Genomic DNA, 57,671 nt, shown 5'->3' on the forward strand with positions numbered 1-57,671 from the left:
TGCGCTGCCGGCCGGACTGCAACAGGCGGACAGAAAAATTAATCGCCTTATATTTTCCGTCCATGCCCAATCTGTATTGCCACGGCGTGATGGCCGGCTGTTCTACGTCATTTGCGGAGGACGCAAGTTTTGACTCCATCCCTTCCAGGTAACTTAACGACGAATAGGCCATCAGCTTGGTTTGGCCGATGGTAAAGGTAGCGTTGACCCGCAGGTTGCCACCATAATTATGTTGTGAGCTTTTGTTAACCGGAACTTCAATGTAGTCGACATCCCAGCCTAAAAATTTGTTACCGTATAAATTGGTATTTCCCTCATCGGCTACAATTTGAATGATGTTATTGATCTTCGTATTGTATGCAGTAAGCGTAATACTTACATCTTTTCCGATCTTTTGATTTACGCTTACTTCCACGGTTTGCGAAGTGATTGGCTTTAGATTTGGGTTGGGCAGATGCCAGAGCCTGGAGCGATATGTGGCTCCCGAATCGGTAGAATAAAACGAACCAAAGGATTCATATGTGACCATGGGCGATGGAGCCAAATAAGCCGTGCCGTAGAGCACCTTGATCGTCGTTTTTTGAAACGGTTGAAAAACCGATCCAATGCGTGGGTTAACGGTTGCGCCGAATCTTGAATTGTAATCATACCGGCCGCCAAGGGTAAAGGAGATTTTCTTTACCGGATTATACTGGAGCTGGACATACGACCCAACATTGGTGTACACGAGTGGGAAGAATTTGGCCTCAATTCCAGGATTACCGTCATAAACCGAATTAAGCAGGACACCGCTTCTTGCCTCGCTTCGGCTTACCGGATACTGCAACTCCGGTGTCTTCGGAAGAGACTGAAAAATTTCATACGTCGCACCCCCCGTAAGACCGATTTTTTCAGAAAAGGTATAAATAAGCTGCTGCTCAATCTTTTGCATGGAGCCGGTGCTGTACTTATAGCCATGCTCCATCCCTCCATAAAGATTACGAAAGTTCGATTTTGGGTTCACTTCATAAAAGCTGGCGGTGAGTGTGCTGACAGACTTTACGTTGCCGGTTTCTGTCGTATAGTTAGCGCTTGCCGTGGTCACACCATGGCCGTAAAAAACGTTACGGTTAAACACGGCGTCGTCCGGGCTGAGCGTCGTTGACGTCGGCACCGCTACATAGTGATGCAGGAGCATCATGGAAAAACCACCTTTTTCTATTGATGAATACACGTTGTAGGCCTTCACAGGCGCCGCAAACTCAGGATCCACCGTACCAGCACGGGGAGTCATTGGGCCCAAGGCGGTGTTGAATACGCCCGTCTCGTGTGAGCTCATGCGAAAATGATCCGGATAGCTTTTCGAAAAGTCGGGCTGGGCATCATAGGAATACAGTCCTGCTATACAAAACTTAAGACCGTTCTTCAGATTTCTGTTAAGAACCAAAGAAGTGTTGCTATAGCCTTGTGTTCCGCCGATAGCCGTTGCCGTAAGCTCGTTTTCTTTACCGGCCTTCCGTGTAATGATGTTGATAACACCCCCCATAGCATCCGCTCCATAAAGGGCCGAACCTGGTCCGTACACTACTTCGATTTGCTTCGCCAGGTAGATAGGATAGTTTTCCAGAATCGGCAGCGGCTCGTTTGTAGGGGACGAAATTCTTACCCCGTCTATCAGAATTGTAAAATAGTCCTGCCTGGAAATGCCCCGCACGCCCACGGGGTTATAAAACTGCGGGTCGGATTTATCTTTTACCAAAAAGTCGGGCAGATCGTTGAGTACCTCTGCGAGGTTCCGGTACCCTCTCAGCTCGATGAGATCTTTTGTGATCACTAACACGGTAGCCGGCGCCTGCTCTTGTTTCTGACTATTACGGGTGGGCGTGACGACGGTCACATTCATGAGGTCTTCGAAAGATAAATTCAGCAGCTTATCAAGCTTCAGCGTATCCGATGGCCGGGGCTCCTGGGCAATAGCTGAAGCGAGGCAGAAGATGCAACCTGTGGCCGTGAGAAGTTTCCGGATCATTATTGTCGTTTGGGGTTTATTTTAAAATGAAGCGGTTTTCTTCCGTGACGATAGGCATGTAAAATACCTTTTGAGCGGTAGCGTTTTATCAGGGAATTGCTGATTTATAAAAATCAGGATGCCGCCTGCAGTTGTCCCGTATTCTTAAGAATGAAACTAAAATCCCGGCATTCCGTACAATGCTTATAATTTCATTCTAATAAAGCCCATCATGGCAGTCGCAAAACGAACTGTCGTGATGGGCTTTTTTTTGTTTACCAAAAAAAAGTAGTCAAAAACAAACCCTCTAAATTTTATGAAGTACATCATTAAAGGACACCTTTGTGGTCATTTGTGTGACGATTGTTCGGAATCGTTAGCCGGCGTGGAAGTATTGCTTTATCTGCCCTGGCAAAAAGAAAGGATAGTAGAAACCACCGTTGCCGACACGAAAGAAACATTTCACCTGGTAGAAAAGGAAGAAAAAGCGGCCAGAAAAAGTTTGCTGATTGCTACCACGAAGACCGATGAAAAGGGAGATTATCAATTTACCCTGGACGAAAAATATGGTAACACCACATCCTTTGATATTGATTTTGTATGTGGACAGGTACCCGGCAACAAGAAATCCATAAAAGATCCGCTGCAGTTTCATCTCACCACGATCTTTGCGCAATGGCGGCTCGAAAGAGAAACGGATAATTACTATTTCCAGTGGAGGTATTGTATCGCGGCAAAATGGTGGTGTCATATTCGCGGCCGCTATTTTGATGCGTGGGTAATTTGCGGTCACCTATATGTATGTGGCACAAAGACGCCTATACCCGGCGTTAAAGTAACTGCCTGGGACGCGGACTTCTTAACGGATGACAATCTGGGCAGCGCTGTCACAGACGTTCATGGGCACTTCCGAATTGATTACACATCGCGTGATTTCAAACAAACGTTCTTGTCACCCTGGGTAAATGTGGAAACGGACAAGGGCAATCCATTCACTTTCCAAAGCGGCCCCGATGTGTATTTCAAGTACGAATACAATAGCACGGAAATACAGGGCGAGACTTCTGCTAACCGCCGAAAAAACGTCGGTTATTGTCTCTGTGTAGAGCTTTGCCTGAAAGAATTAATTGTTCCGCCCACCGGTATTCCTGCTTCCTTTACTAAGATCGGCAACAATGGAAATCACTTCATCAACGAGCTCGTAGCCAGCGGAAACCCGAACGTGATTGCACTGGCGACGGGAAAAACTCCGGCCGGTCAGGCCTTTTTCAGCTGTATCAAATTGCGCGGTAGCCTCACTCAAAAATTAAATGGCGCTGCTATGGAATATAGCTTCGATACCATCGAGACAAACGGTCCCGGTGGACCGGAGATCGGTGTATGGAAAAAAGTAACGGCGTCTCAAATGTGTGAAGCCGAGATCGGTACATTCTTTACGTTCACCGGCGACCCTATGAATCCCATCAGTATTACGCCCTACAAAGTGGGTAATGTGAGCGGAGGTGTGGATGGTAGTGGTTGGATCGCGGTACCCCAGGCTTCCAATTTTGCGCCCAACGTCAATGGCGAATTGCTGAGCCTGAATACCGATACGCTGAATGGCGGCACGGTAAACATGGCCGGGCTTGTTCAGGGTCAGTCTACCACCACCGTTGCTGCTCTTCAGCAAAACCGTTTCTTTAAAATACGCATGAGAAAACGGGCGGTAGGCAATGCGGCGTCTGAAGTACCCGCGGGGGTTTCCAACCCGGTAGCGATGTTCAATACTATTTATAAAAGCGTTCCACAGTTTGGTTCATGGATGCCGCAAACCTCGGATGAGCGAGGTGTCGCCTGTATCGATATTCAGGAAATGATCGGTGGTGGCGGAGGTACCGGATGTACACCGATCACGGATGCGCTTCACGTGAATTATACGGCTGCCAATCCCAACATGGGAGGAGTCAGTCTTACGCTCTATGGACCCGGGGGGCCTTACTCGATTCAAAATGTTTCACCTGTGGGCTCAGTAGCCGAAACCTTTGGAACGGCTACTGAATTACATAACCCTGCCCTGGTACCGGTTAGCACGTTAGATAAATGTGCTTACACGGTCATCTTTTCAGTTGAACTGAAACTTACCAATGGCGAGAGCCAGCATGGTAATATTGAAGATTGGCTATCCTTCTGTAAGAATTAGGTTTCATTGAGAGCAAGTGTACGAGCGAGTGCGGGCGCTGGTGAGCGCTCACACTCGCTCTGTTTTTGTAATCAGGTCGCATCACTCCCGATATATTTATTTACGGTTTCAAACAAGTGCAGTTCCGTATAGGGTTTTGTGATATGATAGTTCATTCCCGAAGCCATACTTTGCCGTATGTCATCTTCATAGCCGTTGGCCGACAGGGCGAGTATGGGCATCTTGAAATTCAGTCTACGCATTTCTGCTGCTGTTTCATACCCGGTGATTCCAGGCATTTGGATATCCATGAGTACCAGATTGAATTGCGTTCTTTTAACCAAATCGATTGCGTCGAAGCCGCTCTGGGTGATCGTAACCTCGGCACCGAATTTTCTGAGCATCTTCTTTGCGACTAATAAATTCATCGGGTTATCGTCTACTACCAGGATCGTGACCGGGTTTTTAAAGGCTAATTTCTTTTGTGTATTTGTCGTTTGTGTTTCACTTGGCACTCTACCGGGCACATTCAAGGTCAATGAAAAACGAAATATTGAACCTGTATTGCGCACCGGGTCTGCCGGACTCTCCACGGAAACACTTCCCTTCATCTGCGCCAGCAGGTTTTTCACGATACTTAGTCCAAGCCCGGTGCCGCCATACTTCCGCGTGAAGCTATCATCTGCCTGGGTGAAGCTCTGGAAGATCAAGTCCAATTTTTCCTTCGGTATGCCAAGGCCGGTGTCAATAACAGCGCCATGAACGACTAATTCTGTCGATTTGCGGGCTTGAAGCGATAAGCGGATTTCTATACTACCTTCTTCCGTAAACTTGATGGCATTGCTAATCAGGTTTGTCAATACCTGTGATACGCGTGTAGGGTCTCCGATTACTTCCGCTGGAATTAACGGATCGATGTGACAGGATAGCGTAAGTCCCTTTTGATCGGCCAGAAATTTATACGAATTAACCGTGGCGGAAATTGTTTTATGGAAATCAAACGTGATGCTTTCTAACTGAAGTTTCTTGTTTTCAATCTTGCTCAGATCAAGAATGTCGTTCACTAAGCGCGCCAGGTTCTTGCCGGATTCGTGAATGACATTCAGGTAGCCGCGATGCTCAGCCGAAACTTGCTCTCCCAGCATAATTTCTGTGAGTCCCAGTATACCATTCAGCGGCGTGCGTATTTCGTGACTCATGTTTGCCAGAAACTTACTTTTGGCGTTGTTTGCTTCCTCGGCAAACTCCTTCGCTTCCTTCAGGGATTGCTCGATCTGCTTACGTTCTGATATGTCCTGAATTGTTCCTTTCAAATTCACGACGGAGTTAGTTTCGTCTGCGAGCGCTTCGCCAATACAAAGTACATCTTTTACGCTTTGGTCGTCCAGAATGACCTTCATCTCTAATATAAAATCTTCCTTTTTCTCAATCGCGGACCTGATCAGGTGGTTCAGCTTCGGCAGGTAATCTTTATGCACTTTCCGTCTGAATGCGTCAAACAGGTTAGGGGTTTCATTTCGGGTTAAACCCAAAATCCGGTACGTCTCATGAGACGCTTTTAAAGTCAATGAAGAACCATCCAGCTCCCAGCTGCCCACCTTGGCCATGGATTGTGCCTCGTTAAGCTTGTTCCGCTCAGTTTCCAGCTCCAGTTTAGAGGCGGTAGTTTGTTGTAATTCTTCGCCGAGGATATTTATACCGGTTGCAATGGCATCCATGACGGTACCATTTTCTGATATCGAAAGTTTTTGTGTGAAGTCGTGGTTGGCAAACGAGCTGATCACTTCGATGAAACTATTGACGGTCTGCTCGTGCGTCTTTTGTACACTGTTCAACTGCACCTGGTCCGCCCATTGATTGAGGTGGGCCGCAATTTTCGCCAGCGGGCTATCGTCAAAATCAATAACAATGCGTTTTGAAAAGTCCCCGTTTGCTATCGCCTCACTTAATTCCAATACTTTCAGCAGCAACTGGATATCAACAGCTGTGGTTCCAGTCTGAGTATCATCCTTCATCTTTGCCATTTACCGTAGCATTAAAAAGTGTTCGCTTTTGATCCTTTATTCCACCCAGCGATTCCTGTACACCGACAACACCTGTTCGAAAGTCCTTGCGCATTTCAGTAGCGGCTATTTAAGCACAGAATTTTCCAGTTTTATTTTTAACAACCAGTTCAAAGCTTCCTGCCGGTTCGTAAAGAACCGGGCAGGAATGGCAGGTGTGCTCACTCTCAGATAAAGGTTTACCAAAAGTGTTGCCACTACGTTATTGGATAGGAACGCGCCTCCTAAAAGCCCCTTCAGACCGCCATCCCTGCTATTCATAAAATCGCGCGCTTCTTTCGTAGTCGTCTTTAAATTGGTAACGTCTATCAGGGCATATACGGATCTCCCGTGGGTATACGCCAGGCGATGCCGAACTAACTCCCGGGCGATGGTAATATCCATCTCCAGCGCCGGTGCATAGTTCCAAAAGATGATCTCCTCATCTACCCCATTCATCCAAAAAGACGTCGTTTTATACTCTTTGAGGTTATGCCGTTCCATACCTTATTTTTTAGAATACACGGTTGCTAATAATTCCAGGTTAAAATTATCGTCAGCCTGAATGTAAACACTTTTAGAAACAACATCCACACCAAAACGTTGTTTCTCTATGGCGGCATCCATGCCCATGTAGTGACGGTTGCACGTCAACGCATTTGCCCGCAAAATGGACTGGTATAACGTCTGCCGGTAGCTACCGTGGCTAACAACATATTCATAGTTTAATCCTACCAAAACAATGGCATAGTTATTCTGTGCCGACCGATAACAGAATCCCAATGCAACGACCGGCTCGTGCCCGGCATATTCGGGCTTTAATTTCAACTGGATAACTTCCCACGACGGATGACGGGCGATATTCTCAAAATACCTACGGGGTAATCCGTATGTATTAATCGCCAGGCTTTTACCTTTTACGTTTGAATACAAGCCGTACCATTCGTCGATCCGGCCTTCCCGTTGTTTCTGCTCGTCTGCCAACACGGTGACATTAAAAAAATGCTTGTTATCCAGAATTTTTCTTCTGAAGTGCCAGCGATTCGGGCCCGACAGGCGTTTCATGAATTCATCTTCCGTATGCCACGTCGTCAGATCAGGGACACTATGTGTTTCCGGCATTTCCACTTTAATAAAACCTTCCTGAATTAAAAAGTCTGCCATTTCATTGTCACTGCTATGTAGGTCCCGCAATTGAAGCATGCTGGCACCCGATCTCTGTTTCACCTCATTCATGATGCGAAGCATTTCCAGTACCGCCGTCTTCCACAGGGGATGACTACGATCCAGAAACAAATGATTTCCTTCGGTGATCAGGGATCCCATCATAATTACCTTTGACGTGAGGTAATATTTGTCCTTTTTTCGTACCTCTTCGACCTGCTCCGACACCGACGACGGGGCGATCATATCATCTTTGCAGATTAATTCGGTAAAGAACGTGGCCAACACTACTTTGTCAGACAAGTCTTTGATGATGAGGTAGTGCAGCCGCCAGTTATTTTCGGTCTCTTCGTTGTTACAGAATGTTTCTTCCATAAAGCGGCAACCTTCCCAATCATAATTACTTTCCCCCAACAGTTTGTTCCATACTTCCGGGTCCACCTTTTTGATCGTTGTTTCATGCTGAACATGAAATGCGTCTTGTTTATTGAACAATGTCGCCCCGGCGAAATGTTTCTTAGTTTGTGTGAACGGCGCTTTGAAGCTGGCACTTAGTTTATCTACTGTAATGCCTTCTTCTTCCAGCACCTTCGGAAAATGGTAGTGAAATATTTCCAATAAGTTTTTAATATCCTGATCCGTATGCCCGTTGGTAATCGGCAACCGCAGGCCGGTACAATTCACGGGCACGCCGGGAAAAATACCAATGTTGGTGAAGAAGCCTTCTTTCAGCAACCGTTTTACCATGTTATACCCGGTGCGGGGAAGACCGAGGGCAAGATAAAAAATTGGTGAATCGGAAGGGTATACCAACGGAAGATCATATTGATCGATAATAGCTTTGGTTAGGTCGATTTTATGCTTCAACCTGTTTTGCAGCGTGTAGATTTCTTCGGTTAAATGAATTTTAGCACTTGCCACAGAAGCGCCCAGCATGGGAGGCTGTACCGGACCGGAGAAGGTGTACGAGCTTCCACACGTCAGGATCTTGCGCATCATTTCTTTGTCTGACATGACGGTAACACCGCCCCCGGTTCCAAATCCTTTGGCCAGCGACGTCGTTAGCACCATTTTTGGATGCAAGGGAATTTGGCTCAGCACATAGCCGTTGCCGTTGTTTCCTTTCCAGCTCATGCCGTGTGCGTCGTCGATGTATAAATGGAAATTGTGATACTTTTCCAATAGGTACACAATGTCCTTCATGGGTGCAAAATCTCCGTACATGGAATACAGCCCATCGGCCATGTACCAGATGCGGTTGTATTTATTGGGGTTTTCTGCGATAAGCGTCTCCAGCATATCCATACGGTTGTGCTTGATCATCTCTACGCGGGTTCCCTGGGCTTTGGCAAGCTGCGCGGCGAGTTGAACACTACCATGTACCTGGTGATCCAGAATAACGAGGTCGTCATTTTGCACAAGAATAGGAATTGCCGCCACGTGAGCAAGTGTTGTTGTCGCCGCCAGTACAGCGGGGTTATTATCAAAGATTTTATAGAACAGCGACTCCAGTTCCTCGTACAGGTGACACGACGAGTAAGCACGCGAAGAAGAATATTGTGTACCATAACGAAGAGTGGCATCAATAGCGCCTTGCTTCAGCCTGTCATCCATTTCCAGCCCCAGGTAGCTGCACGATCCGAAGTTGACGACCTGCCTTCCGGCAATCGTCACCTGCCTTCCGTTCAAGCTTCCATCTTCCGTGGCCACCTGGAAGATCCCGCTCCTGACGCCGTTGGTTAAACACTCGTCAATAGTATTGATAAACTTATTTGTGCTCCGCGGCATATACGACCCGTTTAAAATGATTGTGCTATTTAAGTGTTTATCTTACAGGATACCTGGGGGCTTTCTCTCGCAAAACAACACTTCTGATCCTCTTCGATTACGTTATGGAATAACGGAAAAGTACTGCTGCTTTGCTACTTTTATTTGCAGGAAAGAAGTGTATTCTATTCTCCCGGCTGCCACGTGTCGGTGCTGAAATAACTGTTCGCATTACACAACCGATTTATCCATTATGGGTGGCCATTGGCTCACTCGTATTGGTGATCATATTGTGGAGCTATTCCGGGATGGTTGACCCGGCAGAAGTAATGAAATCAGAATAACCAACGATCGAGTAGTTTCTTCGATCCATCGGTCGATAATCACTAAGAACAACCAAAACAAATGAAAGGAAATAGTTTGTGACAACGCTGTGGTTACTTCTATCGGAAAAGTCGAATGAACGGTCGTTTCCGCTTCGGTGACCTTGTGTCCTTGCCCACGAAGCATATGCGCAACTGCACTTCGCAGTACCCATGCGCGCAATCCTACTCTTTTTTTAATAATGGCGCTGTCGCAGGCGGCTTCAAGCAAACGTATTTCCGCAGATGACAAGTCCCAAAATATCTACTTAGACACTTTAACCTAAAAGATTATAAACAATTCTACTTTATGAAAAAAACCAGACTACTGTTTTTTGCAGCCCTTGCCACCGCGGCATTTCATTTTTCTTCCTGCAGCGATGACGACAAGCCCACCTTTAACATTCCGACGACAGACATCGATGGCGACGCGTACACCATGGGCGGCGATTTGCGTCTGCTGTACTCTATAGACGATGGAGCAAATTACAGCACTACCGTGCCTACCAACATCGGAAAAGACGTCCACGTGCTCGTGAAACTTAACAACGGCACGACGGATTTGACGACAGATGATTTTGACATTGATTGGACAGGATCTTCTCCAGCCCCCACGGTCGCTGAAAGCGGCGTAGCCGAGTTTGTTGCCAGTGCGAACATCGCAGTGCAGGTAACCGTAACAGACAAGATGACGCTAGTCACCAGCCATCGCGCGAATGGCAAATTTTTCGCTGTAAATACAACCACCGGTGCATTGACTGAGGCGTTTACGCCGATGTACGCCGACGAGGCCCTGACCAGTGTCAGAGGATTTGTTTACCATTATAAAAAAGGCCTGTATTATGCCAGCCTCAACACCGATAAGGGTGGATACCTGTACACGATCAACCCGTCGACGAAAGTCGCTACGCGAATCAATGAGAACGATGGCGCGAACGGCGCAGAGGTTTGGGACGCCGTCGTAAACTGGGCCGTTGCCGCAGACGATAGCCTGATTGCCATTGGTGATTTCAATGGAGACGGAAATGGCGTAGTGAAATTTGGCACCGACGGCGGCCGCTCTACAAAAACGGCGAAAGCCGACATTTGCTGCGCCCTGGGCATGCTCTACGATGTCGCTGCCGGTGAATTCCAGATTGCCAACGGCGAGAATGCTAACGAAGGTGAAGTGATCATTGATCGGGTAACAAACGCAGGTGTGTTTGTGGGCGAATCGGTGACAATGGACCTGACAGGTTTTTCCGACGATTTTTCCACGGACTACATTTATTTGAGAACAATGGCGAAAAGCCCCACGGGCGAGGTGTATGGCACATTGTATAGCCCGGAGTTCAGGAAGACCTACTTCGTGAAGATCAATATTGCTTCCGCTACTGTTACCTACGTGGCTACATTAGGCGAAAACAATGAAAACCAATATAACTCCCTCGCGTTTATTCCGAAGTACACGTTATAAATCACGCTATAACCGTAAAAGAAAAGAGGAAGCTCAATCGGGCTTCCTCTTTTTCTTTTTTAAGGGGCTCGTCGCCGCGAATGCTTTTACTGGCCACATTTAGTTTTGGTCCATAACCATGACCTTACCTTGCATTATCCGATTTTTGTTGGTGTCGAAAACGCAACAGTAGTAAAGTCCTGTATTCAGATGTTTTCCGGAGGCGTCGATGACTTGCCAGCGGATCGTCTTTGTCCCTGCCACCAGGGTACAGCGGGCAGCCTCTTGCCCACTGGCTGTATAGATCACCAACATGCCTGGCGTTTTCAGCGGTTTAGCCAGTTCAATCTGAATTAAATCACTGGTAGGGTTTGGATATATATAGCCCGCTTGCGCAAGCTCGCCTTCCGTACCGGTAACTACGGCGGATGTATAATTCTGTTCTGGCTGGTTCTCCCACACATCGGAATATGTTTTGTTCGCCGGATTGAAGGTGTATTTATCTGAAACGGGCATTACCGTGCCACTCCAGCCAGGAGAAATGTGAAAGGCATAGTTTCCGGCTATATCGGTTTGCGTTTCGTCTTGTTCGGTTTTAAGCACAATACCAGACAGGGGTTGACCTATTTCATTTTTAACCGTACCGGAAATTGTGTAACTGCCAGTATAGACCGCTTGATAATCTTCCAGCAAAAAATTCTCTCCCACGCCAGCATATGCACGCTGCGATGGGGCAAACGTATAGTCCGCTAAAACGGGCGATACGGTACCTGACCAACCTTGTGGTACAGCAGCCGTATATTGACCGGCACCGTTCGTGCTTACGGCACCCGGGAAACCCAAAAGCGCTACATTTGCCACGGGTCGGTTACGCGTATCGGTTACTGTTCCGGCAACACTGTAAAGAGGTTCTTCCGATGCTATAAAGTTCTGATCGGTCAGATCCATTTGCACGGCAGCAACATGAATGCCGGCAGGACTAAATTGATACGGCGATAATACCGGTGTTATAGTCCCCTCCCAGCCTGCGGGTACTTGCCCGGCATAAACTCCGGTGGCATCGGTATACACTGCTGTCGGAAAACCTTGTAGCAACGCGCCTTGCAAAGCATTCCCCTGAATGTGCCGCACCTTTCCGGACACCGTGTAGTAACGCCCCCCTGGCGTTGTAAATGTCCAGACCATACTACTTCTGTTGCCCGTGTTATCCTTTGCCACTACCCGCCAGGAAAAGGTCTTACCAAATTCCAGGTTGTAGAGCGAATAGTGTGTATACGGCCAATTCGTAGCGAGTTGTGTTTCCGTACCCAATGGTCCTGACAGATATATGTCGTACAAAACGTCATCGCCTTCGGGATCGGTGCTGTTTTGCCATCGAAGCGTAACGTCACGGCCAGACAGCGTGCTTTGATGCTGCGGATACGTTAGTACGGGCGATACCGGAGGTTGATTGGTACTTCCGGGTTGATACGTGATTCGCCACGTCTCGCTTTCGGCAGCACCCCCATACTTATCAATGGCCACTACTTTCCAATAGTAGGGTGTGTTTAGCGCCAGCGGGGTTGTCAGAATTGTCGTTCCGCTGTAGACCGTACCGATCTTCTTCTGCGGTGCAGCATTGTTATCCAGGTACACGTCGTAGGCAACAACCCCTCCCTCGGGATCTGCACTGGACGACCAGCTTAAGTTTACCGATTGAACGCCAATCGCACCATCACGCACAGGACTGAGCAATACCGGGATAGTAGGATCTTCATTCGCGCTGTAGAATCGATGAACCACGCTCGAAGTCGCTCCACCAAAAACATCTTTTGTTACAACTTTCCAATAATACGTTTTATTATTAGAAAGCGTTGGTGTCGGGTACGACGGCGTAGTGAGCGATTCAGCGATGCGCGTAGAAGGGTTAATACTTTCATCCAGGTACACATCGTATGTCACCACATCATTATCAGGATCCAATGCGGTATTCCACGCTAGTACAGTAGAGGAAACCGTAAGCTCTTCTTCATCCGACGGCGCAATCAATGTCACCACGTTAGGCGCACGGTTCGGTGTTTTAAAACTCCATACTGCGCTTGCGGCTTCACCGCCATGTCCATCACGGGCAACAACTTTCCAATAGTAGGTAGTGTGCGGCAGAAGGTTAATGGCATTATACGTCAATACATTCAATCCGGTGGCTACAGGAGATTTCAGGTCAGACGATATGTCTAAATACACATCGTACAATAATGGGTCATTATTCAGGTCTTTGCCTGCCTCCCACGATAACACAGGGTGAGTGTCACCGTGCTGTGCATAATTTGCGGGCAACTGTAAACCGGGCGCTGACGGAGCCTCATTCTGGGGGGCATTTTGTACGGTAAATGACCATACATCAGACGACGTTGCGCCGGAGTACTGATCTTTCGCAACGACCTTCCAATAATACTGCGTTCCCGGAAGCACACTATACAGCGGGGTACTAAATTGCGTTTGCATCAGGTTCTCAGCGATCTTCTGTGTAGGGTTCGCACCCGTACCAAGATAAAAATCGTATACCAGCTTATCGCCGTCCGGATCCGATGTAGATTGCCATGCGAAGGTTAACGTATACGGCTGTTGCGTTGCCTGGTTGGTCGGCGCGGTTAGCACAGGTTTTACAGGCAAAAGATTTCGGGTAGTAAATGTGCGAAGTGGCGAAGCAAATATTTTACCCGATCCATCTTTATAAACAATTTGCCAATTATAAGATGTATGCGGCAACAGACCACTTTCCCCTAGAAAATTACTTACCGTAAAGGAGGTTGCTGTAACGTCGCTGGCAGTCAACACCCACGTAGAAGTCCCCTGTTGCAGGTATACATCATATTTGGCATTCTGCACAAACGCGTTCCAGGAGAGCGTTGGATACAACTCTACGTTCGTTGCCCGGTCGGTCGGGCTCACCAGGGTAATTCCCGTGTTTATCCCTCCATCGACAGCATAGGTGCGAAAACGCCAGGTATCACTGGAGGTCTGTAATCCCTTTGCATCCGAGGCGACCACCTTCCAGTAAAAGTCAGTACCAACCGGCGTATCCGCAAAACCGAAACTATAATAGTTCTCACGGATCGCAACCGCCTGTGCACTCAGTGCGTCGGCCGAAAGGCCAGTATAAACAGTATACGTAACGTTGTCACCATCGGGATCAACAGCGGGCTTCCAGGTCAGCATATGATTACGCAACGTTCCGTTGGTGTTATTGGCCGGTGTTAACAATTCCGGCTTCGGCGGTGCAGCGTTTCCAGTGATAAATTTATAAACGGCGCTTGGCGTAACACCGCCCTTATTGTCGTAGGCAACTATTTGCCAATAATATTCGGTACTTGAAATCAATTTCGTCGTTACCGTATACTGGTTACTCGTAATATCTTCAGCAACGATCGTAAGATCACTCGCCGACGTTCCGATATACACACGGGCAAACACGGGATCTCCGTTGCTATCGGATAAGGCATTCCAACGCAGCACCGGCAAACGGGATACTGCCGTGGCGTTGTTAGCAGGCTGCGTCAGTGTAGGCACCCTGGGAGAAGCGTTTGCCGCATTGGGTAGTGTTGTAAAACGCCACACGTCGCTTTCCGATACTGTGCCATGCGTATCGCTGGCCACTACTTTCCAATAGTACGTTGTATTCTGCTTCAGCGCCTTCACCTGAAAAAATGTGCCCGTAATACCCGTAGCAACCTTCTGTACCGGTGTAGTGCTCGTATCGACATATAACGTGTAAGTCACCGCTTCACCATCGGAATCGGTAACCGCCTGCCACTCCAGGCGCGTCGTAAATGGCTGGTCCACGCTTCGATCAAGCGGACTTTGCAGAAGAGGTTTCACCGGCGCACGGTTATTGTCTTTTACACATCGAACAGAAACAGCACCCTGGAGAATAGGATCGCTACCGATCGTAATAATGGTCTTAGCGGGCGTGTAACTATACCGGATATAGGAGCCCTTACCGGCTTCCATATTGGCTAACCAAAAGGCAGCGTTCGTATCCTCAAAGATAGATCCTCCAATCTTCATACCCGACGGAAGAATGCTAAGTCCACTCACGTTCAGCCACGACGATTCCTTACCGCTGGCGGCACTCCACGTATCATAAAAAATTGTACTGGCTACCACGGCGTCACTTCCGGACGCACCGCCTAACAAAGGATTGATGTCAGCCCATTGCTCCGACGTTGGTATCGCCCATCCCGCCGGACATACCCCCTGTTTCGGTACCGTTATAACGGGATTATCGACAGCATTCAATGCTCCGCTCCAGTTATACAAATACCCGTATTTTCTAAGATTTTCCGGATCATGGCCAAGCACAAAATACTCCTTGCCACCGGTAGATTCATCAAATACGTAGCTATAGCCCGAATAGCCATCGCCGGGATCAGGCTGATATGCCAGGTTATGGATCATCCATTTACGGTCTCCCAGCAGCACCCATTGATAGGTCTGCCCATCGCGCGTATCCACAAAAGACCCTGTTGGATTACCCTGGCGAGGTTTCGTGCGGAAGTTCTGAACCGTACTTTCAGCTGTCGTACCGTCGGCGTTATGCGCTACTATTTTCCAATAATAGGTTGTGCTATAGGGAAGATTATGCACGGCATATTTCATGTCGGTAATGTGCTCCGCCACCCTTACCGGTGGGCTCTGAGTATCGAGGTAGACATCGAACGACGCATTTTTTGATGGGTCATATCGCCACAGCATATCGAAATCAATATCCATGTACGTAGAAACCGTTCGTGGATAAGTCAGCACGGGCACGGTGCCTGTTATATCTTTCTCCGTCACAAAGGAATAAATATCACTTTCCGTGGATTCACTGGTAACATCCTGCGCCACGACTTTCCAATAATATTTGGTATTGCTCAACAAAGATTGCCCGTACGTAAAAGTGCTCGTATTGACGGCTGTGCCCCCGAGGAGCATATTCGTCGCCGACGTACCCACATAAACACGGTATAGTGTTCGGGTGCCGTCGGGATCTTCACCGCCCTGCCAGCCAAAGGTGGGCTGTAACCCAACATTATCTGAAAGATTCGCGGGACTTAGGAGTATGGGCTTATCCGGAAGCTGATTAATCTGCAAATCGATTGAATAAGACCTTGTTACTGAGCCAGAAGTTACCCGCACGGTAACCTGGTTATGGGCGGAAAAATTGCCGCTGACGAAATAAATTGTCGACGCGTTGGTCGGCAATCCAAATATATAGGGCGAGCTGGTTGACAGCGTCAGATACGATGGAAGCTCAACATCAACGTCAACGGAACCTGTGTGGTTTAAAACGAGGGCTACAAACCCGGTCATCGTAGTTTTGCCTTTCACTTCATACGTTTCAATGCTCTTGTTGAAAGCGGGAGAAAGGTTCGTCGCAGCATACTCATATAACTGCTGCAAATGAGAGTAACGATAATATACAGAAAGGCCGGTGATGTTCACATCTGCCGAAGTCGTCGTAAATGCCGACACACTACTTTGTGACGTCCCGCCTTTTCGATCCGTTGCAGTGATCTTCCAATAATATTTTATAGCGGGACTTGTGCCTGTGGGAACAAATTCCGGCGTGCTTAAGCCTGACCCAACGCGCTGCAGCGTTGTCGCAGATGTACCAAAATAAACATCATAAAATACCGGATCGTTATCAGGATCAACCGACGGCGCCCACACCAACGTGGGCGGCAGGCCTACACCACCGGCGTTATTCAAGGGGGCTGTTATCAGCGGTATAGCAGGAGCCTCGTTACCTTCCGCGGCCTTCGTGGTAAAAGTCCACGTATCGCTTTCTGTCCGACCACCTTGTTTGTCTACTACCGCAACTTTCCAATAGTACTTTGTACCTGCGTTAAGATATAAAAAACTATTACTCAATGTTGTAACGTGCATCTGGGTTACCTGAGAAGAGGTTCCATACCAGAGCTCATAATGGTCAACATCATTATCCGCGTCGAATGACCGGGTCCATAACAGCTCTACGTTAGGTTCTATTCCTGTACTGTTATTGGCAGGAAAAAGTGCAACGGGTGGTAGGGGTAAATTATTTGCGGTTTTAAAACTCCAGATGCTACTCTGGCTTTCTTTTCCCCGACCATCGCCGGAAACTACTTTCCAATAGTATGTTTTATTCCCCTTCAAAGGGGTATTTATTTTAAAGTTGGTTCCCGACAGGTTGCCGGCGAGTAATTTTGATGGGTTGGTGAGCGAATCCAGGTATAGACTATACGAAACAGCGTCACCATCCAGGTCTGTACTCTCGTCCCAGCCAAGCAACGGCGTCCACGGCGCGTTAGCGGCTCCCGCCGTCGGCGTGGGGTTGGTGGGATTCGTTGGGGCATTTAAATTCGTGTCCGGCGTTGCGAAACTCCATGCTGCACTCTCCGATCGGCCCTGGTCATCACGCGCAACAACTTTCCAGTAAAATGTTGTACCGCCCGGCAGCGGATTCAGCAGAATAACGGAAATATCAACACCATCGGAGAATACAATAACCTTGTTGTTTTCAAAACCGTCGTAAATGCCGTCCTGAAATAAGTTGATACTCGCCGGATTGCTGCCAACGTATAGATCGTACAGTATTGCTGTACCGTTGCTGCTGGAAGAAAAAGTCCACGAAAATAATCCGTCGGTATAATCCTGTTGCTGATTGGCCGGCAGCTTAAGTTCCGGCCTGGAAGGAATCGTGTTTGAAAAACCGGAAATAATGCCTGATACCATCAGGATAAGCAATACAACTATGTGTCTCATAACTAGCGAAATACCGTGCTATTACCTTGCAAATACAAATAACTTCTAATCCTGAAACGCCATCTTTCCGATGGATCGTTCAAGTGTTATTAATACGACTTACCCATGTTTGGTAAGCGCTATATACAAAAAGCGCAGCAACATTTCGTTGCTGCGCTCAATAAAAACATGCTACCGCGAGGGCCTATTTGACAACTATACGTTTTGTCTCAAAAGTGCTGCCGGTAATAAATTTGACGAAATATATGCCTGGGTTCAGGGCTTGCTTATTAAACGTCACCTCATGCTTACCCTTCGCATAACGCTGCTGTACCAATGCACGTTTAAACGTACCACCCTGTAAATCGTATAATTCGACCGTAACGTCTTCTTCTTGCGGCAACGTAAATCGAACGGCGCCTTCGGCTATCATAGGGTTCGGGAATACCGTCAATGCGCCATTAAGCCCTACGGCATCTTCCGATAGGAACTTGCCGACAATGGTAGCCGACAGATTTTCATATTTATTTACGCCAGATTTCCATTCTGCGACATACAGAGGCTTTTCAGTAAGCTCAGCCTGGTTCCAGAAACGCAGGTAAAAATTTTCATTGCCTTTTATCTTCGCTCCGTCGAGTGTAACGACCGTACCGTGTTCTTTTACAGCGGCTTTTGCCAAAAGCTTACCATCTCTGTTGTAGATTCTCACCTCGTCGGAAGACGACGGTTGATCCGCCCACGCGCCGGCTGGAATTAATACGTGCATGTATTTATCAACAGTCGTGATGACCTGCTGGCTACGTGTATTCGCGGCTGTTTTTCCGGCGGTCCGTGCCGCAACGAATGGACCCAAAGGAGCGGGGAATGTAAAGGTCATGTCCGCAAAGCTCCAGGCTTTGTAAGACTTGCCCGGCTCGAGGTTTTTGTTCGTCCATCCGTTATCGCCCCAGGCAGGAAGGTAGCTTTCAATGATAAAGCTGTTATCGCTATTCACGATATAGCGGTCCAGGATAAAGATGTCCGGCCCAAACGGCGGGAACACCGCCTCAACGCTCTCCGGCGCCTGATAGGGAGATCCAATAAGCGTTCCTTCATCGGCAATATTTACGGAAAAATTAGAAGGCGCTAACTTTAACCGTGCACCCTTAACTTTAAGCGTCTGGGCACTCTTCATAAAAACACTATATCCGTAAGCGGGTACGTAGTTGGTAATAGCGCTTGGTCCGGCAGGTTTCCATTCCCGGCCCTCCGAATCCATTACATAATCAACCTCGCTGAGTATAGGCGCGAACAAGTCCGCAAATGAATTACTCTTCGGGAACATATAGGTAGACCAATAATTTGTACCCTGTTGCAAGGTAATAAACTGTTCAGCCCATCCGTATATGCTCTTTATAAACGTCTGCTTGTTTGATCCCCAAACACTAACAGAAGGCGTTTGCGTGTAGAGCTCCAGGTCGGTATTAAAGACGTCGCCGGTTGCTTTTTTATAAATCTTGAAGGTGAAGCCCTGCCCCGTTGTAAACCCATCGAGTAGCGGAGTATTTGTATTGTCGCCGTATGCCACCAATGATTGAGATGGCCACGTTACACTACCGGCAGGTTTTAGCTCCCCGGCGGGATTAGTGAAGAACACACCAATGATATCCCCAGGGGCCAGCACTTCATTTTCATTTCTAACGGTAGACGCATACAGGCCGGATGTAAACAAACGAATGGTGTGAAAGGGCGCTCCCACAGGTGGTATAGACCAGGGTATGCCTACTGCCACGGAGTGTGGCCCATGCGTCGTCGAGATCCGGAAGTTATCCTCTGCTACAATAGAGTAATACAACATCGTATTCTCGTTCACGGCTGGTATGGTGAAGGTATACTGATCGGGGCTTCCTGCTACAGGCACCAGGCTTGCTTCATGCTCCGTAATTTCGAGGTCTTTTCTCCACCGGATTTTCAGACTAGCCGGATTCAACTGGGTCGTATTATCCGTAATGGTAGCAGTAATGACCAGCGGCTGTTTGGGATCAATGGTTTCCGTAGGCGTATGTACAATTAACGGTGCAATATTCGGGAGTATTGCAAACGAATAGGGATACCCCACGCGGTCTATAAATTCCGGCGTGATGGTGGTCGCTTGCCCGTCTGTTGCACGTATATAGTACTGTATGCCTGGCTCCTGTGCGTCCACTGCCGGAATAGTTGCTTCCCAGACAGATTTGGTAGGTGTGCCGGGGGCGTTGCTGGTACGCGTCATGTTCAGTATTTTATAGGCGGCGTTTGATCCCGCCAGCCTGTAATACAATGTACACGCGTTGGTAACGATATTATCCCAGTCCGTAGCCTCAACTTCTATCTTTTTAGGCTGATTGTTTAACTGGGGTGTAGTATGCAATGCCATCGTGGCGTTTGTACGCAGAATAGCAGGTGCCGCACCGGGTGTATAATTCCCAAAAAGGGTAAGGGTAGACCCGCCATAATTGACCTTCACCTCTACAGTTCTCCGTAGCCCGTCAAATAGCGGAGATGTTGGCGTATAACGAATGGCGTAGCTTCCGGAAATCTCCACACCGATGTCCCGGAGAATGTCATTAAACGGATTCGTAATCAGGTAAGATCGACCGCCGGTTGCGGTAGCAATCGTTCCATAGTCTTGCTCAAATATCGGACCAGCGCTTACGACTGTATACGTCTTTACACCAGAGTTCACCAACTGATTAATAATCACCTGACGATCTTTGATAATCTGAGCGTTCATGTTCGATCCTTGTATCGTCTCGTCCGTAATCAATATAAAGATACGTTGCGCGCCGGGCCGGAAAGAATACTGTGCCGCAGACTGGTAAAGAGCGTCCCACGCGGGTTCAGTACCGCCATCGATGGTGTTTACAGCATTCCAAACAGTAATGTACTCCTGAGCACTTGTATAAAATCTGGCGTTGTCATGAAATAACGGTATCCCGTTACCGGTACTTTGACCAAAACGACATAACCCCAACCGGAAATCATACGAGGAATCCTGTAGCTGCTGTACAAAGGCGGCTACGTTTGCTGCTACTCCCGCCCGTTCCTCCGTCATACTGCCGCTATTATCCATTAGAAAAACAATATCGACGGGCTTCTTGATCGTATCAACCAGGGGCGTATAGACGAAAAATGTTTCATCACGTGCTGTTGTCAACGTATCGACACCGCCGACACCATTGGGGATATACTCACGCACAAAGAAATTATCCTTTGTGAGTGTCAGCAGCGGCACGCCACCGTCTTCCACGCTCAGGTGGCTCATAATATAGCGAGGGAACCATTGCGCGTCAACACCCGTCATTCTTCCGGACATAGCTGCCAGAACGCCGACTGAACCTCCGGCTCTTGCCGCTTTCGATGCCGGCGTGCCGACAGAAAGCTCAGAACGCCTCCCGGCATCAGGCAATACTTCTTTCTTTAGGGTTAGCCCGCCGATTGTCCAGCCACGATATTGATTGGCCCGATCAGCCACCAGGCGAAACGCTAACGTAATCTCTTTGCCGGCATACTCCGTAACATTAACAACCGACGTGTGCCAGTCGCTCTTCCCATCAACAACCGACAACGTCTTCCAGGTAGCACCTTTGTCAGCCGAAATCTGAACAAGGCCCTTATCATGGAAGCTTTCAATTTCAAACCATTCTTTAATGTAAACGTTTAATCGTTCACTGCTGCCTGACAAAGACGGCAGCACGATCGATGGAGATTCCACCGAGCTTACACTACCCTTGGCGTACAGGCCGGTACTAAGCCCTTCCGGCGTAACTTTCCAATGCTGCGTATTCCATGTTGCCAAGGTGGCAGCATCAACATCGAGCAAAACAAGGCCATCCGTATAGACGTCCGGCGTTGTACTGATCGGCCGATCATACAGCAGCCCCTTGGGCTGCAACTTTTCGTCTTCCTGTGCATGCGCACTGGAAATAACGAAGAGCAGACTCATAAAGAATAATAGAATTCTCTTCATACAAATAATAATTTATGGTTAAAAAAGTGTTTATAACATGCTCTCTATTGACCTGCCAGCGTATACACCTGTTGCGTAGTATAAACGCCGGACGCTTTCTCTAATCCGATCCATTGTCCCTCTATATCGTGATTCACAAAAGACAACGTATCGTTTACAAGTAAAACATATAACTTCTGCCTGTACACAGCCTCGTTGGAGGATACAACCCTTATCTTCACTGGTTTCAATTTACCCTGATAAGACAACCGTACGCCAATCGAATCATTCCCGGTAGCCTCCCGGCATTTACACTCGAAGACCAAACTATCACCACGATTCAAATCCCGGCTTTCGAATGAATGAATATTTCTTGTCGCAACGTTTATTTCCTTGATTTCCCCGGCCGACAAATTCTTCACCACGATCTCTAAATCATTCGACTTGGATTCGAAATAGAAATACAAGACTACCGTAAACAACATCAAGAATGCCCACGAAGAAATGTAAAACCAATCAAGTCTGGATTTTGATTTTACGAAAACAGAATAAACGGCCAACAGGCCGGTAATCACGGCAACAGGTATAACAACATAACCGATATATGTCCCATACGAAAAAACTGTTTTTATCCGCGACAACGACATGTACGCATACACATAACGCACATTGCCATAGGCCAAGAAAGCCAATAGTACTATCCCGACATAGTGATACATATAATTACGCTTCATCACCGATCCTTTCTAAAGTGTACATAGTTTTTAGGGTCTGTAGCAGCCTTACCACCATTGCTATTCACATAGTTTGTAACATTGTTCATTACGTTACTCCACAATTCATGCGCACCGGCAAAAATATCTTTGCTGCTCCAGTTATCAATCACACCATACGGCGTGTCTATACCCCGCGTAAAGAATGTATATGAACCATCGCCATTGTCAGTTATTCCGAACTGCCGATGCCCTGCCAGCGGATGGCCGAAATCACCATTCTGATCGCTGTAAACCGGAGTAAAGACCCACGACATCGAATTCCCCTTAATGGTATAATTCGTAGCCATAACCGCCATGCCTTCCCGTACCATGTCAAAATCGGGCAGATCAGGATTCACCACAAATCTCATGATACTGGTCAATGGATTATCAGAAGCCCACAACTCTGCTTCAGATCTTTTACTCGGGCCGAATTTTTCGGTTGCCGAAGCTCCCTTTTTAAAATCTGCAAAATTTGCTCGTATATGTTCAAAGACATCACCCATGCTCATATTCGTTGGCATTTGACTTATCGTTACTGAATAATAATCGTAGCTCATTTCGTCGCCCGAAGCACGCGACATAGGCTGAGGCGTAACGGAATTTCCCCTAAAATTAGCTTGTACATACTGCGATGTAGGCGCTGTAAAACCAGCCATATCCTTCCAGGGAGCAGCGTCCTTTTTGGATTGAACAGTCTGCAGATTTTGTCCCGACAATGTCTTGTCTACTTCTCCGGTATTTAAGTCGACAGACTCCAGGCCTTCCAATTCGATCGCGCTGATGACCTTATTCTCACTAAATGCATACGGAGAATTCCAGGGATATTCGGGACTTAGCGGATCTAAGGAAAGAAATCTACCGATACGCGGATCGTGAATTCTATATTCGAAAGCATAATTTCCGTTGAACTCATTATCTTGTTCCTGCCCCTGAAAACCATAGTTATATTTCTCTCGCTCATAACTTCTTCCCTCCATAGTAAGTCCGAAAGGGTAATAATCTCGCTGCCGCACCACATCGGATAAGGTACTGTCGGCTGACACCCGGATGGCATCCGACAGTACGGCGAGAACATTACCTAATTGATTGGCTAACTCATAACTCCGTTCCCCCAACGATAATGTACCACTCCGAATGCCGCCCTTATACACGCCAACCCGAGCCTGTGCATAAATAAATTGCTCACGAATGTTGCCATTCCGGTAAATCGCCATAACATTTCCACTACCATCCGAAACATAATTTATAACGTAAGCGGTATCTGGGGTGATCACTCTTTTCTCTATTCTGTTGCCTCGTGGATTATATCTGAAGCTCACTATGACACTATCGATATTGGACCTGATTTCCCTAATCTTACCATGTGGCGTCCAACTAATCCGTAGTCCCTTGTTCTGGTCAGCGACCAAATTGCCCCTGGCATCGTACATAAACGTACCTTCATCCTCACCCAATACGTGAGCATAAAAATCGGTAGCTTCATGCGCACGAAAATCGGATTCAATGAAAATATTCTCAGACGCATTAACCTGCGCCGTACTTCCAGCGGCTGCATAAGCCGATCCCTTTATATATACATTGCGATAAAGTTTATAGTTGCTTATTATTTGTCCTGATTGGTACACGGTATCGCGGACTATCGGATTCACTTCTCCTAATTTGTTATTGCCTTTGTAGTACCGATACTGAAAGTCATCCATCGTCGCACCGGCGTCATCTTTTCTATTCAGGGTAAGCAAATTGCCGTTGGCGTCGTAACTGTAATCCTCGTCGTATGCGGAAGCCCCTGTACCACGCGCAGCAAAGCCGGATGACGCGTTGTAATTCACCAAACTACGGCTATGCACCAAACGATGAAGCTGGTCGTAGCCATAGATCATGGCCTGCATACCTTTCGCCTTACTATGATGAATCTCACCAATTTTCGTTAACTCAGTATTCATCCATGCGATGTTACCGTTATATAACCCGGTGTACCCCATCGTTTCCTGAAGACGCTGCCATAGCTTATCCCGGCCGTCGGCTTGTATAACCGATGCATTGATCGGCGTGTAATCACCCGGGTAGTAGCCCAACGCATAAGCAAAAGCATCTTTACCCGCCGTGGAACCTGGAACGCCATCCCGGCCCGGATCCCCCGAAAAAGGCATGTTTACGCCTTTACCCCACCCTTGCAACGTGTAATAATAATCCTGACCCTGAATACGATACTCGCCGAACTCAGTTCTGGCCAACGCGCCATGCTGATAATAGAGATACGCCGCATCTTTGTTCCAGATAAAACGATCAGTCGAGGTATATACATTCGTTAACCGACTATCGGCATCATATTCATAACGGTGTGTAAATGCATCACTTTCTCCGTATTGATAGAAAATATAATTTACCTTACCGCTGATCAAATCGTACGCGTAATCGATTCGTTTGTCCGACAAACCGGGAATAGACTGCAGCATTGCCTTTACGCTGCCATGAATATCATAGGTATAATACGTTCTGACCGTATCTTGCCTACCCTTTTCGATCATTTCAACATACGATACCCGTGTGCGCAAATTCTCCTGTAAAAAGGTGGCCTGTATTTTGTCCAGCTTAAAATCATAATGTGTGCGGATAATATCCGTTAGCGTATACAACGACTGCGCCGGAAAATCCGGTGATTCCAGCGCTGTCAATAGCGTACTCAATCCCGCTGTCGTCTCTACCTCACCTACTTCTGTCGTACGCCCTTGCTCGTCGTATTTGATATACGAATATTTATTCTCCTTCTGCTGCTGCGCATTCCTCGACAATCTTATTTGACCCTTCGCATCAAACCAGAATCGAGACTCTTTTGAGTCCGGCGAAAACTGCCAGATCACTTTATTTAGAGAACTGAATTGATACTTCATCGCCAGCGTATGCGCCGGTTCCGTACGATTACCCGCCAGGAACGCATCTACCTGCTGCGGCGTGAGCGGATGAACACCCTCCGGGGGCACCGTCTGAACAACATTACCCGCCTGATCGTAATAATACAATGTGTAATGGTACTCCTTCGAACGATAGCTGTACGTAAACTTCTCACTCGCCGACGCCAAACAACGGCTATAATAATTGTTCATGAAACGTGTAATCTCAGCATCATACAACTGCTGAATCGCTAACTCGATCAATATCGCATTCTCCGCAGCCGCGTTCTCCAGGCACTTCGTAACCTCTTTATTCCAATCGACCGTATACTTAAACTTAACCGCCGTTGCGTTCGTCGTGTCGTAGTTTATACATACCGATTCACCTTCAAAGTCTATGACGTTGTCGCGCGGCGAGATCTTCCGCAAAACCATATCCCGGATGTTAATACCCTGATAGGTATTTGCCGTACACGACATCACCGACAAGTAGAAATACGTACTGGCTTCCGTCGGAACAAAAACAATACAGGTATCCCGGTAAACACCCGTATTGGTTAAATTACTCCCATGCCACACCTTATCCACCGAGACACTCTGACCGTCCACCAAAACACCATCCGGAAACTTCGCCCGGGGTAGGATACAATCCGCCGCTACTGCCGCGGCCGACATCCGACTGACGCTCCCCGTACTATCTTGCACGGCCGCCATGCGCGATGCCGTAACGTCTGAACCCGACGCATTGATAAACGACTTGCTCCGAGACAACTGAACATAAAAATTATCCACACGACCCGACGTATACGTCGTACCGTCCTGCTCCACTTTATACTTAAAGCACAACGCATACTTCGTCCCAACCTCCAGCGGCGTAGCGAAGCTACCACGCGCAGCCTCCGACGTTACGTTGCCAGGATAGGCCCAGATAAACATTCTCCCGGTATTGCCACCAACATCGGTGTTGGGTGTACCCGTCGCTACACCCCAGCCATTGTAACAGCCCGCGCTGATATCTGCAACACAGTTCGCCGAGCTGGCCGCCAACTGAGGGTTCACGATCTGGTTGTTACCCGAATCATCACCGGCACATTGGATCGGATCTTCCTGCGCCACGCTGCCAAGGGAACAACTGTAACGGCTCAATATGCCCTGGATCGCGATCAAATCAGCATGCACCCCGACGTCCGCTATCAATATTAGCCGGAACATGTTACGCGGTGTCGTATTAAAGTACGATTCCAGGTGCTGTGCCAATGACGTACTGTCTGCTGCACTAAATTTAACATTACAATTAAACGACAGGTTGCTCAACACCATCTCAACCTCGGCCTGACTGACAGGCCCGGTAGCACCATTATCGTCACCCCACTGGGCTATATCCTCCGGTGTCTGCGGCAGATCGTCATTCATTTTCAGCGCCTCCCGTGCGGCAGCACAGTTCTGGTACGCGCCGATCTCCAGCTTCGTCTTCCGTTTCGACTCCAGGTAAAAACTCTTATAAAGCGTCCAACGTTGCGCGCTCAACTCCTTTTGATACGCCTCGGCCGACATCCGGCTACGACGATCCATCAGATCCAGGTACAAGATGTGACGCCCGCTTGTACTCGCATTACCTCGGGAATCTATATAGTACGCCGTATTGTTCGGATCGGTAACTTGCGCGATCGTGCCCCGATAGACACGTGTGCCGTCCTGAACCCCATCGCCGTTAGCATCATACGCGATTGTTCCGACATAAATATCATTCAGCTTATTTTGCATGGACCCCTTAAATCCGGAGCCACTCAGCGCGCTGTTGTTAAAAAAGGGATCCAGATTAATAACATTCTGATACCCCTTCCCGACCGCGGCATCCCAGGTCGTAACACGGGCCAGCTGCTTCTCAAATACATCGCTCTCTTTATTCTTTACACACAATTCATACTGGCAGTACAACGCGTGCTTGGTAATGCTATCCTGCGGTACTTCGTACGGTTCTTCACTCAAGTCAGCGTAGCGATCGCGATAATGCTGGATGATCTGCTGGTAAATATTCTCACAGTCCATCGCCGTCACCTCTTCGATCGCCTCGTTCACCGCGCTGTCACCCGCTGGGCAGCTTGTACAAATAGCACAAGACGCCGAATCGATCTTGTAGCTGTCGTGAATAAGCTGCATCTTATCAAACAACGCCGCGTCCTGCGACACGATATTGATCATCTCATCATAGCTCAATTCCCGGGGAATGAGCTTCTTAATAACCGTATAATCACCGATATCGCCCAGGCCCAGCGTAAACGAAATCGGCACGGCCAACGGATTGGCACAATCGGCAGCTGAAAGGTTGTGTCGTTCATAGCTAAGTCCCGTGGCAGAAGCATTGCCTGCCACAGACGCCAGGTTTACCAGCGCCCCCTCCGGATCAGTAAGGGTAAACACAAAATCAAAGGTGCAGGTCTGACACCCCAAAGGCCCCATATCGGTACCCAGGGCCGATAGATCATACCGGAACGTGTAGTTTGTATTGGGAACAGCATTTAAGATCTTATGGCTGGTATAGCTAATGCCGTCAACGCGACGGTTCTTGCTGCTGATATCCACCGTAATGGGATCTGTACCCAGGGCCTTGTAACTGGCCAGGCTCTCCACGTTCGAAGGACTATCGCCGGCCAAGGCCGAGGCAACTACATGATCCTCCTGATCCAGATAGGAAACACTTACCTGACCGTTTGGATCCACGGCAAGTGTCTTGTTATAATGGCCGGCCACGCCCGCATTGCTGCCAAACAAACGTATCAATTCCGAGGGCGCAGCCTCTCCATAATTAAACCGCGTGGCGTGGTTCCCATCAATACGGAATGCTTCCCCAACGCGGGATTGCCGGCTAACCTGGTTGATACCGTCCCGGGTATATTCTTTCTGTGTGTACACATAACCATGGCCGTCAGCTATGTAATCCCGATGTATACCACCCAGATCATTAGAAGAAGAATAATACTTTCCCGCACCGGCCTGATTGGACAACGTGCTGTTCGTTGTCCTGTAATTGTCGTAATGAAATTTTTCTCGGATACCGGAAGTATTCGATGAAACGGTGGGATCAATAGGTTGAAATATATGAAATCCAGACTTATACTGCAGTGATGTCGTAGAAGAAGGGACAATCATGGTCTCCACAGACTTCCTTCCCTCGAAGTCGTAGAGAAACTCGCCTACTAACGTAACCTGGGCTGTACTCAGACTGGTTTGAATTTGACGGCTTCGTGACGTACCATCCAGATAATTCATAATCTTCTTATATCTCCCTCCTTCTGCAAAAACGGTTTGACTAAACCAATTTTTCTGAAGCTGATGATTCAAGACCACAGCCGCCGAACCGCTGCCATAAAACCAATGACCCGGTATACGATGATCCGGAAACTGCGGATTGTACCCTACCGCACGTACCCGATACCACACGCGCCCTTTCGGATAATATGTCTGATGTGTATAGTACTGACCCGCCGTTGTAATGCGAACCGACCGTTTAAAGGCAAAAGCCTGCGCGGCCGAGTCTGTAAAATTATCGTGATCATCGATAAACACCCACTCGACATCGTACGCCATGGCGCCCGCCCCGGCATACGTCCAGCTTACTGTGGTGTTACCGCTTGCGTAAGCATAATTCAACGCCAGCGATGCGGTAGGATTAAAAACGTCTTCCAGTTGCTTGTACAACAGCACCTTCAGATAAATATTATCCTGCGGCACTGCCCCCTGTAACGTTTTACGTTTAACAAGGAAACGATAGTCCTCATCACACGAGATCAACGCATCATAAAAATGTGTCGCGATAAATGTCTGCGTAGGCATATCCACCTGAAGTGTTATCTTACGCAACGTATCTTCATCATGGAGTAAAACGACCTCCACTGCGGAAGTCCAAAGTTCAGCCGTATTCCGATCGCCCAGATCATAATACAATTGAAAGCCGGCATAATATTGGCCGGTCAGGCAGGGCGGCGCATTAAATATCTCCTCCGTCGCACCTTGCGCCAGACCGCTCAGCACGAACTGACGTTCTGTTAACGGAAGCGGAACATTACCTGTACGTTTTATTTTAACCGCTTCAGGGATGGTATCGCGTAGAACACCCGCAACAGCATAAACATCATGCTGTAGCCAAAGCATGGCAAACAGCACACCAGTCGTGACAATCCAACCGAATGATATATTTTTCATAACGTTTCAATACCCGGCAATTGGCTTTACATTCCCGCAACAATTCAATTTCTTTACAAGAAATATTTCCTGTTATTCCTGCCACCCATTCCTACATCCTGCGCAGACTTTATAATACCCATGCGCTTCAGTAAAAAGCTCCAGGGAGTAACCGCTACGACAAAAAGAACAAAAAATCCTATCGCTATCCTGGAAGACTTTCTAATCTCCCATTTAGAAAAAACAGCCCCCGATTTGGAAAGGTATAGGTCAGGGTATTGCTGTTTTGAAATTAAATCGTACTCTTTCCTGGAAATGCTTATCGTTTGCTCCTGATTGTTATAACTAAAAGTCATTTCATAATAATTGCTTCTGCCTCCCTTAATTTTTCTATCAACATATACATACGAAATAGGTTTATTACCGTCAATCGAACCGCTGAAATCTAAATACTGAATGAAATAAGTACCCACAAAACCAAGGTATAAGACACCCAACACCAGCTTAGCAATACTACTTTTGCTCATCCGTCTGTTTTTTATCTGCCGGCTCTTTTTTCGTCGCTTTCTCCGCATTATTGGCAAGAGTCTTTGCCTGAGTTTCATTGGCTATCTTTCCTGCATTATTCAATTTCTTCAGCGCTTTGGAAGTTTTCAATTGAGCTGCCGCTTCCTTTTCGGCCTTTTGGACCAGCCTTTTGATTGGCCTTCTACGCGCGGCCAGGTCCTCAGCCCTTCGGGTAGCAGCGCTTGCATTTCTGCCTGCTTGCTCAGATGCCTCGTTAAACACTTTTGTTTTTATCAAACTTCCCATTCCAACTTCTGTTAAGGCCCCAGCCAGTAGACTTGTTAAATCAAATTCTTCATCCTTGAAATATACCTTCAGAGAACTTTCAAGGGCGGCTATGCCTACCTCCAATAGCTTGGCTACAATCTTTTGATTAATCGGCTTCCGTATCCATGATACAAATTTCGTAATCCCTCCGTCAATTGCGCCGGAAGCTGCCCCGAAACCAGCCGCAACACCTATATCAATAGCGTCACCCCATCCCAGATCACGATTGGCATCCACAAAAGACATACCATCAAACATCATTTTAGAACCAATGATACCCGCATACTCGGTAAATGCGGCTAAAATGGCACCCATAATAGGATTGTCTCCCTTCGGGTCGCTGATAAAAATCGGACTATTCCGGTTTACCGCATAACCACTTTCCCATTCAACAGGCTTCGGATCCAAATTCCATCGCCGTCCTATCCTGCTGTCATACTCCCAAAACTCTGCGGTATAATGCCCACTCCCAAACTCCTCCACCTTCTCCTGGCTGTTAAAGCCATACAGATATCCCTCGGATGTACGGTATGTCCTGCCATCCATGCCTAATCCAAATGCATAGTAGTCAGTCTGCGCTATAACATGCGCCCAGGTACTATCGCTTGCCATCCCGATACCGTCGCTGATCACCGACAGCACGTTACCCACGTGGTTGGTCAACTCATAGCTACGCTCTCCCAACGACAAGGACCCGCTCGCCGTTTTCCCTTTATACGCACCAATCCTGGTCTTGCCGTAAATAAACCGCTCGTGAATCGTAGTATCCCGGTAGATCGCCATCACGTTTCCATCCGTATCACGTATATAATTCATCCGATACGTCGTATCGGGCGTAACAACACGCTTCTCTATCCGATTACCCAACGCGTCATAACGAAAGCTCACCACCACACTATCTATTTTCGACCGGATCTCCCGTAATTTGCCATACACTGTCCAACTGAGCCGCAAGCCCTTGTCCTGATCGGCTGCGAGGTTACCCTTGCCGTCGTACATAAACGTACCTTCATCTTCGCCTAAAACGTGCGCATAAAAGTCTGAGCCATCGGGTGCCCGGAAGTCAGGACTAACAAAAATATTCTCGGAAGCGTTGAGTTGAACCGTACTTCCCGCCGCCACGTACGCCGTGCCGCCGATAGTAATATTTCGATAAAGCTTATGGTTTGTAATAATCGCACCCGATTGGTAGGTGGTATCGCGGACTACCGGCGTAACTTCACGAAGCTTATTGGTGCCTCGGTAGTAGCGGTAGGTAAAATCATCCTGCACCGCGCCCAACGCATTCATCCGCTTTAACGTAAGCAAATTGCCGTTGGCATCGTAGCTGTAATCCTCGTCGTAGGCGGAAGCCCCCGTACCCCGGGCCGCAAAACCAGACGACGCATTGTAATTCACCAAACTCCGGTTCTGCACCAAACGGTGAAGCTGGTCATACTTATACAGCATGGCCTGCATACCTTTCGCTTTGCTTCCCCCAACCGCACCGACTTTAGTCAGGTCGGTCGTCATCCATGCGATGTTACCGTTATACAACCCGGTGTACCCCATCGTTTCCTGAAGACGCTGCCACAGCTTATCCCGGCCATCGGCGTGTGTAACCGATGCGTTGATCGGCGCGTAATCGCCCTGGTAATAACCTACAGCATACGCGAAAACATCCTTGCCCACGGATGACCCCGAAAAGCCGTCCTTGCCTGGGTCACCGGTGTAGGGCATATTCACACCCTTTACCAAACCCTGTAAGGTGTAATAGTAGTCCTGACCTTGAACACGGTATTGACCAAGCTCAGCCCGGGCTAACGGACCGTGATGATAATAACGATAGGCTGCCTCCCGGTTCCAGATAAACCGATCCGTCGACGTATAGACCTCCGCCAGCCGGTTGTCCTCGTCATACACATACTGATGCGCCAATTGATCTGCTTTTCCGTACTGATAGAAGATATAATTGACATTCCCGCTGATCAGATCGTACGCGTAATCGATTCGTTTGTCGGACAAACCGGGAAGAGACTGCAGCATTGCCTTTACGCTGCCATGAATATCATAGGTATAATACGTTCTGACCGTATCTTGCCTGCCCTTTTCGATCATTTCAACATACGATACCCGTGTGCGCAAATTCTCCTGTAAAAAGGCGGCCTGTATTTTGTCCAGCTTAAAATCATAATGTGTGCGGATAATATCCGTTAGCGTATACAACGACTGCGCCGGAAAATCCGGTGATTCCAGCGCTGTCAATAGCGTACTCAATCCCGCTGTCGTCTCTACCTCACCTACTTCTGTCGTACGCCCTTGCTCGTCGTATTTGATATACGAATATTTATTCTCCTTCTGCTGCTGCGCATTCCTCGACAATCTTATTTGACCCTTCGCATCAAACCAGAATCGAGACTCTTTTGAGTCCGGCGAAAACTGCCAGATCACTTTATTTAGAGAACTGAATTGATACTTCATCGCCAGCGTATGCGCCGGTTCCGTACGATTACCCGCCAGGAACGCATCTACCTGCTGCGGCGTGAGCGGATGAACACCCTCCGGGGGCACCGTCTGAACAACATTACCCGCCTGATCGTAATAATACAATGTGTAATGGTACTCCTTCGAACGATAGCTGTACGTAAACTTCTCACTCGCCGACGCCAAACAACGGCTATAATAATTGTTCATGAAACGTGTAATCTCAGCATCATACAACTGCTGAATCGCTAACTCGATCAATATCGCATTCTCCGCAGCCGCGTTCTCCAGGCACTTCGTAACCTCTTTATTCCAATCGACCGTATACTTAAACTTAACCGCCGTTGCGTTCGTCGTGTCGTAGTTTATACATACCGATTCACCTTCAAAGTCTATGACGTTGTCGCGCGGCGAGATCTTCCGCAAAACCATATCCCGGATGTTAATACCCTGATAGGTATTTGCCGTACACGACATCACCGACAAGTAGAAATACGTACTGGCTTCCGTCGGAACAAAAACAATACAGGTATCCCGGTAAACACCCGTATTGGTTAAATTACTCCCATGCCACACCTTATCCACCGAGACACTCTGACCGTCCACCAAAACACCATCCGGAAACTTCGCCCGGGGTAGGATACAATCCGCCGCTACTGCCGCGGCCGACATCCGACTGACGCTCCCCGTACTATCTTGCACGGCCGCCATGCGCGATGCCGTAACGTCTGAACCCGACGCATTGATAAACGACTTGCTCCGAGACAACTGAACATAAAAATTATCCACACGACCCGACGTATACGTCGTACCGTCCTGCTCCACTTTATACTTAAAGCACAACGCATACTTCGTCCCAACCTCCAGCGGCGTAGCGAAGCTACCACGCGCAGCCTCCGACGTTACGTTGCCAGGATAGGCCCAGATAAACATTCTCCCGGTATTGCCACCAACATCGGTGTTGGGTGTACCCGTCGCTACACCCCAGCCATTGTAACAGCCCGCGCTGATATCTGCAACACAGTTCGCCGAGCTGGCCGCCAACTGAGGGTTCACGATCTGGTTGTTACCCGAATCATCACCGGCACATTGGATCGGATCTTCCTGCGCCACGCTGCCAAGGGAACAACTGTAACGGCTCAATATGCCCTGGATCGCGATCAAATCAGCATGCACCCCGACGTCCGCTATCAATATTAGCCGGAACATGTTACGCGGTGTCGTATTAAAGTACGATTCCAGGTGCTGTGCCAATGACGTACTGTCTGCTGCACTAAATTTAACATTACAATTAAACGACAGGTTGCTCAACACCATCTCAACCTCGGCCTGACTGACAGGCCCGGTAGCACCATTATCGTCACCCCACTGGGCTATATCCTCCGGTGTCTGCGGCAGATCGTCATTCATTTTCAGCGCCTCCCGTGCGGCAGCACAGTTCTGGTACGCGCCGATCTCCAGCTTCGTCTTCCGTTTCGACTCCAGGTAAAAACTCTTATAAAGCGTCCAACGTTGCGCGCTCAACTCCTTTTGATACGCCTCGGCCGACATCCGGCTACGACGATCCATCAGATCCAGGTACAAGATGTGACGCCCGCTTGTACTCGCATTACCTCGGGAATCTATATAGTACGCCGTATTGTTCGGATCGGTAACTTGCGCGATCGTGCCCCGATAGACACGTGTGCCGTCCTGAACCCCATCGCCGTTAGCATCATACGCGATTGTTCCGACATAAATATCATTCAGCTTATTTTGCATGGACCCCTTAAATCCGGAGCCACTCAGCGCGCTGTTGTTAAAAAAGGGATCCAGATTAATAACATTCTGATACCCCTTCCCGACCGCGGCATCCCAGGTCGTAACACGGGCCAGCTGCTTCTCAAATACATCGCTCTCTTTATTCTTTACACACAATTCATACTGGCAGTACAACGCGTGCTTGGTAATGCTATCCTGCGGTACTTCGTACGGTTCTTCACTCAAGTCAGCGTAGCGATCGCGATAATGCTGGATGATCTGCTGGTAAATATTCTCACAGTCCATCGCCGTCACCTCTTCGATCGCCTCGTTCACCGCGCTGTCACCCGCTGGGCAGCTTGTACAAATAGCACAAGACGCCGAATCGATCTTGTAGCTGTCGTGAATAAGCTGCATCTTATCAAACAACGCCGCGTCCTGCGACACGATATTGATCATCTCATCATAGCTCAATTCCCGGGGAATGAGCTTCTTAATAACCGTATAATCACCGATATCGCCCAGGCCCAGCGTAAACGAAATCGGCACGGCCAACGGATTGGCACAATCGGCAGCTGAAAGGTTGTGTCGTTCATAGCTAAGTCCCGTGGCAGAAGCATTGCCTGCCACAGACGCCAGGTTTACCAGCGCCCCCTCCGGATCAGTAAGGGTAAACACAAAATCAAAGGTGCAGGTCTGACACCCCAAAGGCCCCATATCGGTACCCAGGGCCGATAGATCATACCGGAACGTGTAGTTTGTATTGGGAACAGCATTTAAGATCTTATGGCTGGTATAGCTAATGCGGTCAACGCGACGGTTCTTGCTGCTGATATCCACCGTAATGGGATCTGTGCCCAGGGCGTTATAACTGGCTAGGTTCTCCACGTTCGAAGGACTATCGCCCGCCAGTGCCGAGGCAACTACATGATCCGCCTCATCCAGGTAAGAAACATTCACCTGACCACCAGGCTCAACGGTTAAATTCTTTTTATAATGACTCGCTTCGCCGGCATTGCTACCGAACAGACGTATCAATTCCGAAGGAGCCGCATCGCCATAATGGTGGCGGGTAGCCCGGGCACCATCAATCTCGAACTCCTTGCCAGCTTTTGACTCCCGGCTCAATCCGCCGGTATTGTCCCGGGTATATTCGGTCTGACCGTAGGGATACCCCTCGCTCTGAGGGATGTAATCCTTATGAATGCTTGCGATGTCGTTAGCCGAGGAATAATACTTCCCGGCTCCGGCCTGATTCGACAACGCGCTGTTCGTCGCCTTGTAGTTATCATAGTGAAACTTCTGCCGGACAGAAGACGTACGCGCGCTCACGACCGGATCGACAGCAGCAAAGAGATGAAAGCCGGATTTGTATTGAAGTGATGTAGTCGCCGATGGAACCAGCAATATATTTACAGATTGCCTTCCTTCAAAGTCATATAGCGATTCCGAAACCAAGGTGACGGACTCCGTGCTTAGGCCTGTCTGCGCCTGACGTTCCCGCAAGGTGCCATCCAGATAATTCATGATCTTTTTATACTTCCCGCCTTCTGCAAAAACGGTTTGACCATGCCAGTTCTTCCCTGCTGCGTGGTTATTGATTGAAAGAGGGGACCCGCTGCCATAAAACCAATGCCCCGGTATGCGATGATCCGGAAACTGCGGATTGTACCCTACCGCACGCACCCGGTACCACACGCGCCCTTTCGGATAATATGTCTGATGTGTATAGTACTGACCCGCCGTTGTAATACGAACCGACCGTTTAAAGGCAAAAGCCTGCGCCGCCGAGCCTGTGAAATTATCATGATCATCGATAAACACCCACTCGACATCGTACGCCATGGCGCCTGCCCCGGCATACGTCCAGCTTACTGTGGTGTTACCGCTTGCATAAGCATAATTCAACGCCAGCGATGCGGCAGGATTGAAAACATCTTCCAATTGTTTGTACAATAGCACCTTCAGATAAATATTATCCTGCGGCACTGCCCCCTGTAAGGTTTTACGTTTAACAAGGAAACGATAATCCTCATCGCACGAGATCAACGCATCATAAAAATGCGTCGCGATAAATGTCTGCGTAGGCATATCCACCTGAAGCGTCATCTTACGCAACGTATCTTCATCATGGAGTAAAACGACTTCCACTGCGGAAGTCCAAAGCTCAGCCGTGTTCCGATCGCCCAGATCATAATACAATTGAAAGCCGGCATAATATTGCCCGGTCAGGCAGGGCGGCGCATTAAATATCTCCTCCGTCGCACCCTGCGCCAGACCGCTCAGCACGAATTGACGTTCTGTTAACGGAAGCGGAACATTCCCCGCGCGTTTTATTTTAACAGCCTCGGGTATGGTATCTGCCGATAACGGTACAACTGGTGCCCAACGCGCAAACGCGGGCACACACGCTAATATTACCCAAAGAAAAAACCCTGTCTTTGCTATCATGTTTTTAGATTCTTAATGCTCCTATCCCAAGTATTATTTCCGGGACAGTTGATCTTTCAACGCATTAATCTCCTTCTGTTGCTGAATAATATACAGCGTAAGTTCCTCGACCTTCTTCAGCAGCACAGCATCCATGTCGCCCACGGTATAGCCCATTTCGGAAATCTCTGCAGCAGACGGAACATCGGGCAAATGCTTATGCTGTTCAATAAAGCTCGCAACGGTATCCAGATTCGGCAACGCATATTGCTTTTCAAAAACATAATCCGGCCACGTAGTGCTTGTCTTCTCCACGCGCAGATCTTTTACACCGACTAACCCGTTTACGGCTAATGCATAATTGTTAGGATTATTGGTTAGCGGGGTACCTATTCCAACGGGACCCGTTACATATAAAGATGATGCATTCACCTTTCCGTTTACGGCAAGCGCATAGTTGTTGGGATTTGTACCCAGGTTTGTACCGATGCCAACGGGGCCATTATAAAATACCGATGAGCCGGCCGTAGTCCATTGCGAGCTGACATAAAGTTGATCATTAACATACAACCCGGTAGCGTTTACCGTACCATTCACCGCAAGCGCGTAGGTATTCCCAGTGGAAATCGAGGTGCCGATACCGACACGACCTTTAATGACCAGATCATTCTTGGCAGGGTTAGCATAGTTAAAATCGTCTGCAACCAGTACGCCGCCGGCCTTTAAACCGGAAGGTGTTGCCAGACCCGTTGTATTGATTACCCGGAGGAAACGACCAAGCTCCGTGGTGCCGGTTCCCGTGGCGATGGCAGGCGTCGTACCGTTGTCCAATACTACGTTGCCGCCTGAAACGTGAAGCCTATCGGCCGGCGTGGTCGTGCCAATGCCTATATTTCCACCGTTGCTGATAAAAAATCGCGTAACGGGTGTAAACGTAACCCCGGTGGTCGTAGCACTATTGCTGGCATAAAAGTAAATACCCCCATTGTAGTGAAAACGAATGCCCCGGGCACCGTATGTGCTATGGGTGGTTTCCCACTGCAACACATCGTTTCCACTGTTGTAACGCGCGTTCTGTAATATAAACCCGTCGTTACTCGTATTTTTATTCTGAATATTCAATGGGTAGCTGGTACCCACGACCAGATCGTTTTGTGCCTGTGCCCAGCTTGATACGAACAACAAAGCAATGCTGAAGATTTTCGTTATAGTATGCATGATCCTGACTAGTTAGCGGCTAAAACTGTATAATTTTTAAATGCCGGGGATGCCCCCATTTTTCCTTGACGTCGTATGACGTATTGATTTTCACTAAAGGTTGATTCTTCAAAGACAGGCCTCACATCAAACCTGCTGAATGTAATGGTTACATGTTGTTTGCTGCGATATTGATAATGCAGGGCCGACAACAGATGTGTCTGTGCATCAATAAACAAATCGATATCGCGAATTTCACCCTTCTTTTGCTTTACCCGGTAGTGATCATGCCCCGCTTCCGTCTTTCCGAGATACTCGGGATTTTCATACATACGCAACACACTATCGATCACGTTCAGTTTTGCCAGATCTTTAAAGGTCTCCCGTTCCGCTTTTACACTGCGTTTATTGCACACAATTTCCTTGCTGCCACGATCCACCATAATAATGTACTTTTCATTCATCAGCATCTCGTTATTACCAAACCGGTATAAATACTGCAGACCACTACGGCGAATATTGACCTGTTCGCTGAAATACGGCTTCATTGCACCGACCTCATCAAACACCTTTACCTGCATAACAATATGAAAATTATCAGTTTGCTCGTATTCCTGCCGAAGCCGGGACAATGCCGCTTGAAGGTCCTGTGCACCTACTATCGGAACGGTTAGTAAGGTGACGAAAACGATAGCCAAAAACTTTTTCATCTCAGGTTAGTTATGATTTTCAACTTGAAAGCTCACATTCTCCGACAGCGTTTTTATACCGTCCGTTGTCTCCTTTTGTGTGAGATAAAGGTTCCCCTCCTGATCATAAAAGAACAACGATGCAAAATTCTCCTCGTCCAGTATAGCGCGAAGGCGATAGTCCACCATATCATAAACATAACTTCGCATGTTCCCCTTGTCGGGATGCAGCCTCAGGTCGTCGTACCACGCCGTGCCTGTACTTCCTGGCTTGAACTTCAGCTCGATATACGTATTTTGATCAGGACAGGTAAATACACCCTTCACCTGTTGCCAGCCTTCAATGATTGTTCCGGATGGAACCAGGGGCGTGGTAGACAACAACACATCCTGCTTGTCTCGGGCGATTACCTCTATGCCCAGGTCATTGGCAAGCTTGGGCGTTGTAACATGTGGATTGTTTACCGATACCCAGGCGCTTACCACATACCTCTTACCCGAGTCTAAGCGTAATAAATCCTGTTTGAACACTTTCGCGGCAGTTATCTTCAAACTGCTTTTTCCGGTGTGTGCATAGGTATTATCGATATCGGGACTTACAATAGGTACAATTTCATTGTTAACTTTTATCTCGCCGATCCAGATACCACTAAACAACGCCTCTCGCAGTACCAGTAATGACCAATCAGGATTTGAAGGATGGGGCCGTACACAGATTATTTCGTTTCCGGTAATCGTTTTGGTACGTCGGAAGCCAAAGAGAAAGAATGAACGTCCCGTAACATCAACGTGCGTAACATTCGCAAAATCTTGTACGCTTGCCTTCACCACCGCCACATTTTTATAACTCAATAACGTGGGATAAATGTAGGATTGTGGCAAAGGTTGATTTCCAAAAATCCAGTTGCCCGAAGATTTACCGTCCAGAAATTCAAAACCTGTAAAAGCCATCTCCAAGTGACGCATATTAACACCGTTGGCAGAGGGTAAGTGGCCACCGTAATCGTACAACGCGGCGGAATACACGCCCAACACATCCCTGTTCTCCAGTTCATAACTAAAAGGACTATAGCTGGTAACGCTACTGGCTTTAATCCAATGCGGTATGGCCTCTATTTCGGCGTTCGCCCAGCTAAAGTGATCAAGCGAAAAAGTTCCGTCGGTAGCCAGATCGGGCTGTTCCGTTCTTTTCCGCGGAACGTCGTACACATGCGTACCTTCACTGCGCCATACTCCCTCCGTTCCGTTGGCAAAGCCATGCCGCTCGCTCAACCCGGGAAGGGTCTGTGGCAACGGCCAGGCATCTAAAAAGGTATTTACCGATGCCGCCAGCACATCGTCTTTAATGTGCGTATTTACCCGGATAACCGTATCAATAAGCGCGTCTTCTGCCGCGTCGATATTAATCTGCTTCTCGATGGTTATCGGGGCTCCATCACAATTTCCGCAACTGTACTCCATGTAGAACGTAACCTTGTAGGTACCCGGCGCGCTATAACTGTGAATCATGTTCATATCGAAGCCTGCATCACCATCGCCAAAATCCCACATAAAGAAACCGATTGCACAATTCTGCGGATTATGGATCTGCGGTATAAAGTCTATCGCGCAAACCAATTTGTTATAATTAAAATCAACGGCAAGAGTTTCAATCGTCGAAACATCGTAGTAGAAGCATTTATAATCAAGATAATCCACGCCCGATGCGCTGGCATGATCTACGAATTCAGTTCCACGCTTTCCAAATCTTCCTAATTGAAAGAAGAAGCAAGAATCGGCACCCTGTCCGTTCTCCATCCCCACTGTAGCCGGTATACCACCAAACCCATCACCAGGTCCCTGAGAGGCATCACCGGTTGTCCACTGCATATCGTCATAAAAAAAGGCCACATTATTTCCGATACCAATAGAGGTATCGTTACCATCGGTTAACACCAATTTGAATGTGTTGGTCTTGTCAACCTTTTGCAGATAATATCCGACCCGGTGCCAGATTACCGTGAGCCTGTTCGATTCAACTTTATAATAGACCTGGCCACTACCAATCCCGCGCGTATCTACATCGGCCCAGAAAGGTGCAATCATATCCAAATGAAACGGAAAGCCCGTAGAACTGTACGTACCATTCGGTGTATCGAACGTTACATTTCCGTTGATATTGACGTAAAGCGTAGTATGGTTTGAACCATAAAAGTTAAAGCTAAAAGGTAATGTTACGGCGATTGAAGAACCATCGTCACCCTGCGCCAGCACATCGAATGTCGGATCGTTCGAGGGATCCTCTACCGTACATGGCGCAGCGGCAACCAATGCCGCCGTGGGCGCCTGCCGTTGATTGTCGGTTACGTTACTTTTTTCGCGGGCATCGCGCAACATGGGATAATTCTTAGCACGAGGTGCCTGCGTCCCGACGGGAAGCTTCCCCTCCTCCTTCAGTCTGTCATAGTCCGGATCGCCAGGTTTTATGCTTTGCTGCGCGGATGCTCCGACAATAACGACAAGCAACAAGAACAATGTAATTTCCAGCCGTTTCATGTTACGCTATCATTTAGTTCCCTTGGGAATGGTTATTGTTTTTTCATGTACCACAGGTGTTCCTGCCAGTGTTGGATCTTTAAGGGCTGAAATACTTCCCGCCGACACCGTGAGCTGGTTTCTGTAGCCAGACCGGACAATCATCGCTTTATATTCAGACAAATTAAGATTCGTATCGGCGTAGAAAACGTTACGACCATCTTCCTCGCCCACATAAATTACCCTGGCCACCGGATTCGTCAGACTCTGCGCACCTTCATAGAGCATTATCTCGTCTCCGGGGAACAACACGTTGCCCGGCATATCGGTATTGAATTGGAACAGGTTGGTTTTATACGGCGTCTGCCGGATACCATGGATCTGAAACGCTGTTCCAACGTTTTGGTACGCTGCACCCATGCCCTGATACTGCGTGTAAGCAGGTATGGTGTAATTATATACCGGGGCATCAAAGTTGTTATTCACCACGGTCAACACCACCGTGCCGGTAAGTTTATCCCATTTGGCATTGCTGGTTTTAACCAACGAGCCACCATCGTACGATTCGACACTCTCCAATATACCCGTCCGGAAAATAACTTTGTTTGTCACCGCCGTTTTAAGTAGCGTTTCACTTCTGCTAACGCTGGGCCATACGGTCGTGACCGGCACAGGAATAATCACAAAAAGCAATGGAATATAAACGATATCCAGGTTAACACGTGCACCACCCTCCCAGGTCACATCCTGGTATTCACGCATATCCATAAAGAATTCGTTCTCCTGGCCAACCGCAAACTTGGGCACCGTTGGATTTTGTATCTCCGCAGACGTCGCCAGGCTCAATGTTCCGTCACTATTATCCTTCATAACCCCCGTCAGAGCCTGCACCTTCGTCTGCTGATACATGCGCGACTCGTTCGAATAATTATACTTAATCCACGATATAGGATCTGGTTCAGTCTTACCTGCTTTGTCCTGCCGGAAAGTGCTTACTTGCTTTTGTTTGCCATGCATATCGTTGGTAACAATGCTATAGCCCTGGCTGGCAGTAAGTTTTGAAATGCTCACATTTCCTAAAAACGGAATGGGCACACTAAGCTTATAAGATTTATTAGCCTTCTCCGTTTCGTCTGCAAGCACCGGGAAATCCTTTGCCGTATAAAACTCGTGCACCATCGTACCCGACGTTCCAAAGCTGATACCGGCACCTTCCGGGAACAGTTTCTTCCCATCCGACAAGATGGTGTTTTTGACATCTTTCCCGGCAAGGCTGGCCGAAGCAAGACTCATAACGGTTACCTTACTATAGCCCACCGAGGGCCCCGGATAGTAACTTTCATTGATGGGATATTCAAAGAATAAATTATTGTCCGAACGTAAGGGTACAGCTTGCACGTATTTTTTTGCATACCGAAGCGGATTTTCTTCCCCTCCTACCAGAGGCTCATAAGCTGATACACCGCTGCTGATCGTTTGGCCATTCTCCTGGGTTGTGTACTCATACACCTGTCCATAAATACCTTCTTCATCTTCCGCCCAATTATCCTTCATCGTGATCTGACGTACCCGCAAACCACCACCATATTTAATCTTATCAGGTGAGTAGAGTCGTATCCACGATTTGTTACCAACCAATTCTTTACCCCATCCCTTGTTGTTACAGAAATTGTAAAAACCCTCAAACATTTGCCGAACCTGGGTGAATACACTGCCCAAGCTCTTAATTTGATCGACACGGGCGCCGGCACTCTCTGTTTGCTTAAGCTTACGACCGGAGTTAGCCAAATCCGGTTGATTGGTACGGACATGTTGCCAGGCGCGCATAGAAAGAGGGTGATGTCCTTCTTCAGCCTTTACATAGAAATATCCATAAACATAATCTCCTGAGCCATCTTTTTCTAACCCCATCGCTTTCGCCATGTCTATATCGGCATATCCCGATACATACTCATGAAAATTCTCGCCAACGCTCCTTAGGTTAACCTTTATTTTAAAATGAAGCTGTCTTCGCTGATCTACGTATTTTAGTATTTCATCACGTTGCTGCCCTGCATTCAGCGTGCCGGCGACGCCTCTCTCCAATTTGAACCTCACTTTCAGATCATTGTCACGCAACGAAAAAGAACTTGATGGCGATACCTGCGCCGGCGATGTGTAAGGATCAACCAGCGCCATCATCTGCATGGCTGGTAGATGCTGGACATAACCATAGTCGTCCGACTCGTAGTCCACCATAATCTTTCCACCGGATGGCAGATCGATTTCCCGCAGGCTCCAGGCCGCAACATTCCGATCGCGCTGTTCCTTGTTCAACGGATCCTGGTCTACATATGGGAAATCAACATTGTGCAGAAAATCGCCAGCAGGATAATTTTTGTAATTGCCCCAGCGATCGTACGCGTGCTGATCATACGAGGGATTAAAACTATGATAGGTAAACACGTATGGGTTGAGGCTGCCCCGCTGGCTGTTGCCATGCTCGAACCAAACCCGCTTAAGTGTTAACTTACCCCCGCCCGTATTACTGTTGAATACGCCGGGGCATAACGAGTAGTCATAATCAAATTTAACGACCTTAATAGGATGAGCGGTTCCGGCCGACCTGCTGAATAAACGGATTTCTTTTAATGCATAAACAGCCTTGCCGGTAAGATCGTTATCCTGCAGCTTCATCGCTACTCCCCTGCCGTCTTCACGTTCCTGCAAGGTAAAGGTCGTGATGTGAGACTTGGTTTCGGCTTGCGCGAGATACCAGATCTCCTTCTCGCCGTAAACGTAAGATCCTTTGTCATCGCGCGGATCTGTTTTCCATCCTTCCTGAAAATGTGCCTTCGAAAAAGGATCCCGCCATTTGTAGGCATCGCCCTTGGCGGCTTTGCGCGTGTAGGTAAATTTAACCCAATATCCAAGGTCGTCCTCGCTCACGCCGTCTCCCGTCACGTCCACATAGTCAGGACCAATAATCGACGTCAGCAGATAAGAATGGGCGTATCGCGGCAACTCCGTTTTCTTCAAAAACTTCTCGCTGTCAGAATGCTCGAAATATGGATCAGCTTGCCCGTTATTTCCAACATGTACCTTGTTAGAGGTTTGGCCCGTTTGTTTTCGTGCACTGAAGGTAGCTTCCTCCTGTAAAAAATTGTATGCGGGTATACCATAGTTATACCGAAGACCCTCGGGGGTTAACGCTGTAAATGCCGCGATGTGATGCCCTGGTAAGCCTTTTCGATTATACACCTGTTCTGTTCCGGCGGCATCGCGGTATTTGACCTTTAAATAAGAAAGCACTTCCTCTGTACCCTTCAGAAGCTGAGCATTTGTTATCGTTTGGATAACCTGACTCCGCGACTTCCGTGCACGGTTCGTAGTTGCCGTATTCGGCGCCTCGCCATTCCACGCGCTATTCTCCAGCGTTCTGGACGCTTTGGGGCTGAAGTTGTCTCCGGTAAGGCGAACCCGCACCGCCGATGTACCCCCGATAGCATCGGTTGATGATGCCGGATCGCTCGCGTGCTCACCATGTACCTTAAAGTACCAGGGTTCATAGCGATCGTTTAAACTCTTGTCCTGGAAGGCTGCGTGAGACGCTATATCATTGCCTCCCCCCCATCCGCCTGACGTAGACTTGGAATGATTCACACTGAGGTTAACACCTACGTGCGAGGCAGCAGGCCCCACATCGACGCCAATGGATCCTCCTACCGATACCGAAGAAGTTTCCGGATCGCGTAAAATTCCATAGTCGTTGCGCATAGGTCTGTACATAGCCGATATACCCTGCCCCGCGACAGAATAAATGTCGTAGGTAAGAGACGGGATAGCCAGGTTCGGCGACTCCTTCATCACCATCCCATCCTTCTCGCGGTTGTAGTCAAGCAAAGCTTTGTTGTCACGCAAGCCGTCCTGGTAGTGCATGTAACCATAAGCATCCGTGCGTATTCTTTTCTTATTGTTATGCAGCCATTGTTCGCTGTAAAATCCACGGATATATCCATTGGCGAAGAGTCCCCACCACGAACCGCCGGGCTTGAATTGCGCCGATATACTAAAATTGCGCATGGGCATCGTTACCTGAGGCGTATATCCCGGGTGCGCTAAACTAATGGCCGCAGAAGATGACGCCGTGCCGCCAAACGCAAGTCTCTTTAACCCTTCGTTTTTGACCTGGTACGAATGCGAAAACGAGACGTTGTGCAGGCCGCTCTTTGAATTGTAGCCTGCTCCCAGTCCGAACTCACCCATTTTACCACCAACACTCAGGTTCGGGTTAACATTAACGCCCTCTTTTGAATTCAGGCTTATATCCAGTCCTATACCGCCCGTCATACCCGACGACGCAGTCCCCTTAAATCCCAGCGAAGCGTCGATGCTGTATCCCAGCCCCTTTGTATTATTCTGCGTTACACTGAGGCCAATGCTCCCGATTTCAGCCGCCGCCCCGAATACTTCCAGGTTCACGCCCACACCCAACCCTACGGTAACGCTAGGCTCAACGGCCATTTTGGTGTAAATAGAATCCCCCTTAAATTCATCCGGAAGGCCACGCATTTGCCGCGTAATAGCACCCGGACTCAAATTAAAACCAAGTCCCACCCAACTGGCTTCCGCATCCATACTCACGCCCGACTGATAGGAAAGGTTAAAGGGATATCCACCATTGGGCCCCGGCAACTCGAACAACGGAATATTGTACGAAAAATCGCCGGAAAAAAGATCCACCATATCTGTCGTCCCGGCAGGTTGGAAAGACTGGACTTCCGGTTGTGTAGGCCCCGAGGTCAGTGCATAGGCGGTAGGTACTGCCAATAATTCAAACAGCAACAGCCATGCTAGGAAAAGTGCGATAGGCCGATGCGCCTTTTTTAATATTCGTATCATATCGACAGCGAGGGTATATTCTTCTTGGAAACTTTGATTTTTATCGGCAGCGACCCCAGGTGCTCTGACGTAATCACCAGCTTTGCCTCCTCCGAATTGCTAAACGGATTTTCAAACCCTAACACGAACGTGCGGCCGCCGCTCCGCAGGTCAGCCGGGCGTTCGAAATGGAACAAAATACAGGGTAATACCTTGCCGTTATCTTCTACGGTGATATCGTTTTGAAACAGGTAAGAGAAATAATAAAGCCTGCGTTGTTTTTCAGCATCATCCCGAACGTCCAGGTTCATAAAGTCAACTTGATTGTCCTTCGCGTTGATGGTCAACGTATAGTACTGTAACGCACTGATTTCCTTAAGCTCCTTACCCTCGCCGATGGGCTGCCTGCCGCCGGTGCGTTGTAACCATACGTAGTCAGCCGGAGTATACTGAAGATCGAACACCACATTATCGGCTTCCCGCTTTACATGCAGCCCATGATCATAATCTGTTACCCACCGTACAAATGCTTTCCGATCCAGTGTTCCTGAACAAGAGAGCCCTATCATCGCACAGCTCGCTAAAAAAAAACAACGGTTAATCACCTTCATATTTCTGATTGATATAATCTATAATGTCATCGGTTACATCATAAGCATCGCCTGCAAACATCAAATTGCCGTCGCCGGTCGCACCAAAAATAAAATCATAGCCATTTTCCTTGCCGAACTCGGACACATGTTGATTAATTTTCCTCCAGATATCGGCAGTATATTTATCAGACATCTCCTGCTCAGCCAATGCATACTGCTGGCGTTTGTCCTCGTAAGCACCGACAAGATCTGTATTTGGACTGGTCGCCAGCATTTGCTGCATCGAATCCAACGTATGTGTATACGAACGTCGCAGCGTACTCAATTTTGCCTCCAAAGCTTTTGTTCCCTCATAGGACACAAAGACACGTTGATTCAGTATAAAGGCCTTTTTATCCGTTCTGAATTGCCAGAATAAGTACCCTGCAAGCGCAGTGACCACAACCAGGTTTAAAACGAGTAGCAATGTGTTAAGCTTCATGTACAATATCTTCATGTATAATTCGCAATGCGATTTAATTACCGATCCCGGGCAGCTCCGGCGTTTGTTTGAGAGGTTCCACAAAAAGCGTATGGATCTGCTTTTTACCATCTTCGCACATCAGGTTCACCATCTGCCTTTCTTCATTACCGCAAGCGTCGCGTACCTGGACCATGACATAGTAGTCTGGATTTTTGTCTACTCGTACTACCATCGTATTACCGGCGCGTTCAATCATTTCTTCACGCGGTTGATAAAGGAAGCCGGTTCGATGTTTGTTCATGATATACCAATTCACTTTGTACGGCGGTTTACCACCAGAGATCGCACCATAAAATTCCACTACGTTACCGGTTAACGCGCTGCATTCCAGGTGAAGCGGATTGACGAAAATGTTTACCGTAGGCTTTTCCTTCTTCGGAGGACCAACCTTGCGTATGTACAAGGTGTATCGGTGTTGTGCTTCGTCCTGCAATTCGAACGTATAGATTTCGTCCTCCTTCCAGGCACCATAGAATGAAGACAGTCCGACACTATAGTAATTGAGACCATACATTTTGGATAGATGATACGTACCTACCGCTTCATGTTTCCAATCGTAAACATTCAACACAATCTCTGCCTGTTGACCGTAACGATCGTGGTATTGAAGATGCACTTGTTGATCCTGAATTTCGTGTACCACCGTAGGCAATGCCGCATTGACATTGAAATAAAACCGCGTCACTTCTTCCTTCTGTTGCGCGCTAGACGGTGATACGACCAGAAAAAAAAGCATCGTATAAATACACAACAATCTTAAAATTGGAAATCGCATCAGTCCTTTATTTTAATTGTGCTTATACCAATCCGAAATACCCAGGGTGAAAATTCGTGCAATGAAAATGCAGTATCGTTCACCTTGTACAATACCGCCAGATTGAAGGTAAGGGGCGACGAAATGGATATCAGATACCCCGCTCCCACAAACACATTATGCTGTTCAAATAAATTGCGCTTCTCGCGGCTGCCGTACACGGCATAAGAATCCATTACATCTTCTGCTTGCAGATAAGCCTGACGTTTAAAGAACTCAGCTTTTATAAAAGTCTTCACACCCACGGTTGTCACCATCTTCTTTGTCTCTTCACGCAGTACAAGATTTGGCCCTAGCCCAAAGGATAGGTAGTCTGTAAAGTGATATCCCAGCGACGGGGAGAGTTGCAGAATAGTAAAATCACCACCAGAAACTCCCAATACACCTTCAAAATAAGAGCGATCCAGGAAGCTCGGCTTTTTGCGGAACAGGGATAGTTTACCTTGCGCTGATGTTGCCTGCTCCTTTAATTGTAAATGCTCTCCTTTCAGATTAACCTTCCGTATACTATCGAGCGATGTCAGGTATTTTGATTTTAGAGTTCTTCCTTCCAGCGGTGAGAGACGCTGCAGTGCAGATGCAGGGAGCTTTACTTCGCTAAGATCAGGTGTGCGTGTAAGATTTTTGTCGACAATGCCGGCATTCGGCAATCTCTGAGTGAGCCCGTCAAGCGAATCACGGGCAGTGTATTTACCTGATAATGAATCGCTATTATTAAAAAATGCTTCCCTTACGGCGTGCGCCAGTTCTTGCTCTGATACCTCTTTTTTGGCAGGTAATGTTTTAGGAATTGGCGGAATATTTGAATCGGGTATCTTCGTTAAAGAGTCGCGCCATAACTTCCACTGTTTCTCCGAATAGACCTTTTCAACGGCCTCCGCTTTTTTTATTATCCCATTATAGAGTATAAGCGTCTCTTGCTCTTTCTTTTGAATACTATCAGAACCAGGAATATTCCTTTTATAGACGTTATTCTGCGAAGGAAGGCCAGCCTTGTCGTGAGTGACCTCGACATGCTGTGCAACGGACACAAAAGGCAATATAATAGCGCACAGGAGAAATACCTTTCCCATATAAATTAGACATTTTATTACAACTTATTATTACCGACAAAAAACTACACCATAACGTTAATCGCGTTGCTTAACCCAAAATAATTATGTTGATTTTTTAAAGCACCTACAGGCATTTACACGCTCAATACAACCATTTAACATTCTAACACTAGCCTGTCTGTTATTATCAAAAGTAATATTTTTAACGGAACTTGCAATAGCCTGTGTATAAAATCGCGGATATTTTGATAGCAAATCACACCTATAGCTATAGCTATGATCATATAGTGAAGAGATAACGTATTACCACCATGTCCAACAGCAGGATTCCGGAATGACTATGAACGATTGCTGTCATGTATACCGCCGACGTGCATACCGGAAATATCCGGTATGTACGTCGGGCTATTTTGATCGCTTCAAAAAAATAGCCCATTGTGTCTCCCCGGCGCACCTCACCACGCCCCATACACATCATGAACGGGTAATGCCGTATCAGCGGGCGCTTCATTCACGAATAGAATTTCGGCACAGGCGCTAACCGTGTAAGTCGTTTTCAATCGACGTGGAGTTCGGTTTTACAGATGAAAGCCACCTGACCAATTTCTTCAAGCAAAGAAAAAAATTAATCCGGCCGGCTTTAGGAAAAAAGTAATGTCGCGAAAATAGATATTCGAAGATAACTCGGCCGTTTGCTCGCCATAACTAATGTTGAATCTGTTTAGATTCAAGTATACTCGTAATCGCCTCAGCAAACTGAAAAAAAGCAAAGATGTTTGTGCCTACGACTGATGCCAATCATGTCTCTGGTATATTTTGCACCAACAAGTAGTCTGTCTTTATATAGCTACCAGGATTTTCTATTGGGAAATTTACATTAATCTGTTTGGCATTAATGATAATCAGTCACTCTCCCACCTCCTTCAAGATCTCGTCTACTAAAAGTTCAGAAATTCTGAAATCTGTATTTCGGATCAAATCAATAACCGGCTTCAATTCCGAAATAACTCCCAACTTTTTCGCCTTCACCAAAATCCCTAATGTGCCCGTAAAAACTAATCCAAGTTTCTTAGCCATTTTTCTAGCTTTAAGATCATCTAGAAGCAATAAAGGTTCTGAATAATTTAACGACAATGCTATTGCGCTCGCTTCGCCAGGATCGATGGACACTTCCAATACCTTTTGATAATTTTTGTCTGACGATTCTCTCAACGTTATCCAGGTGGGTAACGATTTGCCAAACTCTTTTGCTACTTCAGGGGTCGTAATAATATTCTGATAGAGATCACTTAAAATTTCAATTTTGTTGATCTTATCCAGAATGATCAGACAACTTGCATCCGATATAACAACATCAGGCATTGGCGATATCAGATTTCAAATCGTCCAATGAATCGCCAAATATGGAAACGTTATATTTACCTAACACTTCGATAAACGCACGTTTTGATAATCCTGTTAATTCCGCCGCCTGCCCTGAGGACAATCGACCATCCTCGTACAATTTTGATGCGACAATCATCATCAAATCCATATCCGATATCGTTAAACTATCGGGTATATTTATTTGTAACGTTCTCATATAAGTTATTAAGTCTTCGTTGGACTAATTTACTAAATAGTAGATTCAAAACACACTCCTAATTTTCAACTCGTTTTAACATCGTTCTCGCTGCTAATGCTTAAACATAAAAAATGCAGATCGGATCACACAACTTTAACGTTTTAGGGCTGTTAGCACCGTTTTTGACCAAAAATTGAAAATCCCGCAAATTCTCAAGTTCTCCTGATTCGATGAACACCATTAAGCAAAATGGCTTACACCTGCAATCGATAGCATAAATATCTCTTCCACCTTACCTCCACACGCAAACGATGCCTGCTTAGTCGTGCGAACAGCTTCGTGAATACACTCCTAACACAGGAACTATACCACGATCAATATCCTTATATACCTGACGGAACAGGAATAAAGACCTGACATAACAAACCGGGGAACCGCCTCCACTTTCGGAGAAGCCGAAAGGTATAGACACAAAAAAACCTGAGCTTTTTCAAACTCAGGTCTTCGAGTAGTCCGTACGGGAATCGAACCCGTGTTACCAGAATGAAAATCTGGTGTCCTAACCCCTAGACGAACGGACCGTATTGGGTAGTGTTTTGTGTGTGACCTTTTGAGGTTTCTCTCAAAAGGTGTGCAAAGATAGGGTTGTGATTTTGATTTGCAAACCGGTGCACAAAAAAAAATGTAAAACACAATTTTATTTCATAGGTTTTGGGTAACGGGTCTTTTATTTTTGGCTTCCGAAATTTTAACAAAACAACAGAACAATGACTAAAGTAGGTATTAACGGTTTCGGCCGTATTGGTCGCCTGGCTTTCAGAGCTGCTATTAATCGTAAGGATATTGAGATCGTTGGCATCAACGACCTCGTGGAGCCAGACTACATGGCTTACATGCTGAAGTATGATTCTACCCACGGCAAGTTCGACGGCACGGTAGAAGTAAAAGATGGCAATCTCGTGGTAAATGGAAAGAAAATTCGCGTAACGGCGGAGAAAGATCCTTCCAACCTGAAGTGGTCTGAGATCGGCGCGGAAATCGTTATTGAATCTACTGGTCTGTTCCTCACCCAAGCCGATGGCCAAAAGCACATCGCCGCCGGTGCTAAGAAAGTTGTTTTCTCCGCGCCTGCGAAAGACGACACCCCCACTTTCGTAATCGGTGTGAACCATAAAAAACTCACTGCCCAGCACACGATCGTATCGAACGCTTCGTGTACAACCAACTGTCTTGCACCGCTGGCCAAAGTCCTCAACGATAAATTCGGTATTGTTGAGGGGTTAATGACCACTGTGCACGCTGGTACCGCTACACAGAAGACTGTCGACGGCCCGTCTGCAAAAGACTGGAGAGGTGGTCGTGGCGCATACCAAAACATCATCCCTTCTTCTACAGGTGCTGCTAAAGCTGTGTCGCTGGTAATCCCTGAGCTGAAAGGCAAGCTGACCGGTATGTCGTTCCGCGTGCCCGTAGCCGACGTATCGGTTGTCGATCTGGTTGTACGCCTCGAGAAACCCGCTTCTTACGAGCAAATCAAAACTGCGATGAAAGAAGCGTCTGAAGGCGAACTGAAAGGCATCCTCGGTTACACCGAAGACGATGTTGTATCGCAGGACTTCCTGGGCGACGCTCGTACGTCTATCTTCGATGCTAAAGCCGGTATCGCACTGAACGACAACTTCGTAAAAGTTGTATCGTGGTACGACAACGAGTGGGGTTATTCAAACAAGCTGATCGACCTCGTGCAAGAGCTTGCCAAGATCTAAGCGATCGCACACATAAATTATCCCAGTTAGACCCCGGCCGTAACGCCGGGGTTTCTTTTTTTTGGCCTCGCCATAAGCCTCTTCCCTTAAAAAACTCAAAAAAAACGCCATCCTCCACGTCAAAAACACCCCCGAAATCCGTTATAGGAAATAGAGCACCCGACTGTATGCGATGGCCAACTACTACGAGGTATTAGGTGTAAGTATGTCCGCCAACGCCACCGAAATCCGGATGGCCTATAAGCGTATGGCCATGCAGTACCACCCCGACCGTAACGCGGGTGATAAAAATGCGGAAGAGCTCTTCAAGCAGATCAATGAAGCCTACCACGTGCTCTCTGACCCACTCAAGAAAGCACGCTACGATCAGCGCCTCTACGACCCCGTCCCGCCGCCACACGCCGAGACGCTCCGCGACCGCAACATGCGCCGCTATCGTCAGTGGCAGCAGGCCCGCCAGAAAGAGTATACCATTGGCAAAGAATACTTCCGCATACAAGGCCTGGCTTTCCTGGTCTTTATTGTCATTGCAGGCTTTTGCTTCGCCGTAGTCCACACGGCCTATTACTTCATGGAACAAAAGCGGCTGGCACGGTGGCGCGAGAACAGCGTTCAGCTCCGGAAGGTCAACACCCTCTTCGCCTCCGGCAAGTTTAACGAGGCCTTTGCGTTGGTACGTGTGCTGAAAGACAAAGACCCCTTCGATTATCGCTTCCTGTTTGCCCACGACAGCCTCACAGGGGCGTTGGATAAACTGGCGGAGGCCGAATATAAAAAGCAGGACTTCGCCGCGGCCGTGTCGTACTACCTCGTACTGAAGAACCACCAGGATCCCGTCGAGTTTCAAACGCTCGAGCGCCTGGCCTTGTGCCAATATTACCTGGGCAACTTCCGGGAGTCGCTGCAAGCGTTAAAGCACTTGCACAACCAGCAACCGCGCAACCTGGAGCTGGTCTATCGCATTGGCATGATCCACCTGGAGAAGCTGGAAGAAGCGGAACAGGCCCTGCAATACCTCGACCTTGGCAAACGGCTGTTCAAGGAAAACCTCAGTGAAGTGTATGGGGAGGCATTTATGTTCGCCATGGACCCCGCCGACGCGCCTGACATTTATTATAACATCTTCGAAGCCCGCGCCCGCGCGCACCTGCGGCTGAAAAAATACGACGAGGTGCGCAACGACTGCAACTGGGCCAGCTACCTCCGCCCCCTGCGATCCGATCCCTATAGGTTGCTGGTAGAAGCCGGCCAGGCCGGCGGCCATTGGCCCACCCTGTGCGACGACCTGCGTCCTGCCCGGAAGCTGGACGACCCCGCCCTGCGAACCCTGATCCGTAAACACTGCAGTCTCTGAGCGACAAGGCACGGGTTTTAAAGAAAAATCCCGGCCCGCATACTTCACAACAAACGTTTTTTACGATCTTTCAAACCCGGCAACTGACGGGAAACCCTTAAAGACCCTATGAAAACCCAATATCTTGATCGAGAACACCTTTTATCGGTGAAGAATAGCTATTTCAATATCCTGGCGCTGTTCCTCGGACAGTCCAAGATTGACAGCCGCTTTCTGCGCTGCCTGCTCAAATGGGGCTTTCAGCTGCACCTGAACCCGGAAGACCTGACCAAGGCCAACATCGATCTCACACACCTGCAATTCACAGACCCCGGCGACAAAGTGGCTAAGCTCGAAGCCATTTATCACCTGGTATTCATGATCTACCTCGACGAAGTAGTGGAAGATGTCGAGCTGGAAGTAGCGACTATCTATGCAGAGCAGCTTGGCTTTCGCGCATCTGTGGTAAGCGACCTGTTCAAGTCCATTGCTACCGCTACCTACGACGACAAAAATGAACGCAACGTGCGCCAGGAAGTACTCGACTTTCTGAAATTGTACGAGATTTAACGCCATGCCACGCCGCACGATCCTTTTAGCGTTGACAATGTTGCTTGCAACGCCCCGCCTGCTGGCACAGGGCGAGCATGCCGACATTCACACGTTTCTGGATCAATGGCATTGCGCGGCTACGGAGGCCCGCGCCGACGCATTCTTCGGCAGCATGAGCGAAAACAGCATCTACATCGGCACGGATGCCACTGAACGGTGGACCAAAACCGAGTTTATAAAATTCGCCGGGCCGTACTTTGATCTGGGCCGGGCGTGGGAATTTATTCCCTACGATCGCGATGTGCACGTAACAGCCGACGGACGCTATGTATGGTTTTCCGAACTTTTAACAACCTGGATGGGTGTGTGCCGCGGCTCGGGCATGCTTCATAAAACAAAAGCGGGGTGGAAGATCGAGCAGTACCACCTCTCTGTTACTGTTCCCAATGCACTTATAAAGGATTTCATCAGCCTGGTCCAAAAATCTACGCTTCAACGAAAACAGTAGTCACAACTCGTTTTCATAGCAGGGTGCCGGTTGCCAATCAGTAAACAAAGCTACCAATGTATGGTTTCACCGATCTTTCGGTGGCAATCAGGGGGTGTTTTTGACGAATTTTGAATCATCAATCACAATCAATTAACCCTTGGTATGCCATACATGAAGAATCTTGATTTCAGCAGGGACATTGCCAATGCAAGGGTCTCCTCGCGCTTAAAACAGGTTTTAGTACTGGTAGCCGCTATCCTGATCGGAATGGTGATATCAGTATCCGTGAACGCAGCTTAATAAAAGACCATTTTTTAATATAACCGATTCCATTTTTTAAGGTTTATCTTTTAGTTTCTAAGAACCCCGCCGCCGGGGTTTTATTTTTTTATTTCAGTGGAGGCGGTTTTCCTACTTTTGCGCCATGGATTTTGACCCGCAGATCTTTCTGGGCAATATGGCCCAGACTACCGATGCTCCTTACCTCATTAGCATTGAGCGTGCCGAAGGCATCTACCTCTACTCGCCGGAAGGCAAGCGTTATACAGACCTGATCTCAGGTATTGGCGTGAGCAACATCGGGCACCGGCATCCGGCGGTAGTGAAAGCCATCAAAGACCAGGTAGACAAACATTTGCATGTAATGGTGTACGGTGAATTTATCCAGTCGGCGCCAAACCGACTGGCGGCAAAGCTGGCCTCTTTGCTGCCCGCCAGCCTGAACTGCAGCTACTTTGTCAATTCGGGTACTGAGGCTAACGAAGGAGCGCTGAAGCTGGCAAAGCGTTACACGGGCCGTACGCAGATTGTATCCTTTCGGAAATCTTACCACGGCAGTACGCACGGGTCCATGAGTGTTTCGGGCAACGAGGTTAAGAAACAGGCTTTCCGCCCCCTCCTGCCCGATGTGTCGTTCATCCATTTTAATGTGATGGAAGACCTGGCCCATATTACCGACCGCACGGCGTGTGTCATTGTAGAGACCATTCAGGGCGACGCGGGCGTGCGTGTGCCCGACCGGGCCTACCTGCAGGCGCTGCGCAAGCGATGCGACGAGACGGGCGCCTTGCTCATCCTGGATGAGATCCAATGCGGTATGGGGCGTACCGGAAAGCTGTTTGCCTTCGAGCATTTTGGTATTGTTCCCGACATCCTCACCACGGCCAAGGCCTTTGGCGGCGGGCTGCCGATCGGCGCCTTTATCGCCTCGCGCGAGATCATGCAATGCCTCACGCACGATCCCATGCTGGGCCACATCACCACCTTCGGCGGCAACCCCGTCTGTTGTGCCTCGGCGTTGGCTACGCTGGAGGTGATCGAGCAGGAAAACCTCCTTGCCTCGGTGGAAGCGAAGGGCAGGCTGTTCGAGCAGTTGCTGGTGCATCCCGCCATCCGCGAAGTACGGCGCATCGGGTTGATGTTCGCCATCGACTTCGACTCTGCCGAGCGCGTGTCGGAGATTGTACTGCGCGGCAGAGAGCTCGGTGTGATTACCTATTGGTTCCTGTCGCATCCGTATAGCTTTCGTATTGCGCCGCCGCTTACTATTACGGAGGCGGAGATTAAAGAATCGTGCAGCGCCATTTTGCAGGCCATCGGGAATCCGTAACTTCCGGGCATGCACGACCCTCAACGCCCGTTCGACCGCCTCGACTATATCTATAAGCTTTTCGTTGTCATTGCCCTTACCCTGGTCGCGATGGTGTGGGCTGGCGACATCATTATACCCTTTGCCTTTGCAGGTATCCTCTCCGTGGTAATGCAGCCGCTTGTCAAACGGCTGGAGGCCCGCAGGGTCGCACCGGCGCTGGCCATCTCGCTCGTATTGTTTATGACCATCGTCGTGCTGGGACTTTTGATCTGGCTGATGGTGGGACAGATCATGGGCCTGGTGGCCGACCTGCCAAACTTGCAAGCCAAGCTCGAGGCCTTTATAAACCAGACCAGCAGTACCTTGCGCGAGTTCGGCATCAGCACCGTAGACCAAAACAAAATGGTAGCCGATGCCATGAGCACCGTGAGCGCGTTCCTGGCAGCCATTGTGCTCTCCACCACCAACGTGCTTTCGGCGCTCGTGCAGATTCCGATCTATATTTTTCTGTTGCTGATCTACCGTGACAAATTCCAGGCATTCTTCCTGGCGTTGCTGCCGGGGCGGGAGTTCGGATGGAAAAAAGATGTGGAGCGGGTTATTCAGGGATATATCTCCGGGCTATTTTTAGTAACGATGATCGTTGCCGCGTTGAATACCGTCGGGTTGCTGATTGTGGGTATTGACCATGCCATCTTCTTTGGTATACTCTCGGGCGTCCTTACCATCATCCCCTATGTCGGCATCATCATCGGTGCACTCTTTCCCATTTTGATGGCGTTAATCACCAAGGACAGTATTTGGTACACGCTTGGCGTGATCATCGTGTTTACCATTGTGCAGTTCCTGGAAGGTAATTTTATCACGCCGCGTATTACCGGCTCGAAGGTCAGCATTAATGCGCTGGCGGCGATCATCGCCTTGCTCATTGGCAGCAAGGTGTTGGGCATTGCAGGCATGATCCTGGCCGTACCGGGCATTGGCCTGGTCAAGATCCTACTGACGTATAGCCATCATCTCAAGCCGTTTGTGATCTTGCTGGAAGATACGCCGACTCAAAAAGAGCTTCCCTCCGACCCCGAACAAACGCCGCCGGAAGATCCTTCTACTGTCTCGCCCTCCTGACGACGACGCGTCAGAGCTTTTCGATCACCAGGTTGTGGTTGGTATAGATACAGATATCAGCCGCGATGTTGAGGCTTT

General features: G+C 48.1%; 29 protein-coding genes and 1 tRNA gene (2 of these 30 running past the window's edge). 8 read left to right on the plus strand and 22 right to left on the minus strand.

Annotated elements, in window-relative coordinates; genetic code table 11:
- Nucleotides 1-2,008, minus strand: the 5' portion of a protein-coding gene (locus KK062_RS11000; RefSeq protein ID WP_254084348.1) for a TonB-dependent receptor plug domain-containing protein. It extends 227 nt beyond the left edge of the window; 2,008 of the gene's 2,235 nt are visible here — the first part of the coding sequence; its start codon is at nucleotides 2,006-2,008; the stop codon falls past the left edge of the window.
- Between the two features lie 295 nt (nucleotides 2,009-2,303).
- Between KK062_RS11000 and KK062_RS11005 the strand changes: the two genes are divergently transcribed.
- Nucleotides 2,304-4,166 (plus strand): transthyretin-like family protein, encoded by a 1,863-nt coding sequence (locus tag KK062_RS11005; RefSeq protein ID WP_254084349.1) that lies wholly within the window; start codon nucleotides 2,304-2,306, stop codon nucleotides 4,164-4,166.
- Nucleotides 4,167-4,237: 71 nt separating this feature from the next.
- On the opposite strand, the gene KK062_RS11010 is transcribed toward KK062_RS11005, so the two are convergent.
- The 3 genes from KK062_RS11010 to KK062_RS11020 form a co-directional block, all read right to left on the minus strand.
- Nucleotides 4,238-6,169, minus strand: coding sequence for an ATP-binding protein (locus KK062_RS11010; RefSeq protein WP_254084350.1), 1,932 nt, complete (start codon nucleotides 6,167-6,169; stop codon nucleotides 4,238-4,240).
- 105 nt (nucleotides 6,170-6,274) lie between these two features.
- Nucleotides 6,275-6,691: a DUF7793 family protein gene (locus tag KK062_RS11015; RefSeq protein WP_254084351.1), complete on the minus strand. Its 417-nt coding sequence runs from the start codon at nucleotides 6,689-6,691 to the stop codon at nucleotides 6,275-6,277.
- Between the two features lie 3 nt (nucleotides 6,692-6,694).
- Nucleotides 6,695-9,139, minus strand: a complete 2,445-nt coding sequence (locus KK062_RS11020) for an aminotransferase class I/II-fold pyridoxal phosphate-dependent enzyme (RefSeq protein ID WP_254084352.1) — start codon at nucleotides 9,137-9,139, stop codon at nucleotides 6,695-6,697.
- Nucleotides 9,140-9,790: 651 nt separating this feature from the next.
- Between KK062_RS11020 and KK062_RS11025 the strand changes: the two genes are divergently transcribed.
- Nucleotides 9,791-10,936 carry a hypothetical protein gene (locus KK062_RS11025; RefSeq protein ID WP_254084353.1) on the plus strand — a complete coding sequence of 382 codons (1,146 nt, stop codon included), beginning with the start codon at nucleotides 9,791-9,793 and terminating at the stop codon, nucleotides 10,934-10,936.
- A gap of 99 nt (nucleotides 10,937-11,035) precedes the next feature.
- Here the strand turns inward: KK062_RS11025 and KK062_RS11030 are convergent, their stop codons facing one another.
- From KK062_RS11030 to KK062_RS11110, 17 genes are all read right to left on the minus strand, one after another.
- Nucleotides 11,036-17,683, minus strand: a complete 6,648-nt coding sequence (locus KK062_RS11030; RefSeq protein ID WP_254084354.1) for an FISUMP domain-containing protein — start codon at nucleotides 17,681-17,683, stop codon at nucleotides 11,036-11,038.
- A 184-nt stretch (nucleotides 17,684-17,867) separates the two neighbouring features.
- Entirely contained in the window at nucleotides 17,868-21,650 is a 3,783-nt protein-coding gene (locus KK062_RS11035) for a T9SS type A sorting domain-containing protein (RefSeq protein WP_254084355.1), read from the minus strand.
- A 44-nt stretch (nucleotides 21,651-21,694) separates the two neighbouring features.
- Nucleotides 21,695-22,363 (minus strand): hypothetical protein, encoded by a 669-nt coding sequence (locus KK062_RS11040; RefSeq protein ID WP_254084356.1) that lies wholly within the window; start codon nucleotides 22,361-22,363, stop codon nucleotides 21,695-21,697.
- Nucleotides 22,363-29,481: an RHS repeat domain-containing protein gene (locus tag KK062_RS11045; protein ID WP_254084357.1), complete on the minus strand. Its 7,119-nt coding sequence runs from the start codon at nucleotides 29,479-29,481 to the stop codon at nucleotides 22,363-22,365. Before KK062_RS11045 ends, KK062_RS11040 begins: the two co-directional genes overlap by 1 nt.
- Nucleotides 29,482-29,534: 53 nt before the next feature.
- The gene (locus tag KK062_RS11050) at nucleotides 29,535-29,987 is read right to left on the minus strand and encodes a hypothetical protein (RefSeq protein WP_254084358.1); all 453 of its coding nucleotides are present in this window, start codon (nucleotides 29,985-29,987) and stop codon (nucleotides 29,535-29,537) included.
- Complete coding sequence (locus KK062_RS11055; RefSeq protein WP_254084359.1) at nucleotides 29,974-36,948, minus strand: RHS repeat domain-containing protein; 6,975 nt, start codon at nucleotides 36,946-36,948, stop codon at nucleotides 29,974-29,976. Before KK062_RS11055 ends, KK062_RS11050 begins: the two co-directional genes overlap by 14 nt.
- A 33-nt stretch (nucleotides 36,949-36,981) precedes the next feature.
- Nucleotides 36,982-38,145, minus strand: a complete 1,164-nt coding sequence (locus tag KK062_RS11060; RefSeq protein WP_254084360.1) for a hypothetical protein — start codon at nucleotides 38,143-38,145, stop codon at nucleotides 36,982-36,984.
- A gap of 8 nt (nucleotides 38,146-38,153) precedes the next feature.
- Nucleotides 38,154-38,834, minus strand: a complete 681-nt coding sequence (locus tag KK062_RS11065; RefSeq protein ID WP_254084361.1) for a LolA3 family protein — start codon at nucleotides 38,832-38,834, stop codon at nucleotides 38,154-38,156.
- Nucleotides 38,835-38,840: 6 nt separating this feature from the next.
- Nucleotides 38,841-41,348, minus strand: a complete 2,508-nt coding sequence (locus KK062_RS11070) for a nidogen-like domain-containing protein (RefSeq protein WP_254084362.1) — start codon at nucleotides 41,346-41,348, stop codon at nucleotides 38,841-38,843.
- Between the two features lie 9 nt (nucleotides 41,349-41,357).
- Nucleotides 41,358-46,208, minus strand: a complete 4,851-nt coding sequence (locus KK062_RS11075; protein WP_254084363.1) for a hypothetical protein — start codon at nucleotides 46,206-46,208, stop codon at nucleotides 41,358-41,360.
- On the minus strand, nucleotides 46,205-46,756 hold the full coding sequence (locus KK062_RS11080) for a hypothetical protein (protein ID WP_254084364.1): 552 nt from the start codon (nucleotides 46,754-46,756) through the stop codon (nucleotides 46,205-46,207). The genes KK062_RS11075 and KK062_RS11080 overlap by 4 nt, the downstream gene beginning before the upstream one ends.
- 28 nt (nucleotides 46,757-46,784) lie before the next feature.
- Nucleotides 46,785-47,261 (minus strand): OmpH/Skp family outer membrane protein, encoded by a 477-nt coding sequence (locus KK062_RS11085; RefSeq protein ID WP_254084365.1) that lies wholly within the window; start codon nucleotides 47,259-47,261, stop codon nucleotides 46,785-46,787.
- Between the two features lie 34 nt (nucleotides 47,262-47,295).
- On the minus strand, nucleotides 47,296-48,039 hold the full coding sequence (locus KK062_RS11090; protein ID WP_254084366.1) for a hypothetical protein: 744 nt from the start codon (nucleotides 48,037-48,039) through the stop codon (nucleotides 47,296-47,298).
- Nucleotides 48,040-48,077: 38 nt separating this feature from the next.
- Nucleotides 48,078-49,190, minus strand: coding sequence for a hypothetical protein (locus KK062_RS11095; RefSeq protein ID WP_254084367.1), 1,113 nt, complete (start codon nucleotides 49,188-49,190; stop codon nucleotides 48,078-48,080).
- Nucleotides 49,191-50,078: 888 nt separating this feature from the next.
- Nucleotides 50,079-50,534: a PIN domain-containing protein gene (locus KK062_RS11100; RefSeq protein ID WP_254084368.1), complete on the minus strand. Its 456-nt coding sequence runs from the start codon at nucleotides 50,532-50,534 to the stop codon at nucleotides 50,079-50,081.
- Nucleotides 50,527-50,754 (minus strand): UPF0175 family protein, encoded by a 228-nt coding sequence (locus tag KK062_RS11105; RefSeq protein ID WP_254084369.1) that lies wholly within the window; start codon nucleotides 50,752-50,754, stop codon nucleotides 50,527-50,529. Before KK062_RS11105 ends, KK062_RS11100 begins: the two co-directional genes overlap by 8 nt.
- 491 nt (nucleotides 50,755-51,245) lie before the next feature.
- Nucleotides 51,246-51,317 (minus strand) — tRNA-Glu (locus KK062_RS11110).
- A gap of 186 nt (nucleotides 51,318-51,503) precedes the next feature.
- Here KK062_RS11110 and gap point away from each other — a divergent pair.
- The 6 genes from gap to KK062_RS11140 all read left to right on the plus strand — a co-directional run bounded on the left by gap (nucleotide 51,504) and on the right by KK062_RS11140 (nucleotide 57,593).
- Complete coding sequence (gene gap / locus KK062_RS11115; protein ID WP_254084370.1) at nucleotides 51,504-52,502, plus strand: type I glyceraldehyde-3-phosphate dehydrogenase; 999 nt, start codon at nucleotides 51,504-51,506, stop codon at nucleotides 52,500-52,502.
- Nucleotides 52,503-52,674: 172 nt separating this feature from the next.
- The gene (locus tag KK062_RS30915; protein ID WP_317195766.1) at nucleotides 52,675-53,856 is read left to right on the plus strand and encodes a tetratricopeptide repeat protein; all 1,182 of its coding nucleotides are present in this window, start codon (nucleotides 52,675-52,677) and stop codon (nucleotides 53,854-53,856) included.
- Nucleotides 53,857-53,964: 108 nt separating this feature from the next.
- On the plus strand, nucleotides 53,965-54,405 hold the full coding sequence (locus tag KK062_RS11125; protein WP_254084371.1) for a hypothetical protein: 441 nt from the start codon (nucleotides 53,965-53,967) through the stop codon (nucleotides 54,403-54,405).
- A gap of 4 nt (nucleotides 54,406-54,409) precedes the next feature.
- On the plus strand, nucleotides 54,410-54,895 hold the full coding sequence (locus KK062_RS11130; protein WP_254084372.1) for a nuclear transport factor 2 family protein: 486 nt from the start codon (nucleotides 54,410-54,412) through the stop codon (nucleotides 54,893-54,895).
- A gap of 406 nt (nucleotides 54,896-55,301) precedes the next feature.
- Complete coding sequence (locus KK062_RS11135; RefSeq protein WP_254084373.1) at nucleotides 55,302-56,486, plus strand: aspartate aminotransferase family protein; 1,185 nt, start codon at nucleotides 55,302-55,304, stop codon at nucleotides 56,484-56,486.
- A gap of 9 nt (nucleotides 56,487-56,495) precedes the next feature.
- Complete coding sequence (locus KK062_RS11140; protein ID WP_254084374.1) at nucleotides 56,496-57,593, plus strand: AI-2E family transporter; 1,098 nt, start codon at nucleotides 56,496-56,498, stop codon at nucleotides 57,591-57,593.
- A 10-nt stretch (nucleotides 57,594-57,603) separates the two neighbouring features.
- On the opposite strand, the gene hslV is transcribed toward KK062_RS11140, so the two are convergent.
- Nucleotides 57,604-57,671, minus strand: the 3' portion of a protein-coding gene (hslV, locus tag KK062_RS11145; protein ID WP_254084375.1) for an ATP-dependent protease subunit HslV. The gene runs 469 nt beyond the window's last position; the window shows 68 of its 537 coding nt (coding positions 470-537); the start codon falls outside the window, past its right edge; its stop codon occupies nucleotides 57,604-57,606.

It is taken from the genome of Dawidia cretensis (genome assembly GCF_018598175.1).
Lineage (GTDB): Bacteria > Bacteroidota > Bacteroidia > Cytophagales > Cyclobacteriaceae > Ohtaekwangia > Ohtaekwangia cretensis.

Bases quoted from the DNA above. Each gene is read 5' to 3' on its own strand.
- KK062_RS11005 (WP_254084349.1), top strand. From the start codon at position 2,304: ATGAAGTACATCATTAAAGGACACCTTTGTGGTCATTTGTGTGACGAT.
- KK062_RS11010 (WP_254084350.1), bottom strand. From the start codon at position 6,169: ATGGCAAAGATGAAGGATGATACTCAGACTGGAACCACAGCTGTTGAT.
- KK062_RS11015 (WP_254084351.1), bottom strand. From the start codon at position 6,691: ATGGAACGGCATAACCTCAAAGAGTATAAAACGACGTCTTTTTGGATG.
- KK062_RS11020 (WP_254084352.1), bottom strand. From the start codon at position 9,139: ATGCCGCGGAGCACAAATAAGTTTATCAATACTATTGACGAGTGTTTA.
- KK062_RS11025 (WP_254084353.1), top strand. From the start codon at position 9,791: ATGAAAAAAACCAGACTACTGTTTTTTGCAGCCCTTGCCACCGCGGCA.
- KK062_RS11030 (WP_254084354.1), bottom strand. From the start codon at position 17,683: ATGAGACACATAGTTGTATTGCTTATCCTGATGGTATCAGGCATTATT.
- KK062_RS11035 (WP_254084355.1), bottom strand. From the start codon at position 21,650: ATGAAGAGAATTCTATTATTCTTTATGAGTCTGCTCTTCGTTATTTCC.
- KK062_RS11040 (WP_254084356.1), bottom strand. From the start codon at position 22,363: ATGAAGCGTAATTATATGTATCACTATGTCGGGATAGTACTATTGGCT.
- KK062_RS11045 (WP_254084357.1), bottom strand. From the start codon at position 29,481: ATGAAAAATATATCATTCGGTTGGATTGTCACGACTGGTGTGCTGTTT.
- KK062_RS11050 (WP_254084358.1), bottom strand. From the start codon at position 29,987: ATGAGCAAAAGTAGTATTGCTAAGCTGGTGTTGGGTGTCTTATACCTT.
- KK062_RS11055 (WP_254084359.1), bottom strand. From the start codon at position 36,948: ATGATAGCAAAGACAGGGTTTTTTCTTTGGGTAATATTAGCGTGTGTG.
- KK062_RS11060 (WP_254084360.1), bottom strand. From the start codon at position 38,145: ATGCATACTATAACGAAAATCTTCAGCATTGCTTTGTTGTTCGTATCA.
- KK062_RS11065 (WP_254084361.1), bottom strand. From the start codon at position 38,834: ATGAAAAAGTTTTTGGCTATCGTTTTCGTCACCTTACTAACCGTTCCG.
- KK062_RS11070 (WP_254084362.1), bottom strand. From the start codon at position 41,348: ATGAAACGGCTGGAAATTACATTGTTCTTGTTGCTTGTCGTTATTGTC.
- KK062_RS11075 (WP_254084363.1), bottom strand. From the start codon at position 46,208: ATGATACGAATATTAAAAAAGGCGCATCGGCCTATCGCACTTTTCCTA.
- KK062_RS11080 (WP_254084364.1), bottom strand. From the start codon at position 46,756: ATGATAGGGCTCTCTTGTTCAGGAACACTGGATCGGAAAGCATTTGTA.
- KK062_RS11085 (WP_254084365.1), bottom strand. From the start codon at position 47,261: ATGAAGCTTAACACATTGCTACTCGTTTTAAACCTGGTTGTGGTCACT.
- KK062_RS11090 (WP_254084366.1), bottom strand. From the start codon at position 48,039: ATGCTTTTTTTTCTGGTCGTATCACCGTCTAGCGCGCAACAGAAGGAA.
- KK062_RS11095 (WP_254084367.1), bottom strand. From the start codon at position 49,190: ATGGGAAAGGTATTTCTCCTGTGCGCTATTATATTGCCTTTTGTGTCC.
- KK062_RS11100 (WP_254084368.1), bottom strand. From the start codon at position 50,534: ATGCCTGATGTTGTTATATCGGATGCAAGTTGTCTGATCATTCTGGAT.
- KK062_RS11105 (WP_254084369.1), bottom strand. From the start codon at position 50,754: ATGAGAACGTTACAAATAAATATACCCGATAGTTTAACGATATCGGAT.
- gap (WP_254084370.1), top strand. From the start codon at position 51,504: ATGACTAAAGTAGGTATTAACGGTTTCGGCCGTATTGGTCGCCTGGCT.
- KK062_RS30915 (WP_317195766.1), top strand. From the start codon at position 52,675: ATGGCCAACTACTACGAGGTATTAGGTGTAAGTATGTCCGCCAACGCC.
- KK062_RS11125 (WP_254084371.1), top strand. From the start codon at position 53,965: ATGAAAACCCAATATCTTGATCGAGAACACCTTTTATCGGTGAAGAAT.
- KK062_RS11130 (WP_254084372.1), top strand. From the start codon at position 54,410: ATGCCACGCCGCACGATCCTTTTAGCGTTGACAATGTTGCTTGCAACG.
- KK062_RS11135 (WP_254084373.1), top strand. From the start codon at position 55,302: ATGGATTTTGACCCGCAGATCTTTCTGGGCAATATGGCCCAGACTACC.
- KK062_RS11140 (WP_254084374.1), top strand. From the start codon at position 56,496: ATGCACGACCCTCAACGCCCGTTCGACCGCCTCGACTATATCTATAAG.